The 43,471-nt window shown below is 61.1% G+C and carries 41 protein-coding genes, 1 pseudogene and 1 CRISPR repeat array; of the genes and pseudogenes, 24 read left to right on the plus strand and 18 right to left on the minus strand.

Annotated elements, in window-relative coordinates; translation table 11 throughout:
* The first annotated feature begins 133 nt into the window (after window positions 1–133).
* From ACVW0R_RS10175 to ACVW0R_RS10190, 4 genes are all read left to right on the plus strand, one after another.
* Window positions 134–334 carry a hypothetical protein gene (locus ACVW0R_RS10175; RefSeq protein ID WP_099812186.1) on the plus strand — a complete coding sequence of 67 codons (201 nt, stop codon included), beginning with the start codon at window positions 134–136 and terminating at the stop codon, window positions 332–334.
* 409 nt (window positions 335–743) lie between these two features.
* A complete protein-coding gene (locus ACVW0R_RS10180) occupies window positions 744–2,123 on the plus strand; it encodes a DUF3084 domain-containing protein (RefSeq protein WP_011430099.1) in 1,380 nt (459 codons plus the stop codon).
* Window positions 2,120–2,578: a RuvC family protein gene (locus tag ACVW0R_RS10185; protein WP_049749742.1), complete on the plus strand. Its 459-nt coding sequence runs from the start codon at window positions 2,120–2,122 to the stop codon at window positions 2,576–2,578. The genes ACVW0R_RS10180 and ACVW0R_RS10185 overlap by 4 nt, the downstream gene beginning before the upstream one ends.
* On the plus strand, window positions 2,550–3,674 hold the full coding sequence (locus tag ACVW0R_RS10190) for an extracellular solute-binding protein (RefSeq protein ID WP_099812185.1): 1,125 nt from the start codon (window positions 2,550–2,552) through the stop codon (window positions 3,672–3,674). Before ACVW0R_RS10185 ends, ACVW0R_RS10190 begins: the two co-directional genes overlap by 29 nt.
* A 69-nt stretch (window positions 3,675–3,743) precedes the next feature.
* On the opposite strand, the gene tig is transcribed toward ACVW0R_RS10190, so the two are convergent.
* The 3 genes from tig to ccsB form a co-directional block, all read right to left on the minus strand.
* Window positions 3,744–5,417 carry a trigger factor gene (gene tig / locus ACVW0R_RS10195; RefSeq protein ID WP_011430102.1) on the minus strand — a complete coding sequence of 558 codons (1,674 nt, stop codon included), beginning with the start codon at window positions 5,415–5,417 and terminating at the stop codon, window positions 3,744–3,746.
* Between the two features lie 88 nt (window positions 5,418–5,505).
* Complete coding sequence (locus ACVW0R_RS10200) at window positions 5,506–5,889, minus strand: LapA family protein (RefSeq protein ID WP_011430103.1); 384 nt, start codon at window positions 5,887–5,889, stop codon at window positions 5,506–5,508.
* A gap of 84 nt (window positions 5,890–5,973) precedes the next feature.
* Entirely contained in the window at window positions 5,974–7,014 is a 1,041-nt protein-coding gene (gene ccsB, locus ACVW0R_RS10205; RefSeq protein WP_099812184.1) for a c-type cytochrome biogenesis protein CcsB, read from the minus strand.
* A gap of 206 nt (window positions 7,015–7,220) precedes the next feature.
* Here ccsB and ACVW0R_RS10210 point away from each other — a divergent pair, with 206 nt between their 5' ends.
* A complete protein-coding gene (locus ACVW0R_RS10210; RefSeq protein WP_457502016.1) occupies window positions 7,221–8,582 on the plus strand; it encodes a hypothetical protein in 1,362 nt (453 codons plus the stop codon).
* Between the two features lie 669 nt (window positions 8,583–9,251).
* The gene (locus ACVW0R_RS10215; RefSeq protein WP_011430106.1) at window positions 9,252–10,208 is read left to right on the plus strand and encodes a sigma-70 family RNA polymerase sigma factor; all 957 of its coding nucleotides are present in this window, start codon (window positions 9,252–9,254) and stop codon (window positions 10,206–10,208) included.
* Here ACVW0R_RS10215 and gcvT read toward each other — a convergent pair.
* Entirely contained in the window at window positions 10,192–11,328 is a 1,137-nt protein-coding gene (gene gcvT, locus ACVW0R_RS10220) for a glycine cleavage system aminomethyltransferase GcvT (RefSeq protein WP_457502017.1), read from the minus strand. The genes ACVW0R_RS10215 and gcvT overlap by 17 nt on opposite strands.
* A gap of 66 nt (window positions 11,329–11,394) precedes the next feature.
* Here gcvT and gloA point away from each other — a divergent pair, with 66 nt between their 5' ends.
* Complete coding sequence (gloA, locus tag ACVW0R_RS10225) at window positions 11,395–11,829, plus strand: lactoylglutathione lyase (protein ID WP_011430108.1); 435 nt, start codon at window positions 11,395–11,397, stop codon at window positions 11,827–11,829.
* 24 nt (window positions 11,830–11,853) lie between these two features.
* Here the strand turns inward: gloA and ACVW0R_RS10230 are convergent, their stop codons facing one another.
* Window positions 11,854–12,981 (minus strand): energy transducer TonB, encoded by a 1,128-nt coding sequence (locus tag ACVW0R_RS10230; RefSeq protein ID WP_414346358.1) that lies wholly within the window; start codon window positions 12,979–12,981, stop codon window positions 11,854–11,856.
* Between the two features lie 259 nt (window positions 12,982–13,240).
* On the opposite strand from ACVW0R_RS10230, the gene ACVW0R_RS10235 reads away from it, so the two are divergent.
* The 3 genes from ACVW0R_RS10235 to ACVW0R_RS10245 all read left to right on the plus strand — a co-directional run bounded on the left by ACVW0R_RS10235 (window position 13,241) and on the right by ACVW0R_RS10245 (window position 16,845).
* The gene (locus ACVW0R_RS10235; protein WP_011430110.1) at window positions 13,241–13,720 is read left to right on the plus strand and encodes a VOC family protein; all 480 of its coding nucleotides are present in this window, start codon (window positions 13,241–13,243) and stop codon (window positions 13,718–13,720) included.
* Window positions 13,721–13,737: 17 nt separating this feature from the next.
* Entirely contained in the window at window positions 13,738–14,595 is an 858-nt protein-coding gene (locus tag ACVW0R_RS10240) for a Tab2/Atab2 family RNA-binding protein (protein WP_011430111.1), read from the plus strand.
* Window positions 14,596–14,904: 309 nt separating this feature from the next.
* Window positions 14,905–15,689: a CRISPR direct-repeat array (repeat unit 36 nt; unit sequence GTTCCCCCTTCGGGGGGATCCCTAGAAATTGGAAAC).
* A gap of 154 nt (window positions 15,690–15,843) precedes the next feature.
* Window positions 15,844–16,845, plus strand: coding sequence for an o-succinylbenzoate synthase (locus ACVW0R_RS10245; RefSeq protein ID WP_011430112.1), 1,002 nt, complete (start codon window positions 15,844–15,846; stop codon window positions 16,843–16,845).
* Here the strand turns inward: ACVW0R_RS10245 and prfB are convergent.
* Window positions 16,842–17,970 (minus strand): peptide chain release factor 2 gene (gene prfB / locus ACVW0R_RS10250; RefSeq protein ID WP_143596961.1). Its coding sequence is split into 2 segments (ribosomal slippage): window positions 16,842–17,897 and window positions 17,899–17,970, totalling 1,128 coding nucleotides; the frame shifts between segments, so codons are not numbered across the junction. The genes ACVW0R_RS10245 and prfB overlap by 4 nt on opposite strands.
* Window positions 17,971–18,225: 255 nt before the next feature.
* On the opposite strand from prfB, the gene ACVW0R_RS10255 reads away from it, so the two are divergent.
* On the plus strand, window positions 18,226–18,636 hold the full coding sequence (locus tag ACVW0R_RS10255; RefSeq protein WP_240527379.1) for a DUF4359 domain-containing protein: 411 nt from the start codon (window positions 18,226–18,228) through the stop codon (window positions 18,634–18,636).
* Here ACVW0R_RS10255 and ACVW0R_RS10260 read toward each other — a convergent pair.
* Both ACVW0R_RS10260 and ACVW0R_RS10265 read right to left on the minus strand, forming a co-directional pair.
* Complete coding sequence (locus tag ACVW0R_RS10260; RefSeq protein WP_457502018.1) at window positions 18,633–19,778, minus strand: methyl-accepting chemotaxis protein; 1,146 nt, start codon at window positions 19,776–19,778, stop codon at window positions 18,633–18,635. The two genes, ACVW0R_RS10255 and ACVW0R_RS10260, sit on opposite strands and share 4 nt — an antisense overlap.
* 265 nt (window positions 19,779–20,043) lie before the next feature.
* Window positions 20,044–21,264, minus strand: coding sequence for an HD domain-containing phosphohydrolase (locus tag ACVW0R_RS10265; RefSeq protein ID WP_457502019.1), 1,221 nt, complete (start codon window positions 21,262–21,264; stop codon window positions 20,044–20,046).
* Window positions 21,265–21,427: 163 nt separating this feature from the next.
* On the opposite strand from ACVW0R_RS10265, the gene pth reads away from it, so the two are divergent.
* Window positions 21,428–22,105: an aminoacyl-tRNA hydrolase gene (gene pth, locus ACVW0R_RS10270; RefSeq protein WP_414389775.1), complete on the plus strand. Its 678-nt coding sequence runs from the start codon at window positions 21,428–21,430 to the stop codon at window positions 22,103–22,105.
* Window positions 22,106–22,149: 44 nt separating this feature from the next.
* Here pth and ACVW0R_RS10275 read toward each other — a convergent pair whose 3' ends face one another.
* The 4 genes from ACVW0R_RS10275 to ACVW0R_RS10290 all read right to left on the minus strand — a co-directional run bounded on the left by ACVW0R_RS10275 (window position 22,150) and on the right by ACVW0R_RS10290 (window position 28,536).
* Entirely contained in the window at window positions 22,150–23,391 is a 1,242-nt protein-coding gene (locus tag ACVW0R_RS10275) for an AI-2E family transporter (RefSeq protein ID WP_414508269.1), read from the minus strand.
* Between the two features lie 183 nt (window positions 23,392–23,574).
* Complete coding sequence (locus ACVW0R_RS10280; RefSeq protein WP_414389771.1) at window positions 23,575–24,594, minus strand: tetratricopeptide repeat protein; 1,020 nt, start codon at window positions 24,592–24,594, stop codon at window positions 23,575–23,577.
* A gap of 301 nt (window positions 24,595–24,895) precedes the next feature.
* Window positions 24,896–27,517 carry a leucine--tRNA ligase gene (gene leuS, locus ACVW0R_RS10285; protein WP_457502020.1) on the minus strand — a complete coding sequence of 874 codons (2,622 nt, stop codon included), beginning with the start codon at window positions 27,515–27,517 and terminating at the stop codon, window positions 24,896–24,898.
* A gap of 128 nt (window positions 27,518–27,645) precedes the next feature.
* The gene (locus ACVW0R_RS10290) at window positions 27,646–28,536 is read right to left on the minus strand and encodes a ferredoxin reductase domain-containing protein (RefSeq protein WP_011430120.1); all 891 of its coding nucleotides are present in this window, start codon (window positions 28,534–28,536) and stop codon (window positions 27,646–27,648) included.
* 317 nt (window positions 28,537–28,853) lie between these two features.
* Between ACVW0R_RS10290 and ACVW0R_RS10295 the strand changes: the two genes are divergently transcribed.
* The 11 genes from ACVW0R_RS10295 (at window position 28,854) to ACVW0R_RS10345 (ending at window position 38,991) form a co-directional block, all read left to right on the plus strand.
* On the plus strand, window positions 28,854–29,861 hold the full coding sequence (locus ACVW0R_RS10295; RefSeq protein WP_011430121.1) for a phosphoribulokinase: 1,008 nt from the start codon (window positions 28,854–28,856) through the stop codon (window positions 29,859–29,861).
* Window positions 29,862–29,935: 74 nt separating this feature from the next.
* Window positions 29,936–30,667, plus strand: a complete 732-nt coding sequence (gene pgl / locus ACVW0R_RS10300) for a 6-phosphogluconolactonase (protein WP_414401873.1) — start codon at window positions 29,936–29,938, stop codon at window positions 30,665–30,667.
* Between the two features lie 115 nt (window positions 30,668–30,782).
* Window positions 30,783–30,953, plus strand: a complete 171-nt coding sequence (locus ACVW0R_RS10305) for a hypothetical protein (protein WP_011430123.1) — start codon at window positions 30,783–30,785, stop codon at window positions 30,951–30,953.
* A 698-nt stretch (window positions 30,954–31,651) separates the two neighbouring features.
* Window positions 31,652–31,771, plus strand: a complete 120-nt coding sequence (locus tag ACVW0R_RS10310; protein WP_228375471.1) for a transglutaminase N-terminal domain-containing protein — start codon at window positions 31,652–31,654, stop codon at window positions 31,769–31,771.
* Window positions 31,772–31,816: 45 nt separating this feature from the next.
* On the plus strand, window positions 31,817–32,503 hold the full coding sequence (locus ACVW0R_RS10315) for a transglutaminase-like domain-containing protein (RefSeq protein WP_228375472.1): 687 nt from the start codon (window positions 31,817–31,819) through the stop codon (window positions 32,501–32,503).
* An 87-nt stretch (window positions 32,504–32,590) separates the two neighbouring features.
* Complete coding sequence (locus tag ACVW0R_RS10320) at window positions 32,591–33,799, plus strand: VLRF1 family aeRF1-type release factor (protein ID WP_457502021.1); 1,209 nt, start codon at window positions 32,591–32,593, stop codon at window positions 33,797–33,799.
* A 104-nt stretch (window positions 33,800–33,903) separates the two neighbouring features.
* Complete coding sequence (locus ACVW0R_RS10325; RefSeq protein ID WP_011430125.1) at window positions 33,904–34,410, plus strand: hypothetical protein; 507 nt, start codon at window positions 33,904–33,906, stop codon at window positions 34,408–34,410.
* 149 nt (window positions 34,411–34,559) lie between these two features.
* A complete protein-coding gene (gene minC, locus ACVW0R_RS10330; protein ID WP_011430126.1) occupies window positions 34,560–35,312 on the plus strand; it encodes a septum site-determining protein MinC in 753 nt (250 codons plus the stop codon).
* Complete coding sequence (gene minD, locus ACVW0R_RS10335) at window positions 35,309–36,115, plus strand: septum site-determining protein MinD (RefSeq protein WP_011430127.1); 807 nt, start codon at window positions 35,309–35,311, stop codon at window positions 36,113–36,115. Before minC ends, minD begins: the two co-directional genes overlap by 4 nt.
* A gap of 90 nt (window positions 36,116–36,205) precedes the next feature.
* Entirely contained in the window at window positions 36,206–36,568 is a 363-nt protein-coding gene (gene minE, locus ACVW0R_RS10340) for a cell division topological specificity factor MinE (protein ID WP_011430128.1), read from the plus strand.
* A gap of 233 nt (window positions 36,569–36,801) precedes the next feature.
* Window positions 36,802–38,991 carry a cation:proton antiporter gene (locus ACVW0R_RS10345; RefSeq protein ID WP_099884031.1) on the plus strand — a complete coding sequence of 730 codons (2,190 nt, stop codon included), beginning with the start codon at window positions 36,802–36,804 and terminating at the stop codon, window positions 38,989–38,991.
* Here the strand turns inward: ACVW0R_RS10345 and ACVW0R_RS10350 are convergent.
* From ACVW0R_RS10350 to tsaB, 6 genes are all read right to left on the minus strand, one after another.
* A complete protein-coding gene (locus tag ACVW0R_RS10350) occupies window positions 38,988–39,347 on the minus strand; it encodes a gamma-glutamylcyclotransferase family protein (protein WP_041438264.1) in 360 nt (119 codons plus the stop codon). The genes ACVW0R_RS10345 and ACVW0R_RS10350 overlap by 4 nt on opposite strands.
* A gap of 29 nt (window positions 39,348–39,376) precedes the next feature.
* On the minus strand, window positions 39,377–39,988 hold the full coding sequence (gene plsY, locus ACVW0R_RS10355) for a glycerol-3-phosphate 1-O-acyltransferase PlsY (protein WP_011430131.1): 612 nt from the start codon (window positions 39,986–39,988) through the stop codon (window positions 39,377–39,379).
* A 24-nt stretch (window positions 39,989–40,012) separates the two neighbouring features.
* Window positions 40,013–41,026: a DNA polymerase III subunit delta' gene (locus ACVW0R_RS10360; protein ID WP_011430132.1), complete on the minus strand. Its 1,014-nt coding sequence runs from the start codon at window positions 41,024–41,026 to the stop codon at window positions 40,013–40,015.
* 124 nt (window positions 41,027–41,150) lie between these two features.
* Complete coding sequence (gene accB, locus ACVW0R_RS10365; protein WP_011430133.1) at window positions 41,151–41,630, minus strand: acetyl-CoA carboxylase biotin carboxyl carrier protein; 480 nt, start codon at window positions 41,628–41,630, stop codon at window positions 41,151–41,153.
* A 67-nt stretch (window positions 41,631–41,697) separates the two neighbouring features.
* Window positions 41,698–42,255 (minus strand): elongation factor P, encoded by a 558-nt coding sequence (gene efp, locus ACVW0R_RS10370; protein WP_011430134.1) that lies wholly within the window; start codon window positions 42,253–42,255, stop codon window positions 41,698–41,700.
* Window positions 42,256–42,291: 36 nt separating this feature from the next.
* The gene (tsaB, locus tag ACVW0R_RS10375; RefSeq protein WP_011430135.1) at window positions 42,292–42,975 is read right to left on the minus strand and encodes a tRNA (adenosine(37)-N6)-threonylcarbamoyltransferase complex dimerization subunit type 1 TsaB; all 684 of its coding nucleotides are present in this window, start codon (window positions 42,973–42,975) and stop codon (window positions 42,292–42,294) included.
* A gap of 98 nt (window positions 42,976–43,073) precedes the next feature.
* Here tsaB and ACVW0R_RS10380 point away from each other — a divergent pair.
* Window positions 43,074–43,471: pseudogene (locus ACVW0R_RS10380) on the plus strand (photosystem II q(b) protein); the annotation flags it as partial.

The following is a 43,471-nucleotide window of genomic DNA, read 5'->3' on the forward strand; positions in this document are numbered from 1 at the left end:
GGTTTTACATACCTAGCCATACCAAGCAGCCATACTGAACATACTGGGCATTATTTTCAGTATAGTCCAGCATATCATTGACTAGAGTCATGCTCTGTCTGTCTGGGTTTGCCTGTTGGGGAAGAGGGCGGCGATGGCAGGATCCCACAGCGTTTGTTTTGATCGGGCTGCCGACTTTTACGATGCTACCCGCAGCTTTTTCCCCGCTGTAGAGGAAGAGATCGCCGATGCCATCTTGGCGACAGGGGGAGCCACTCCTGAGACCTATTTTCTCGAGGTGGGCATTGGGACTGATTCGGCGTGGCTACTCCTATTGCGGCGTCGATATTTCTAAACGGACGTTAGCTGAGCAGGTGGAAGCCTTCTCAAGGGGCTCATGTGCAGCAGGTAGCGGCGGCAGGTAGGTGTCTGCGCATCCACCCAGAGCCAGGCAAGTCTTGTAGGAAGGGTTTTCTTGTGGACATTGCGGCTGGAGGGGTGACGCCGACCTGAACGGTGCAAAGGTTACCGCCCTTTTGGGGCGTTCTATAAACCAGCCCCCCTGCCCCGCGTATACGGGGGGGTTCGGGGCTTGCTTGCTCTCTAAGCGAGCATGCTTCAGGGCTACTGTTCGCGTCAGCCGGACGGAGTCCTTCAACCCCATCCGCTTACGCGGGGCCGCACTTCTCTGGCTCGGCCTGCCCTCAACTTCCCAGACCTTCAGGGTAACCTTGCTAAGATTTCCATGGCAGGGATCCCGGGCTATGCAAGGCGTACTGCTGATCCTTTACATGTTGTTTGTCAGTGGCCTGATTGCCGTTGTCGGGGATCGGGTCGGGTATCGGATTGGCAAAAAGCGCCTCACCTGGTTTAACCTGCGTCCCCGCCACACGGCCGTTTTGGTAGCCGTGATTACCGGCGTGAGCATCTCGGCGCTGACCTTGGGCACGCTGCTGCTCCTCAACCGCTCTCTTTCGGAAGCCCTGTTCAGCTACACCAACCAAATTGCCCAGGCAGAGCAGGAGCTGCGGGCCCTCAACCGCCAGAAAGCTCTGCTGGAAGCGGAGAATGCCACTCTCAGAGCCGAGCGAGACCGCCTCAAGCTGGATCTCGACCAATTTCGCAGTCAGCAATCGGCAGCCCAGACACGCCTGAGCGAAGTCCGGGATCAACTGGCTATGGCGCTACAAGAGCGGCAAGAGGCGGAGGCGAAGCTGGCGGCAGCCAACGAGCAACTGGCCCAAGTGCAGCCCGGCCTGGAGCGGGCCCAGGCGGAGTTGGAGGCGGTGAAGGCAGAGGTGGAGGCGGCCCGAAAGATGATTGCCGATCTGGAGTCGCAAAAGCAGGCTCTGCAACTGGATCGGGATCAACTGGAGCGCTCTCTGGATACGGCGCAGACGGCCCTGAGCCAACTGGAAACTCAAAAAAAGCAGCTTGAGCAGGAGATCGCGCAGCTCAACCAGTTAGCGGTGCGGCTGCGGCGGGGAGAGCTGGCCATTCTGGCGGGAGAAGTCCTGGCTACAGGAGTTGTGCAAACGCCAGCAGGGGCAGACCCGGCGGCAGTCCGGCGGCAGTTTGAGCGAGTTTTGGCCCAGGCAGAACAGCGGGCCCTTGCCCTCGGCTCCCGGCCCATCCCCCCTCTGGAGAACGCCATCCTCATCCGCCGCGAGGAGGCCGACCAAGCTCTGGAAAAGTTGAAGGAACCTGGTAGCTGGGCAGTGCGCATCCTCTCCCTCACCAATCGGCTTAAGGGAGAGCCTGTGCCTGTGCTGGTGGAGATTTACCCCAACCAGCGCATCTTCGCCAGGGGATCCGTGCTGGCGCAGGGTGTAATCCAGCCAGGCTTGAGCGAGAACGAAATCCAACAGCGGCTGCTGGAGCTCCTCAACCAGGCCAATCAGCGCTCCCAGGCAGAAGGCCTCCTCTCGGATCCCATCACCGGCACTGTCGGAGAATTCTCGCAGGTGAAGTTCTTGGAAGTTGTGCAGCATCTCCGCCAGAGCACTACCCCCCTGGATGTGAAGCTGGTTGCTGACACCGACATCTACACGGCGGGGCCGCTGCGGGTGAGTTTCCTGATGGCGGAGGCCTCTGGCCAGCAGGGCACCACCCCCGTTCAGCAGGCGGGGCAGATTGGGGGATGAGGGATCCACTCCATCTGGGCGGGCTGGAAGAGGGGCGAGTGCTGATGGGTTTTGACCCGGGGCGGGACAAGTGCGGCCTTGCCGTGGTGCAAGTTCAGCCGGCGTGGCAGGTCTTGCATCGGGAGGTGGTCTCAGCCGGGGAGGCCTTGGCCAGGTTGCAGGCCCTCTGGCAGCAGTTTGGGGCGGAGCGGCTCATCCTGGGAAATCAGACAACGGCGCGAGGCTGGAAACGGCAACTGGAGTCGCTCCTCCCACCCCAACAGATTGTTCTGGTGGACGAGAGGCACAGCTCAGAAGAAGCCCGGCGGCGCTACTGGGATTTTTACCCACCGCGGGGATGGGAGCGGCTGTTGCCCAAGGGGATGCGGGTGCCGGACAAGGCTTACGATGATCTGGTGGCCCTGATTCTGGTGGAGCGGTACTGGCGTGGGCAAGCAAGGGCTGAGCCGACGTGAATTTCTGTACGGGCTCCTGCTGGGGCTGGCGGTGGCCGGCTGTGGCGGGCCTAGGGGCTCTCTGCCCCTCATTCTCGCCCTTAAACAGGGGATCCCGGCCAGCTTGGTGAACGAGTTTCGCCGCCGCACCCAGGTTCGCTTTCGGCTGCAACTGTTGGACGAGCGGGCCCAGTTGCTGGCCTACCTGCAGCAGAGCGTCCAGCCGCCTGAGCCGGCCTGGTGGGAGCCGGGGAGATGGTTCCGGCGACAGCCGCCAGCAGCGGCCCTGAGCCTGTTGGGAGCTGACGCCTTGGATCGGGCCATTGCTGCCGGTTGGCTGGATCCCTTGCCACCTGACCTCTTGGGAGAACGGTGGCAGCACTTGGATCGCCGCTGGCAGGCTGCTGCCCGGCGAGAGGGGCAGATCTGGGGCGTGCCCTGGCGCTGGGGGGTAACGGCCATTGCCTACCGCCGCGACCGGGTGAGCGACCCCATCCGGGACTGGGCGGATCTGTGGCGGCCTGAGCTGGCCGGCAAACTCACCCTGCCCGATCACCCCCGGGAGGTGATCGGGCTCGTCCTCAAAAAGCTGGGCCGCTCCTACAACGATCCCCTCGATCCCGAAGAGGCCGAACTGCGGCGAGAGCTGGGATCCCTGCACCGCCAGGTTCTGGCCTATACTTCCGCCGACTACTTGCCCATGTTGCGCCTGGCCGATAGCTGGGTGGCTGTGGGCTGGTCGCAGGATCTCTATGCCACCCAGGCCAACTACCCCGAGCTGGAGGTGGCGATCCCGGCTTCGGGATCCGCCATCTGGTGGGATGTCTGGGTGCGGCCGCATAGAGCTCACAACGCTTCCCCAGAGCTGGAAGGATCCCTGCTGGCCGACTGGATTGACTTCGTCCTAACCCCAGAGTTCGCCCCCCGCCTGGTGAACTTGAGCGGGATCCCTTCGGTTTGGCCGCTGGATTTGGCCCAACTCTCTCCTCGGCTGCGTCGCAGGGCTGACTTTCAGCCTTCTACCTGGGAGCGCGCCGAGATTTGGCGGCCTCTGAGCCCCGCCGAAGCCGAGTCCTACCTCCGCCTCTGGGACCAGATGCGGCGCGGCCTCTTGTAGCCCGGCTTTTTCCGACCCCGGCGGCCAAGGTGTGAGAACCGGCAAGTCTAGGGAGGCAACCAGGACCCTCTACTTGTCCTTTTTGCTCTTTTTGCCCGCTTTGGGTGTCTCCGCGACGGCCTGTTCCAGTTGCAAGCCAGCAGGGTCTGTGGCCGCCTCTGCAGAAGGCTCAACCGCCTCAGGGATCCCAGACGCCTCTGCTTCTACAGAAGGGAGAGCTGCCTGCGGCTCTGTTGCAACCTCCCCCTCAGCTTTCGCATCGACAGGAGGCTCAACTGCCTCGGGGATCGCGGATCCCTCTGGCTTCTCGGCCTCAAACTCCGTCTCCGGCACCCCTGCCCTAGCCGACTCAGACCTCTCCTGCCGGTCTTCACCCTCAGAGCGGGGCGAGAGGGTGGGCGGTTCGGTGGGGTTGCCTTCGCTATCGACCCAGTTGACCGTGGTTTGGGACTTCAGCCAGGCCATCACCTTGTTGGCGAGCAGATCTTCGTGGACTGCTTGGCGGACTCGCTCCCGATCCAGCTTCTGCCCTTGCTGCGCATAGGCCGCCATCACCTCTTCCACCTCGACTTCCAATTCGTTGGGGCCTACGGCAATCTGCTCCTGCCGGACGATAGCGCTCAGAGCCAAGGTGCGCCGCAGCCGGTTGATGGCCTCGGGCCGGTGGCGCTCCATCAACTGGTTGAGAGTTTCCGGCGGCAGTTGGGACAAGAACTTGCGGATCTCTCCCGGCGTGACCCCTTGCTGCTGCTGCAGCGACTGAAGGCTTCGGGCCAGCAGTTGTGTCGTTTCTTGCTCGACTAGGGTCTCCGGCAGATCCACCTCGGTGGTTTCCAAGATGGCATTGAGGATGGCCGTCTCCAGGTTCTCCTCAGATTGCCGCAGGGCATCTTGCTCGAGGCGCTTTTGCAGGTGTTCCCGCAGTTCGGCCACCGTCTGAAACTCGCTGATCTCCTGCACAAAGGCGTCATCCAGCTCCGGCAGCTCTTTGGTCTTGATCTCTTTGAGGCAGACGGTGAACGTAACCGTTTTCCCGGCCAACTCTTTTCTGAAGTAATCGTCGGGGAAAGTAGCTGTGATCTCCTTGGTTTGGTCGAGCTGCATGCCGACCACGCCCGCCACAAAACCAGGGATGAAGTTCTCCTCTTTGAGCTCCAACTGAAAGTCCTGGGCGGCGATTTCCTCCAGAGGATTGCCCTCGGCATCGCGGGCTTGAAAATCGATCACCACCACATCCCCCAACTGGGCGGGCCGATCCTCCACCGGCAAGAGGGTGGCCCGCTGATCCCGCCACCGGTCGATGAGCTGGTCGATCTGTTCGGGCTTGACGGTGACGCGGGTGGCCGTGACGGTCAGGCCCTTGTATTGGCCGACACGGGCTTCGGGGTACACCTCCACATACCCCGAGAAGCTGAAGTCGGCCTCCGGGTTGAAGCGATCCAGAAGCTGCTCCACCTTGTCGTCCAGCTCGAAGCGGCTGATGGGATGCAGTTGGGTGTCCTTGAGCGCCTGTTGGATGGCCTCGTTGATCAGGTCATCGACGGCACTGGCCATGACGCGCTCGCGGCCCACCTGGCGTATCACCAGGTTGCGGGGAGCTTTGCCCTTGCGAAATCCGGGGATCTGGATATTCCGCTCCAGTTGGCGCAAGGTTTTTTCGTAGGAGCGCTTAACCTGGTCGGCTTCTACCACGATCTTGAGGCCAACCCGGCTGCCAGGACGTTTTTCTTGTGTGACCTGCATAGGAAGTGATGGGCTAGTGGAAGAGGCAAGCAGAATTTCAATTTTACCCCAACTGCTTGGAGATCGACGGGATCCATTCGGAACAGTTCTAGGCAGGGGATCCCTCTGTGGTGACTTCCTTAACGTCCTGAATGTCTTCCTGGGGCTCGGCACGCTTGCTGGGGGGCAGTTGCTTGACTTTGGCTTCCAGCTCCACCACCATTTCCTTCAGCTCGCTAATGGTGACTTCCTTTTCTTGCAACTGCCGATTTTTCTCGCGGGCTTCGATGCTGAATTGGAGACGCATCCAGAGGCTATAGAGCCAGGCAAGGGCGGCCCCGATCCCGGCAGAGGCCAACAGTTCGATCGCCAGCGGGCTTTCAACGCTGACGCCGGGGGCAAAGGTAATCGTGACCGGGCTGGCGTTTTGCATGGCGAAAAGAGCGATTCCCAGGAGGGCCGAGAACAGGATTAGGTAGTTGAACAGTCGCATGCTTTTCTCCTCAGAGGGATCCACGACGGCTTGCCAGCACCAGAATACCCACAAACGGGGGTTGATTTGTTGGCCCAAGAGATCTCAGAAGAACCAGCCATAGCTGTGTAAGCCTTTGCCCAGAAAGTTCACCCCCAGATAACACACCCAAACCACCCCAAAGCCCAAGCTGGCCAAGAGAGCGGGGCGCTTGCCCTGCCAGCCTTTGGTGATGCGGGCGTGCAAATAGGCGGCAAAGACCAACCAGGTGATCAAGGCCCAGGTTTCTTTGGGATCCCAGCTCCAGTAGGTGCCCCAGGCTTCGTTGGCCCAGACGGCGCCGGCAATGATGCCGATGGTCAGCAGCGGGAACCCCAGCCCGATTAGCCGGTAGCTGGTGTTGTCTAAGATTTCCGCCAGGCTCAGCCGTTGCAGCGGGATCCCTTCGGGTGCCGGTTGGGGAGGGGGTTCAGCCGGTCGGGGGGAGCGGATCCCGGCGTAGACCAGTTCTGCAGCGGGCGATGGCAGGGTGGCTTCTGTCCATTCGGGGTGGGTTGCAGGCTGGGAGGGTCCAAATTGCAGGCCGAGGGAGTTGCCCTTTAACTGAACTTCCTGGCCGCGGGTGACGATGAGAAAAGCGATGGCCAAAAGGGATCCCACCAAGAGGGCTGCATAGGCCAGAAGCATCACCGTTACATGCATCATCAGCCAGTTGGATTGCAAAGCCGGCACCAGTGGCTGGGCCTCCTGCATATCTGCCGGCAGGGCCAGGGCGGCAAAGGCCACAACGCCCGTCGCCAGCGGGGCGGTCGTCACCCCCACCCAACGGCTACGAGTCCAGTGGAGAGCCAGCAGATGCAAGGCGGTGATCCCCCAGGCCAAGAAAAACAAAGACTCGTACAAGTTACTCAAGGGGAAATAGCCGGCATCGATCCAGCGGGCCGTCAGCAGGGCGGCGATCGTCAAGTTCGCCCCGATCATCCCCGCCAAGCCCAGCTCCGACAGAAGCTGCACCTGGGGAAACGCTGCCCCGCCCCAATAAAACAGCATGGCCCCTAAGCAAACGGCAAAGGCCACGTTGTTGAGCAAAGCCTGCCACTGAGCTAGATCCAGGCCTGCAAGGGCCGTTATCGCCAACACAGCCATACCTGACCTCAGAAGTTCTCCTGACCTGGCTTGGGCCAGACCGCTGATCCCATTCTAGGGCGGGGGAGGGGATCTTCTCCAAAGGACACATGCTGGTAATGTGGGGATGGCTTATCTGCAGCTCGGCAGGATACCGAAAGTGTTGGGATGTGAGGCTCATGCAAAGACACGCGGGAAAGGCCAGAACCTGGAGATGGGGATGGTGGATGGCTCTGGTGGCGGCTCTTGTGCTGGTCGCTTGCGCTGGATCCCCGCTTGAACAGCCCCAGGAACAGCTACCTCAGCTCGAGCGGGTACCGGTGCCGCCGGAGATCGCCAAGCTGGATGCCTACTTGGAGCACTGCCGTCCGCGAGTACAGATCCTCAGCCCCCAACCCGGAGAGGTGTTGTCGGAGCGGCAAGTAACCGTTCGCTTTGCGGTGCAGGGGTACCCGCTCTTTAAAGATCCGCAACTGGGCCTTGGCCCCCATCTGCACGTGGTGCTGGACAACCGGCCCTACATCGCCCATTACGACGCCGATGCTCCCCTCGTTTTCGAAGATTTGGAGCCGGGATCCCATACTCTGCGGGTGTTTGCCGGCAAGCCCTGGCACGAGAGCTTTAAAAACTCCGAGGCCTACGCCCAGGTCAGCTTCCACGTGCTCGCCTCCACACCGGAATATGTGCCGCAACCGCAGTTGCCCCTGCTCACCTACAACCAGCCCAGCGGCAGCTACGGTGCCGAGCCGATCTTGGTGGATTTTTGGCTGGCCAACGCCCCGGTGCGCGAAAGTTTGCTGACCGACCTGCCGCGGGATTGGCGCATCCGCTACACCCTCAACGGCCAGTCCGGCCTGCTGGATCGCTGGGAGTCTTTTTACTTGAAGGGCTTGAGGCCCGGTCGCAACGTGATGGTGGTGGAGCTGGTGGACAGCAAAGGGGATCCCATCCGCAATGTGTTCAACAGCGCTGCCCGCGAGATCACCTACACCCCCGGGGGCCAAGACACGCTCTCCAAGCTGATCCGCGGCGAGCTGAAAGCGGAAGAGGCCCTGGCCATTGTGCAGCCTCAGCCCACGCCGACCCCAACACCCACCCCGACGCTGACACCCACCCCGACGCCGACGCCCACCCCGACGCCGACGCCCACCCCGACGCCGACACCCACCCCGACGCCGACGCCCACCCCGACGCCGACACCCACCCCGACGCCGACGCCCACCCCGACGCCGACGCCCACCCCGACGCCGACGCCCACCCCGACGCCGACGCCCACCCCGACGCCGACGCCCACCCCGACACCCACTCCCGCGCCGCCTCGCCAGCCTCGCTTTCAGCTGGACCGTTCCCGTCCCACCGCAGAAGGGATCCCGGCTGTTCCCGCGCCACCGCCCGTAGGGCTCACTCCTGAACCTGAACCCAGCCCAGAGCCCTCTCCGCAGCCTGTCCCCACTTCAACTCCCCAGCCTGTGGCTACACCTTTGCCGCGCGTCACCCCCATCCCCTTCCAGGAGCGGCGAGTGCGACAGCAGGGGTTGCGGCTTTTCCCGCCTGGGCTCCATAGCCCCTACTCGACGGATAACCTGTAGTACGATGGCGGCTCGAAGACTTGACTCTATGGGTAGTGTCTGAGATCCAAAATTTATCTTGATTTACTCTAAACTTGGGGCAGCCAAGACGATGGCTTTTCCTTGGGATCTGCCTTGGCTGGTTTGGGGTTGAGGCTCATTGACAACTCTCTCTGAAATCAGCCTCAAAAGGTTTCAGAAATGGATTAGCAGGCTGTTTGATACCTTGTCGGGCCAGCCTCTCCGATAGATTTCTACAGACAAAATAGGCATCTGTAGCGATGTAGAGTGTATCAAAAAACATGTTTCTTATCTCAGTACAATCTGGTTAACGATTGAGAGAGCATGACCGATCTTGCTTGCTTTTTTCTGTCCTATTGATTTAAGTTTTGAGTAACGGAATCGCCTTATTTTAGTAACATCTACCCGTAAATCGGCGAGCTGACAGAGGCCGGAACTGAGGAACTGCTGGCGGTAGCTCAAGGACAAGACTCAATAAATTTAGTGAATCAAATAGCCGCTGAAAGTCTGAATTTTAGGTTGCCAAAACCTTTACGGAAAGGCTTTTCTACTGGTATGAATAAAGTGCTGTTTGCAGCAAGGTCGGCTTCGTACTGTGGGAAGCAAGCTTGATGCGACAGCAGAAGCGAAGATTCTGACAGGGCATCAACTTATGGTGTGGGGTTTGATATGGCGGAGAATCTTGAGCTGCAAGACGCAGTGGGGCGTTTTTTAAAAATCATTGGGCGCTACTCGTTGCTCACCGCTGAGGAAGAACTGCATCTGGCCCACCAAGTGCAGCGGATGATGGCCCTTCTGGAGCAGCGGCGGCAGCACGAGTCGCTGGAGGATTGGAGCCGACGGCTGGGGATCCCTTTAGAGGAGCTGCAGCAGATCCTGCGGCAGGGGGAAGCGGCCAAAAAGCGCATGGTGGAATGCAACCTGCGCCTGGTGGTGTCGATTGCCAAGCGCTACCGCAACCGCGGCTTGCCGTTCCTGGATCTGATTCAAGAGGGCACCATTGGCCTCACCCGCGCCGTGGAAAAATTTGATCCCACGCGGGGGTACAAGTTCTCCACCTACGCCACCTGGTGGATCCGGCAGAGCGTGAACCGCGGCATCCAAAACAAAGGGCGCCTGATCCGGCTGCCCGCCCACATGTACGAGAAGGTCTCCCAGGTGAAGCGGCGCTACCGCGAGCTGTCCGCTGAGAAGGGATCCCGGCCTGCCGCAGAGGAAGTTTTCGATTCGCTGGATATTGGCGACAACTACCGCGAACTGATCACCCGCCACATGGCCGAGATCCGATCCCTTAATGTAGGGGTAGGCGACGAGGACGGCACCGAGCTGCAGCACTTTATCCCTGACGAGGACAACGATCCCATCGAACATCTGAATCGGGTTGCCCATTGCGAGGAAGTGCGCGCCCTGGTGAGCCAACTGAGCGAACGCGAGCAGCAGGTAATTGTGGCCCGCTATGGGCTGGATGGGTCGAAGGGCCTGACGTTGCGGGAGATTGGGGAGCACATCGGTCTTTCGCGGGAGCGAGTCCGGCAAATTGAGCGGCGGGCCCTGCGGAAATTGCGGCGGCTACAGCAGGAATACTCCACCCCCAAGGCCGGCAGACAGCTCAACTCCCCAAGCTAACTGGAGCCTGCCCTCTGTAGAACGGCTTCTTCACCACTTCAGCAGGACGGCGCTGGCCCCGAATCTCAATCTCTAGCCGGGATCCCACCTTAGCCCAAGTTGAATCCACATATCCCAGGCCGATGCCATAGCCCAAAGTGGGAGAATGGGTGCCGCTGGTTACCCGGCCGATCGGCTCAGGGGAGTTGGGAGCGTAGATGGCATAGCCGCGGCGGGGAATGGTTCGCTCCAACAGCCGAAACCCCACCAGACGGCGCGGGATCCCTTGCTGGCGTTGGCTTTCGAGGGCAGGCTTGCCGATGTAGTCCCCTGGATTGCTGACCAACCAGCCCAGGTCGGCTTCCAGGGGGGTGGTGCTCTCATCTATGTCTTGCCCGTAGAGACAGAAAGCGGCCTCCAGGCGCAGCGTATCGCGGCAGCCCAGTCCACAAGGCTGTACCCCCGCCTGCACCAGTTGCTCCCAGAGCCAAAGCCCGTCGGCAGGGCCGAGCAGGAGCTCAAAGCCATCCTCTCCGGTGTAGCCGGTGCGGGCCACAAAAACCCCTGCCCCTGAGGATCTCTCTTTTCGAGTCGCAAACTGCCCGTGTTGAAACCGGCGCAAAGCCCTCAGGGATCCCGCCAAAAAAGGCTGCAAAACCTCTTCGGCTGCCGGCCCCTGCACCGCCAGCAACACCTGAGACTCGGTGTGATCTTGAAGTTCCAGGCCGGGGATCCCCTGCTGATGGAGCCACTCCCAGTCCTTTTGGCGGGTGGCCGCGTTGACGATCAGGCTCCAGTGCTCCAGCTCGCCTTCTGGTGGGTGCCGGTAGAAGATGACATCGTCCACAATGCCCCCTAGGGGGTTTAGCAAAACCGTGTAGCGAGCGGATCCCACCGCCACAGCGCCCAGATCGCTGGGCACCAGACGGCTGAGGTGGGATCCCAGCTCCGGCCCCCAGAGGTCGAACTTGCCCATGTGGGAGATGTCGAAGACGCCTGCCCGCTCCCGCACCGCCCGATGCTCGGCCACCACCCCCTGATACTGCAGCGGCATTTCCCAGCCGGCAAAGGAGACAAACCGCGCCCCCAAGGCTTGGTGCAGGGGAAACAGGGGGGTGCGTTGCAGGGGAGTTGAGCTCATCCACGGATCTCTAGGAGTCAAGGACTAGAATAAACGCAACGTCGCCCATTTCTTGGAGCTCGTCCCATGCGTCTTCTCCACACCATGATCCGCGTTGGCAACCTAGAGCGCTCCTTGCAGTTCTACTGTGACGTTCTGGGGATGCACTTGCTCCGCAAAAAAGACTACCCCAGCGGGGAGTTCACGCTGGCCTACGTGGGCTATGGCGACGAATCGGAAACGGCGGTGCTCGAGCTAACCTACAACTGGGGTACCGACCACTACGAGCTGGGCAACGGCTACGGCCACATCGCCATCGGCGTCGAGGATATCTACAGCACCTGTGAGGCTATCAAAGCCCGCGGCGGCAAAGTGGTGCGCGAGCCCGGGCCCATGAAACACGGCAGCACCGTGATCGCCTTTGTCGAGGATCCCGATGGCTACAAAATCGAGCTGATCCAGATGGGATCCCTGCAGGAGCAGGGTGCCGCCCCCGAAAGAACAGCTGCCGCCTCTGCCTAAACTTGCCAGAAGCGGATCCCCCACCTAGTTGGCGGATCCCCCCACCGTCAACTGGCCCAAGACGTTGATGTCGAAGGTGAAGTTGATCGTCACCGAGTTGCCTTCATAGGCCTCAGGCAGGGGCAAAAAGGGCGCCGCCCGCTGAATTGCTGTCAGCGCTGCGTCGTCGGTTTGTTGGCTGCCGGAAGTGCGGGCCAGGCGAATGCTCTGCAGCTCGCCCCCCCGGCCCACTGTAAAGATCACCACTGTGCGGCGGGAGGTGCCGGTCTGGCCAGGGATCCAATTCTGCTCCACTTTGCGTTGCAGAGCTGCCAGCCAAGGGCCCCAGTCCACATTGGCCCGCGCCGCCACGCTGGGGGGGTTGGGAGCCGATTGGGTGGGGTTGGCCAAGCCGCTGGCTCCTCTGCCCTGGATCCCGGCCCCATCACTGGGAGCGGAAGCGCTGAGGGGCGGCCCCAACTGGGAAGCATCGGAGGGCCGCTCGGCAGGGAGAACCTCCGTCGGCGGTTGGGGAGCAGGCGCAACAGGCTGCAATTGGCTGGGATCCGAGTCCCGCTCCCTGGGCTGCACGGGTAGAGGCTCGGCAGTGGGGGGGCGGGTGGGAGCCGGCGGAGCAGGGGGAGCAGCCGCCACCGGTGGCGGAGTCTGGGTGGGAGTGGGTCGGGGAGCTGGGGTGGGCGGAGGCGGCGCTGCAGTCGGCGTTGCAGTGGGCCGAGGAGGAGCCGGAGGCGCAGTTGGCGTAGGGGGTGGGGTAGATCGAGGAGTGGCCAGAGCAACTTCCGCCGGAGCAGGGGGTGGAACAGGGGCAGGCGGCTGGGGTTGCGGCGGAGGAGGTGGGGGAGCCTCCTGGCGAGGAGCAGCCTGGGATTGGGGTGGACTGCCCTGAGAAGGGGGGGCTTCCGCCCGCTCGCCCCCATCGCGGGAATCCACTTCCGAAACCAGCTCTGCTTCTTCCGGCGGCTTGAGATCTTCTGGCTCTAGCAGGATAAACTCAATGGCCTCTTGTTCTTGCTGGCGAAGTGGCCAAAATCGACTCCAGTAGAGCAAGGCCAGCAGCGCCAGCACGTGCAGCAGCAAGGACAGCGCCACCATCCAAAAAAAGTCGCGCGCCTCTTCCTCGCGGCGGCGCTGTTCAACCCAGATGCTGGTCATGACCAAGCTTGCCCCTTCTTACAAACCTCTCAACACACCGAGTTCTCTTGCTGCAGACTCGGCCAAAGGACTCCGTCTCGCTGACGCGAGAGTGCTCCGCACTGCTGGCGCAAGCAGATTACACGCTAGCTAGTGTTATAGCATCCGAGCGGTTGGGCTTCCTGCGCAAAGGCGTACAGTCGGCATTCCACCTGGCAGCAGCCGTTCTAAAATCGCCTACCTTGATAAAGAGCGGGGATCCCGATTTGCAGGAGAGCCCATGGAACCCATCTGCTTTCATCTGGCCTTTCCGGTTGCCGATCTTGCCTTGGCCAAGGCCTACTACGGCGAGGGCTTGGGCTGCGAGGTCGGTCGAGAAACCCCTGCCGCCGTCATCTTGAACCTGTATGGCCATCAACTGGTGGCCCACCTCACCCAGGAAAAGCTGACGCCCCAGCGGGGCATCTACCCCCGCCACTTTGGCCTGATCTTCCCTGCCCAGGCAGATTGGCAGGCGCTGGCCGAGCGGGCCCGCACGCGGGGATTGCTTTTCTATCAGGAGCCACGCTGGCGCTTTGTCGGCACCCCCCTGGAGCACGGCACCTTCTTTTTGCAGGATCCCTTCTACAACCTGCTGGAGTTTAAGTACTACCGCTACCCTGCCGCCATTTTTGGAGAGCGGGAATGGGCTTTGGTCGGGGATACTGCTTTCCATCCCTCAGGCCAACAGCTTCCGGATCGCTCTCCCAGCAGTGCGTAGCAAACGGGAGGAACACCTTGGCCACTCAACCCCTACACTCTAGCCCTGGGCGCGGCCCCATTTGGCAGATGGATTTCAACGCCGTCCCACTGCGGGATGGGCAGGGGCGGCGGGTTTGGGAGCTGCTGGTCTGCGATGCCAGCGGCCAGTTGCGCCAGGCCAAGTACTGCAGCAACCAAGAGGTCAATAGCACCTGGGTAGCCCAACAGTTGCGCGGCTATCTGGAGGCAGCCCCCCAGCCGCCTGCAGCCATTCGCGTCTTCCGAGCCCGCATGAGCTCCATCTTGCAGCGGGCCTGCAACGCCGCCGGGATCCCCATGCTGCCCAGCCGTCGGGTCTATGCCCTCAAGGCCTGGATGCGAGAGCGGGCAGAGCAGGTTTACCCCCAAGAAACCCAGTTCACCTACAGCCCTGAGCCCCCTGTAGAGCCGGAGCCGCCGGATCCCATCCCCCTGCCGGATAAGTTGCAGGGGGAGCGCTGGGCGTTCGTGACGCTGCGGGCCAGGGATCTGCGGGAAGCCGAGACCTGGCCAATGGAATTCGGCGAGCTGTTCCCGGTGAACTGGGAGGCCTGGGCGCCGGACACGATCATTCCCGGCTTGGTGATTGCCTCGCGGCGGGCTTTGCCCATAGCAGCTTGGCTGAGCGGTATGGAGCCTGCTTATTTGCATGTTGCCGAGGGACGGCTGCTGTTCGAGGCTGGCCTCAACGATTGCTATCTGTTTGCGCAATTAAAAGATGAAAAGCTGCGGGCGGAGGCAGAAGGCTTTGCCCAGCGACAACGCCAAGCCCAAGGGATCCATTTCCTTGCCATCCAGAGCGATTTCCGGGCCCAGTCCTTCGCCGGCTTTTGGCTGATGCAGTACCCTCTCTAGAACAGTTGTCGGCCTGTCTGCCCCGCCACTCGCTCCGCCCCAGTTGCCTGGGCAGCCCGCAAACCCTTGCGTGAATCCTCAGGCTAGCTATGTTTGCGAGGCAACACAAAAATGGTATCAACGCATCTGCGAGCGCCTCGCCAAAACCCGCAAAGGCTGATTCTTTCGTTGACCCGCTCGATGCCTTGCGCCACAAGGCTTTCAGGCCTCTCACCCCCCCTCTTCGGGGCCCTTTTTTGCCACCTTCGACCGACCCCCTCGCAAATAGGCCTTGCATTCCTTGCCCTGCTTGGGTTTAATAGGGGTAGAGTTCCCCCTTCGGGGGGATCCCTAGAAATTGGAAACTTCATCAGAGCTATTTCTAGCAAACAAAAAGCAGACCTTGTTCCCCCTTCGGGGGGATCCCTAGAAATTGGAAACGGCCACCCGTCCTCCGTTGTGTGTTCCAACTTACAGTAGTTCCCCCTTCGGGGGGATCCCTAGAAATTGGAAACAATGAGATGGGGGCTGATCTAACTCATACCTTTGGTTTGGAGTTCCCCCTTCGGGGGGATCCCTAGAAATTGGAAACCACGATCAACCCATCGTGTGTCATCGACGGTATTCCCGTACTGTTCCCCCTTCGGGGGGATCCCTAGAAATTGGAAACGGACCGAATGCAGTGGTCTGCCAGAACCAAATACACTTGTTCCCCCTTCGGGGGGATCCCTAGAAATTGGAAACGAATGCGGTTATAGTGGTCGCAGGTTATCATGAGCCTGCTGTTCCCCCTTCGGGGGGATCCCTAGAAATTGGAAACGAGTGTCGTCTTCATACTCGACCTCCGCACCTTCGAGTTCCCCCTTCGGGGGGATCCCTAGAAATTGGAAACGGTAAATACAAACCGTATACCTTCGGTTGTATACTCAAGTTCCCCCTTCGGGGGGATCCCTAGAAATTGGAAACAACGGTCTTTATTGGACCAAACCTGGACGCAATTTCAAGTTCCCCCTTCGGGGGGATCCCTAGAAATTGGAAACATTCACCTTGCGCCGTAAGATCGCATCCGCAGCGTTTAAGTTCCCCCTTCGGGGGGATCCCTAGAAATTGGAAACGCCCAGGGAGTTTAAGAACTCCCGGGCTTGCTTTAGCCACGCGTCCTCAAGTTCCCCCTTCCGGGGGATCCCTAGATAGGGTGTAGGTTGGCCAAGTAAGCGGCTCCCCCTTCCTTGGGGGGAAACTAGCAGCGGGGATCCCCAGGTGTTGAACATGCGCTTTGCGTTTTGCCGATACCGGCGGCCTTTCCGCCAGCCCTTGCGCACGCGCTACGGCCTGTGGTCTATCCGCGAAGGGATCCTGGTTCGGCTGACGGACGCGGAGACGGGAGGTCAGGGCTATGGGGAGATTGCCCCCATCCCCTGGTTGGGCAGCGAGACCGTAGAGGAAGCGCTGGCATTTTGTCAGCAGTTGCCCCCTGAGCTGTCGGAAGCAGAGATCGAGAAGATCCCGGCAACCTTGCCCGCCACGCGCTTTGGGCTGGAATGCGCCTGGCTGGCCTGTCGGGATCCCGGCTGGCTGGCAAGGGATCTCTCCGGGCTTTCCTGGTGTGGGCTTTTTGGGAAAACCCCACCCTCAGGTTCCTACCCCGCCTACAAGGTCAAGGTGGGGGTGGAGCCTCTCGAGCAGGAGGTGAAAAAGCTAGAAAGCTGGCTGGAGCAGTTGCCCGCAGGATCCTGCTTGCGCCTGGATGCCAATGGGGGGCTGAGTCTGGAAGGGGCGCGGCGCTGGCTGGCCCTCTGTGACCGGATCAACCAAGAGTGGCCAGGCAAGATTGAGTTTTTCGAGCAGCCCTTGCCACCAGCGCAGCACGCCGATCTAAGCCGGCTGAGCTGGGAGTTTCAGACTCCCATTGCCTTGGATGAGTCCGTGGTTGGGCTGGAGCAGTTGCAAGCTGTCCACCAAGCCGGCTGGAAAGGGATCCTGGTGGTCAAGCCCTCCTTGGTTGGCTCCTGCCTTGCCCTTAGGGACTACCTCAGGCAACACCCTAGCCTAGATTTGGCCTTCTCCTCCGCCCTGGAAACGCCCATCGGCGCTTGGCATGGCCTAGTTTGGGCGGGATCCCTGCAGGCAAAAACAGCCCATCCCAGAGCCTTGGGATGGGGGGTGGGGGAGTTTTTCCAGGAAGGGGATCCCCTCACCCTGATCACGCTCTCAGCCCAGGAGCGGGCAGCCCTGATGCAGGCGGTGTGGGAGCGCCACAGCCAGCCCTAGACGGCGGCGGCTTGCTTGGCCCGTTCCTGCCGCAGGTAGGCCTGGATAAAGTGCATCAGCTCCTCCGGTTCGCCATTCATAAACGCCTCGACATTGTAGGTTTCGGCGTTGGTGCGGTGGTCTTTGATCAACTTGTAGGGATCGAAAGTGTAGGTGCGAATCCGACCCCCAAAGCCCTGGGTCACCATCTCACCCCGGATCTCGGCCAGCTTTTGCCGGCGCTTTTCTTCCTCAAGCTCGATCAGCTTCGCCTTCAGGATCTGGATGGCCCGCTCCTTGTTTTGCAGTTGGGAGCGCTCTTCGGTGCAGCGCACGGCAATGCCGGTGGGCTTGTGGATAACCCGCACCGCCGTTTCCACCTTGTTGACGTTTTGGCCCCCTGCCCCGCCGGAACGAGAAGTCTCGAACTCCAGATCCTCCATCCTCAGCTCGAACTCATTGTCCTCCTCCAGGATAGGCATGACCTCAACGCCGGCAAAGCTGGTCTGGCGCTTGCCGTTGGCGTTAAAGGGGCTGATGCGCTCCATGCGGTGGTTGCCCTTCTCGGCGGAAAGATACCCGTAGGCATAGGGGCCTTCAATCAGCAGGGTGGCCGACTTGATGCCGGCCTCTGCCCCTTGCGAGTATTCCGAAAGCGTGACCTTGTAGCCCTGGTTTTCCGCCCAGCGGGTGTACATCTTCAGGAGCATCTCCGCCCAGTCTTGGGCATCGGTTCCCCCCGCGCCAGCGGTGATGGTGAGGATGGCGCCGTTTTTGTCGTAGGGGCCCGAAAGCAGTTGCCGCAGCTCCCATTGGCCGAGCTCCCGCTCCACCGCCGCCAGGGATCCGGACACTTCGGCCAACAGCTCCGGGTCCGGGTCTTCTTGCAGCAGCTCCAAGGCGCTGGCAGCATCCTCTAGGCGATCCTTCCAGCGGTGGATTTGATCCCAGGAGGCCTTGAGGCTGTTGAGCTGTTGCAGGTGGCGGCGGGCCGCCTCGGCATCGTTCCAAAACTGCGGCTGCGCTGCTTCCTGCTCCAAAATGGCGATCTGCTGCTCCAGGTGGGGCAGGTCAAAGATAGTCCTGAGCACTGCTCAGGCGCGAGGTGAGCGATTCTAGGGTGCGTCTCAGATCGGCCAGTTCCATAGAGAGCATCAAGAGAGAGCATCAAGCTGCGCTTCGGCTCTCATCCTAGCCTGTAGGCTGGCAATTCAACCAAGGGATCCAGCTCTTTTGCAGGTTTGCTGCAACACTGTGAACCGCATTCCTGGCCAATTGGGTGATCCCGCGCCGGCTCTAGGACGCGACAGAGCGGCCTTGGGCGATGGCTTTTGCCGAAGGATCCCTGTCGGAGCACCTCAAGCCCGTAGCAGAATGGAAAATCTTGTTTCGGAGGCCGCTATGCTGAGGGTCTTTTCCTTGCTTTCCGGACTGGTTCTGGCTGGGGGGGTGGCTGCTTTGGCCATCACCAATCCCACCCCGGAAGAGTACGGAGCCTACGCAGGAGACCAATTGGCTGCCTATGCTACACGGGAATACTGCGCCCAGATCCCAGCTTTTTTGCCCACCCTCATTGAGGAATGTCACGCCCTTGTGCAACAGCTGCAACCAGAGCTGGTGGAGCTGTTTCTGCGCCAGACCCGCCGGCAAAACTTCATCCTCTTCAGCCTCTACAGCACCGATTTGTCGTTGCTTAACTTTGGCCCGCTGGGGATCTCCCTGCCCACCTACCACTTTGAAACCTTGGCCGTGGCAGGGCAATTCTATACCTATGAGATCCGCGAGGGCAAAACCACTCCCCAAAAGGGCTAAACCTGGGCCTGCTCCAACAGCGCTTGCAATTCCTCCAGGGCTGCCTGGGCCGACTGCGCCTGCTGGTAAAGGGATTGCACCATCTCGGCGCTGGCCTGAGCCGATTGCAGGGTGGATTGGCTTTGGCGTTGGATGCGATCTGCCAGGCCGCGGATGCGGTTGCTGGCTTCGGTGGTGCGCCCCGCCAATTTGCGGATCTCCTGGGCAATGGCACCAAAACCGCCGCCCCCACCCCTGCGGTTGGCCTCCACAGCCGCATTAAAGGAGAGCAGGCGAATATAGCCTGCCACCTCTACGATCAAGTCAACGATGGTGTTGATTTCTTTGAGCTCGCGGGAGAGCTCCCGGTTGCTGTCGGCAATGTCCTGAAATAGGCGGCGCACCGCCTCTACCCCGGCAAAGGTGGCGGCAAAGGTGGATTTGCCCTTTTCCGAGAGCACCGAGCTGATCTCGATGATGCGGGCGTTGAGGCGGGCCAGCTCTTCCGTTCGCGTAAGCGGGACGTAGTCCTTGCGCTGCTGGGCTTGGCGCCGCTCCCGATCCAAAGCCAGGTTTTGGCTGAGGATCTCGGCTTTTTGCCGCTCCAGATCGCGGGCATACTGAAGGCTGCGGTTTTTTTCCTGCTCCAGCTCGGCCAAGAGCCGTTTCATCTCCTCCTGCTGTTCCCGCAGCCTCTGCTGCGTGGCCAAGTATACCTGGGACTGGGCCACCAACAGCACCGGCACATCCAAAAGGCGGTAGTCTTGCGGGCCAATTTGCACCACCACCGGGTCGTAGATGGTTTCTTGGGGCCGCTGGAAGGCCTGGCTGGCCGCTTGCAACACATCGCAGTCGCCGGACAGAAGGAGAAAACCCCGGCCATGGAACTCCACCATCGAGCTGATGGGCCGCTTCAAAAACACCTCCAGGCCATAGGGTTTGCTCAGCATCCACTCCAAAATGGCGCGCCGGGTCAGCATCCCCTGCACTTGTGACCGCTCATCCAACACGATCACCCCCGAAAGGCTGCTGTCATCCTCTAGGCGGCGCACCACGTTCTCGCAAGGGGTGGACTCGCTCACCTGAAAGTCCACCAGGGCCAGATCGCGCAGCTTGGTGTGGATCGAGAGGGTGGGAGTGGGCGGATTGGTTAGGGTAGCCATCACAGGGATCCTCGGCGCAGCTTGGGTCGAGACAGGTAGCCAGTAGATGTGCTATGTATTGGGAAACACACAAAAGTGGCTCTGGTCGGCTTGCCAGGAGACTACTGCCGACTGCATTTAGTTTGCCTTGGGATCTCGTTCCCTGGCTACGGTCGCAGGCTGGGGATCGGTTGAAAAAAAAGACAAAGGCGGGTTTTTCCCGTTGCCGAGTGGGGATCCCGGCAAGAGGGGATACTCCAAATCCGCGATTTGGCCGGCTCTGAGCTCAGCGAGGCTCTTGGTAGCGGTGGTAGATCTCTAGAATTTCGCCGCGGCCACGGGTAAAAGCGGCCACTACGTGGGGATCGAAGTGGCTACCGCTTTGGCTCTCCACAAAGCCAAAGATCTCGTCTAGGTTCCAAGCTTCTTTGTAGGGGCGGCGGCTGGCCAAAGCGTCGAAGACATCGGCCAAAGCCACGATCCGCCCTTCCAGCGGGATCTCTTCTCCCTTAAGGCCCCGCGGGTAGCCGCTGCCATCGAACTTCTCGTGGTGGGTGAGGGCAATGATGGCGCTTTTTTTCATCAGCTCCGAGTTGGATTGGCTGAGGATCTCGTAGCCAATCTCGGGGTGGCGGTTCATAATCAGGCGCTCTTCGGGGGTGAGGGGGCCTGGCTTTTGCAAGATGGCATCCGGGATCCCGATTTTGCCCACATCGTGCAGGGGGCTGGCGTAGAAAATCAGCTCCTGTTCATGGCTGGAGAGGCCCAACTCTTTGGCGAGAATGCGGGAATAATGGCTCATCCGCTTGAGGTGAAAGGCGGTGTCTTGATCCCGGTATTCGGCAGCCTGGGCTAGACAGAAAATCGTTTCCAGGTGAGCGGCTTTCAGCTCTTCCCGCAAGCGCACATTTTGGTAGGCAACCGCCGCCTGGGAAGCCAGGGCTTCTGCCACCCGGACTTCCAGCTCAGAAAACGGCTGGCTCCAGTCAGCCACCTGGTTGGGCGCTAGGTTGGCAGGGCAATCCGGCCTGAGACGGTTCAAGAGTTGCAGGGCACCGAGGATGTTTCCTGAGGGATCCCGCAGCGGCACAGTGAGCAGGGAGCGGGTGCGATATCCGGTCTGCCGATCCACCTGGGGGTTAAAAGCGTAGGGCAGGTCGGGGGGCAGTTGATAAACGTCCGGCAGATTCAAGCTCTCCCCGGTGAGCACCACATAGCCCACAATGCTAGAAGGAGTAAGGGGCAGGCGCAGATCCTGCAGTTCCTCGTTGCGCTTGACTACAAAAAAGCGCAACTCCTCCCCTTCGCGGATGAACAGGCTGGCGCCATCGCAACCCGTCAGCTCGCGGGCTTGGGCAACAATCAGTTCCAGCAGGCGCCTTAAATCCGTTTCCGAAGAAAGGGCGATCCCCACTTGGATCAGCCGCTGACTCAAGCGCAAGGCAGCAACGGCCTCGAATTCAGCTTCGCCAAGACAGAGATCGAAGGCAGCAGGCCCATGGGACATAACCTGTCCTCCACCGGGTTACGAGTGTTCTCAGAAGCGTTCCCAATGGAGCGATGTCAGAGCTCTAGCAGGGATCCTGCCGCTGCTCCAAGTTGGGAGGCTGGGGGTCGCCAATCCAAAGTAACTCTGCTACCCTACTTTACCTGTGGAAGCGAGAGACGCTGTGACCCAGGTCAAGACCCAGCAGCCAGATGAGGTTGCCCTCCAGCTCATCGTTGGCCTGGGCAATCCTGGCCCGCAGTATGCCAACACCCGGCACAACTGCGGCTTTATGGTGGTGGACCGGCTAGCGGAGCGCTGGCGGATCCCGTTGGCTTTGGAAAAGCGGTTCCAAGGTAGCTACGGAGAAGGTTTTGCCCTGGGGGGCAAGCGGCGCCTGCTCAAGCCGGAGACCTACATGAATCGCTCTGGCGAGGCGGTGCGGGCGGTGTTGGATTGGTACAAGTTGGATCCTGCCTCGGTTCTGGTGGTGTACGACGATATGGACTTGCCCCTGGGTCGCCTGCGGCTGCGGGGATCTGGCTCCGCCGGCGGACATAACGGCATGAAGTCTGTCATTGAGCACTTGGGCAGCGAAGCCTTCCCCCGCTTGCGCCTGGGCGTGGGCAAGCCCAAAGGCCACCAAGACAGGGTTGGGCATGTTTTGGGGAGCTTTGAACCCGCTGAGCAGGCAGTGCTGGACCGGGTTCTAAGGGCGGCAGTGGCAGCGGTGGAGTGTTGCTTGCAAGAAGGATTGAAGACGGCCATGAACCGCTTCAACCCTTTGGATTTCTCTGGGCCAGATCGGCAAGATCAGCCAGCTCCTCTCAACCCAGCCAAGACTGCGCCCGGAGAAAGCTGATGCCGGGATCCCGCCCCGCTGTCTGACTAAGCAAAGTCGCCTCATCAAGGACTGCGTCCGGCCACGCGATCTTCCACCCGCGGCAATTCCTCAGAACCGCCTGGCCGCGTCAGGGAGTCGGCTTCCCCAGTGGCAGGAGAGGGCAAGGATCCCTCCAGGTTGCTACCGATCCCTCGCCAAGCCAGAGAACCGGAGGCTTCGGCGGCCTGAGCGCACAGCTTGGCGCGCAGCTCTGCCTCCTGCTTGGGCTTGAGATAAAGGTTCTCCAGCAGCACCGCCATACCGGCTACCCAGGGGGGCGCGATCACCGCCCCAACAATGCCCAACAACTGAGTGCCCCCCAGCACCGCCAGCAATTGATACAAGGGCTTCACCCGCACCGAGGATCCCACCAACAAGGGATCCAACACATAGGTTTCCAGGTTTTGCACGGCAACGTACAGGATCAGCACCCACAAAAAAGTCCAGCCCCCTTGGACGATGGCCACCACCAAAGCCGGCAGGGATCCCAAGACTGGGCCGATAAAGGGAATCAGATTGGTAAACCCGGCGATTACCCCCAGCGCCAGCGCAAACTCCGACAGGCCCAAAAAGCGGAGCGAGACGGCAATCATCACCCCCAAAATGGCCGAGACCAAGACCCGCCCCTGGATGTAGCCCCCCATACGTTGCGCCATCGGCTGCACCTGCTGGGCCAACCGCTCATTCCAGGGGTAGGGGAACAGCTCCACCAGGCCCTGCACCAGGTCAGAGCCGCTCACCAGCATATAACCGGAAATGAAGAGGGTCAGCACTACGGTCAACAGGCCGCCCAGCAGACCGCGGGTGAAATCGAAGGACTGCACCAGCAACTGTTGTCCTGAGCGAACTGCCCAGTTCATCAGCGACTGCGGATCCAGCAACTGGTTCAAGTAGTCCAGCGCCGCCGGATCCACCCCTGCCAGATCGGCAATCCAGGTGTCTGCTAACAGTTGGAGCCGCTCCAGGTAAGAGGGCAACCTTGCCAGCAGCCGCTGGGTCTGGGTCACCACCGTCGGACCCATGAGCAGAGCCAAGCCGGCAATCCCGGCAATGAAACTCAGATAAACCACCACCACCCCCAGCCAACGGGGGATCCGCATCCGCTCCGCCAGATCCACCAGGGGAGCCAGCGCCGCCGCCACCACCACCGCGATCATCACAGTTACCACCAGGTTGCGCAGTTGCCACAGCAACAGCAGCAGCATCCCTGTGGCCACTACCAGGGCTATGGAGGAGACGGAGAGGGTCAGCTGTCTTCGGCTCATCATCTGGCTGGGCTCTCTTCAAGGGGGGCGTTTCAGTCCCCCGGGGTAACAGACGGCTCTACCATCCTGGCCTGGCTTAGCCGAACTTGCCAAACGCCCCTTGCCCAAAGACGCCAAACCCGCAACCTCTCTACTCAATAGCCCAGACAAAGATCCGCAGCAGAAAACCAGCTAGCAGTGGAGTTACCGCAACAGTTCCATCCGTACTGCTTCTACATATTCCAGCAGCTCTGGGGATCCTCTGCCTGCAGCCTGCCACAGCGTCAAAGCACGGCCCAGATCGGCAGCGGCACCGGCCCTATCCTCTCCCTGATAGGCGCGTGCCATGCCGCGGTGGTAGTAGCCCTCGGCTTGCTGCGGCTGCACCTCGATAGCTCGGCTGAAATCCTGAACGGCCAAGTTGAAGTCGCAAATGCTGGCCCACATCAGGCCGCGATGGACATAAGCATCGAAAAGATCGGCAGAGCTTTGGTTTTGCTTGGCCAGCTCGATGGCCAGGTGCGACACATCAAACGCCGATTCCAGATGTCCCTGTTCGGCCCAGATGCGAGAGCGCAACAAGTGGAGTTGGGGGTTGCGATAGGCAATGCGATCCAGAGGGGACAAAGTTGCCAAAGCCTGCTGCAGCTCCCCAAAATACTCGTGTTGTATTCTGGCCTTGAGCAAGTAAGCTTCAGGCAAATAGGGATCCAAAGCAATGGCAATGTCCAGATCCTGTAGCGCTCTGCGCATCAGGTGATCAACGACAGCCGCCTGCTCCGGCTCGGGCAAGGCCAGGGGATCGCTCTGCAACCGATCCCAGAAGTATTGAGCCCGCTGCAGATAGAGCTGCGCGTTCCCCGGCTCTTGTTCCAGAAACTGAGCTAGCCGCGCCAGATAGACGCGATCCAAGTGAAAACGCTCGCCAGCCTGGGTGGAAAGAGGGATCCCCCGCTGCGCCAGCAACTGATGCGCCTGAGAGCGCTGCTCAAGCTGCCGTACTTGGGCTTGCAGTTGGGCTTGTTGCCTGAGCAGGAGCTCAGGATCGGGTTCATCGGCAAATGCCGTCACTTGAACACTCTGCGCTGGCGCCGAGGCAACTTCAGGGACAGCGCCCCGTCCCTTGCGCAGGGAAGCCAACCAGCCGCATTCGCCGCTCAAACACAGCCAAGACAGCAAACCCAAAAGCGCCGATCCGGACAACAAAAGACTGGGCCTCAGCATGGATCCCACCCCACGAAATAGCTTGAAAAAAAAAGAGTTGCCTCTAAGCTAGTTCGCCACAGCCGCAGTGTCCAGACTTTCGGCAATGCCCGTCCTGCGCCACCACTCGGAAACTCCCCCCAGGGGATCCTGCCGCCGGCCAGATCGACCAACTCCACGCGACGATTCTTTGCTGGCTACAGGAGCTGAGAGCCCCACACGGGATCCATGAGGCAACTGGGGCAGAGGAAGAGACAAAAGCCTTGCCGTCAGGTAAGCGGGGCAACCCCACCCGTCCATACGGTGGGGTAGTTTATGAGAGTTAGACAACCAGGTTAACCAGCTTCTTCGGCACCACAATGACCCTCTTCGGCGTCATCCCTTGCAGATACCTCTGCGCCGCCTCCGATTGCAGAGCCAGCCGCTCCTGCTCCTGGGGCGTGACATCGGCAGGGGCTTCAAAGGAGCCGCGCAGCTTGCCGTTGACCTGCACCACAATCGTTACCGTATCGGCCACTAGGGCCGCCGGGTCATAGGTAGGCCAAGCCTGGCGATGCACTGAGTCGGTGCCGCCCAGGGCCTGCCACAGCTCCTCAGCCATGTGGGGGGCAAAGGGGGCTAGGAGCAAGACCAAGGTGCGGATCCCTTCCGCATAGACTGGCGAGTCCGGGATCTCGGCTTCAGCCAGGGCGTTGCTCAGCTTCATCAGCCCAGCAATGGCAGTGTTGAACTGGTACTCCTCCAAGTCCTCGCTGACTTCTTTGATGGCCGTGTGCACGGCGCGGCGCAGATCCCTTTCCGCTTTGGTCAGGGATCCTGCTTCAACCTTGGCCTGCAGCAGCTCGGCGGCTTTGCCCTGCAAGGACTCCGTCCCGCTACCGCGAACAACAAACTCGTACACCTGCCGCCAGACGCGGTTGAGAAAGCGAAACTGCCCTTCCACATCGGCATCGTCCCACTCCAAGTCCTTTTCCGGCGGCGCCTTGAAGAGGATGAACATGCGGGCTGTGTCTGCCCCGTAGTTGGCCAGCACCTCTTCCGGATCCACGCCGTTGCCCTTGGACTTGGACATAGTTGCGTAGATAACCTGCAGGGGCTCGCCGGTTTCCGGATCCCGCGGGTCGTTGGGATCCTTGACCAATGCAGTAGGGATCCAGCGATCCTTGCCGGACTTGTTGGGGTTGTAGTAGGTGCGCGCCTGCACCATCCCCTGGGTTAGCAGGCGGGAGAAGGGCTCATCGAAATTCAGCAACCCCAGATCCCGCAGCACTTTGGTGAAAAAGCGGGAGTAAAGCAGGTGCAAGATGGCGTGCTCGATGCCGCCCACGTACTGATCTACCGGCAGCCAGGCGTTGACCAGATCCTTGCGGAAGATCTCGCGGTCGTTGCGGGGATCGCTAAAGCGCAGGAAATACCACGAGGAGCAGATAAAGGTGTCCATCGTGTCCGTCTCACGGCGGGCGTCGGCACCACAGGCGGGGCACTTCACCTTTACCCAGTCCTCCAACTGGGCCAAGGGGGATCCCCCTCGCCCCGTCAGCTCCACATCCTCGGGCAACAGCACCGGCAGATCCTCCTCCGGCACCGGCACAATGCCGCAGTGGGGGCAGTGGATGATGGGAATGGGGCAGCCCCAGTAGCGCTGTCGCGAGATGAGCCAATCCCGCAGGCGGTAGTTGACCTGCCGTTCTCCCAGCCCCTGCTCTTCTAGCCAGGCGATGGCCCTTTCTACACTTTGCCCCGGGCCTTTGCCCACCGGGATCCCGTCCAGGGGGCCGGAGTTGATCAACACCCCCTCCCCCGTCCAGGCCGCCTGCAGATCTTCAGCACTCGTCACCCCCCCTTGGGGCGGCTGCACCACCAGCTTGATGGGCAGGCCGAACTGGCGGGCAAACTCAAAGTCCCGCTGGTCGTGGGCGGGCACGGCCATGATGGCCCCTGTGCCGTAGCCCATGAGCACATAGTCGGCAATCCAGATGGGGATCCGCTCTTGATTGACGGGGTTGATGGCGTAGGATCCCGTCCAGACGCCCGTTTTTTCGCGGTCTTCGGCGCTGCGCTCGATCTCGCTGCGGGCAGCGGCCTCGGCCCGGTAGGCCTTGACGGCAACCTCTTGCTCAGGGGTGGTGAGCTTCTCCACCAAGGGATGCTCCGGCGCCAGCACCATGAAGGTGGCTCCCCAGAGGGTGTCAGGCCGGGTGGTGAACACCGGCAGCTCCTCCCCTGTTTCGGTTTTGAAGACAACCCTAGCCCCCACCGACTGGCCAATCCAGTTCTCCTGCATGGTGAGCACCCGCTCCGGCCAGCCGGAGAGCTTCTCCAGGTCAGCCAGCAGTTGGTCGGCATAGGCCGTGATCTTGAGAAACCACTGCTTGAGGAGGCGCTTTTCCACCAGAGCTCCCGATCTCCAGGAGCGCCCTTCCGCATCTACCTGCTCGTTGGCCAAGACGGTCTGGTCCACCGGATCCCAGTTCACCGGCGCCTCCTTCTGGTAGGCCAGGCCCGCTTTGAAAAACTGCAGGAAGAGCCACTGCGTCCACTTGTAGTAGTCGGGGGCGCAGGTGGTGATCTCCCGCTCCCAGTCGTAGGAAAGCCCCAGCCGCTGCAGTTGATCCCGCATCTGGGCAATGTTCTGGTAGGTCCACTTGGCCGGCGGGATCCCCCGATCGATGGCGGCGTTCTCTGCCGGCAAGCCAAAGGCATCCCACCCCATGGGGTGCAGCACCGCGTACCCCTGCATCCGCTTGTGGCGGGCAATCACATCCGTGATGGTGTAATTGCGCACATGCCCCATGTGCAGGCTGCCACTGGGGTAGGGGAACATCGACAGGGCATAAAACTTGCGGCTTTCCGCCGTCAGCTCCGGCGTGCGATCCAACCCGAGTTCACGCCAGTGGGCCTGCCACTTGCTTTCGATGGCCGGAGGATTGTAGCGCGCGTCCACAGTCTAGGGCTCCTGGGGAGAACAGCTCTCGGCTTCAGGTGGGCTAAGATACCAGCATTTTGGCATGTTTTGCGGATCCCCGGCGCCGACGGGATCCACCGGAAACCAGTTAACCCAAAGGGATCCCCTCAGTAGGTTTCCTCGTGCCACCTGTTGGCCTTCTTCAGCTCCTTCTGGAACTTGCTCCAGTCTTGACCGGCTTGCTCGGCAAGGGGGGCCATGACGCTGTTGATGCCGTCCTCCATTCCCTTGAGGCCGCAGATGTAAGTGTAGGTGTTGGGCTGCTGCAGCATCTCCCACAGCTCGGGGCCGTACTCGGCCATGCGGTTTTGCACGTACATCTTTTTGCCGTCGGGGGTTTGCTGTTCGCGGCTGATGGCGTAATCGACGCGGAAGCGATCCCCATACTGGGCTTTCCAGGCCTCTAGATCCCCGTGGTAGAGCAAGGTGGACGTGGTGGGCACCCCAAAAAACAGCCAGATCTTGCCCTGATAGTTGGGATCCTCTTCAAACAGGTGCTTGATGAAGGCGCGAAAAGGGGCGATGCCGGTGCCGGTGGCAATCAAAATCAGGTTGGCGTTCTCATCTTCCGGCAGCAAAAAAGTTTTCCCCGAGGGCCCGGTGATCATCACCTCGTCGCCGGGTTTGAGATCGGTGAGGAAGCCGGAGCAGACCCCTACCCCCGGCTGGCCTGTCTCCTTATCCACGTATTCGGCCCGTTTCACACTCAGAGAAACGGTGCGCCCCTCGCCATCGTCGCCATAGCGGGTAGAGGCAATGGAGTAGAGGCGGGGCTTGTGGGGCTTGCCCTTGTCATCTACGCCAGGAGGAATAATGCCAACGCTTTGGCCCTCCAGGTAGCGGTAGTTGGGATCCGGCAGGCTGAGCACAATGTGCTTGGTCAGGCCGGGTGCCCCTTCCCCCACAAGGGAGTAGGTCTCTACACACTGGCCGATCAGGGGCGCGTTGGGACGGTACAGATTGACAACAACTTCTCGCTTTTGGGCGCTGGCAACCATAACGGCGATCTGCTCCTGGCAATGGGAGAAAACTCTCTAGCAAACACCTTAGCAGCCCGCCCGCCCGAAGGGAACTTGCCGGAGGGGAACACCCCAGGCCGATCCTGAGAAAGCCCGCCCGGAAAACTTCTCTTCTCCTCAGTCGTCGCCGGGAAACAGGCAGTTTTTGTTAAATTGTTCCTTGACGCCGCCCGCCTCTCTGGCCTCAAGCTCGGTTGTGGGGGAGCGTCTTGTGGTAATATGCAAGACCATAAAGAACAGTAACTTTTTTAGAGGCTTCCTCTCAGTTTTGCCCTGCCCATCCCCAAGGAGTTCCCATGGCAAGCAGTCCTGAACGTATTGTAATGATCGGTGTTGCCGGAGATTCTGGCTGTGGCAAGTCCACGTTCTTGCGGCGGTTGGGGGACTTGTTTGGCCGGGATCTCATTACCACCATTTGTCTGGACGACTACCACTCCTTGGATCGCTACCAGCGCAAAGAGAAGGGCATTACGGCGCTGGATCCCCGCGCCAACAACTTCGACCTCATGTACGAGCAGGCCAAGGCGCTCAAAAATGGCCAGAGCGTGATGAAGCCCATCTACAACCACGAGACAGGGCTCATTGACCCGCCGGAGCGGGTGGATCCCAGCCCCATCATCGTCTTGGAGGGCCTTCACCCCATGTACGACGAGCGGGTGCGGGAGCTGCTGGACTTCAAGGTCTATCTGGATCTGGCGCCGGAGATCAAGATTGCCTGGAAGGTGAAGCGGGACATGGCCGAGCGGGGCCACACCTATGAAGATGTGTTGCGCTCCATTGAGGCCCGCCGCCCCGATTTCGAGGCCTACGTCGATGTGCAGAAGCGCTATGCCGATGTAGTCATCGAGGTGCTGCCCACCAAGCTGCTGCCGGAGCTGGATCCGGAGCACAAGGTGCTGCGGGTGCGCATGATCCAGCGGGAGGGGGTGAGGTATTTCGACCATGTTTACCTCTTCGACGAAGGCTCCACCATCGACTGGATCCCTTGTGGCAAAAAGCTGACCTGCTCCTACCCAGGCATTCGCCTGCACTACGGCCCTTCCACCTACTTCGACCAGCCGGTTTCGGTGTTGGAAATTGACGGCACCTTCGACAAGCTGGAAGAGGTTATCTACATCGAGAACCACCTGAGCAACCTGTCGACCCGTTACTACGGCGAGCTGACGGAGCTGCTGCGCAAGCACCCGGAATATCCTGGATCCCGCAATGGCTCTGGACTCATCCAGGTAATCGTGGGCCTGAAGCTGCGGGCCCTCTACGAGAAGATTCAGGCGGAAGCCAAAGAGCTGGCGGTTGCTTCCTAAGGTTTGGCCTCTGCGTGAAGGGGATCCCTTGACCTGGCTCGGGCAGTTGGGCAAGCGGCGATAGGTGGCGATCCATGCAAGGGTTCCAGTTGGAAATCTGGCCGGAGGGAACAGCCTTTTTCCGGCGGGCGGTCGAGATCTGGCAAGAGCAGGCCGCGGCGGCCATCCGTCAACGGGGCCGCTTTACGGTGGCCTTGGCAGGGGGAAACACGCCACGGAAGTTGTATGCTGCTTTAACCCAGGCGCCGGGGATCCCTTGGCAGCAAACCTGGCTGTTCTGGGGGGACGAGCGCTACGTTCCCCCGGATCACCCCGAGAGCAATTACGGCATGGTACGGCGGATCCTGCTGGATACGGTCGGGGTTCCCGCCTCCCAAGTCTTTCCCATGCCCACCCACTCAGGAGATCCCTTACGGGATGCGGCGGAGTACGAGGCGACCCTGCAGCAGATTTTCGGCACCGAATGCCCTGCCTTTGATCTGATCTGGCTGGGAGTGGGAGAAGACGGCCACACGGCCTCCTTATTTCCCGGTACAGCCGCCCTGGAGGTGCAACACCGCTGGGTGACGGTGGGCCAAAAAGGGGAGGAGCCGCGCCTGACTCTGACCTACCCTGTCTTGAACAGGGCGGCTCAGGTGGTGGTTTTGGTAACGGGGGCCAGCAAAGCCGCGATCGTCAAGGAGGCGCTGACAACGGAGGCCCACCTGCCCTGCCAGCGCCTCAACCCCCAAGGACGGCTGCTATGGCTGCTGGATGCGGCGGCAGCGGCTGAACTGCCCCTGCCCGCGGTGGCCTTGCTCGGCTAGTCCGGCCAATTGCTGCCGAAAAAGCGCTGGCTGAAGATGGCGATTTGACCTGGATCACCGCTGCATCCCTTCCCTTCGAATTTGATGGGGGTAGTTGAGTTTGGAGCGCTGCCCCATGTCCATCCGACTCATTGTCGAATCGGTTCTCCAGAGCACCTACCTCAGCCGCCGCCAAGAATCCCAAATCTGCCATTTCCTCCAGGAGCGGCTTTACGACGAATTGGATCTGGAGGCAATTGATCGGCTGATCTTGGCTTTGCTGAAGGGGCAAGTCCAGCTCGAGTGAGAGGAAAGCTGCGCCGCTTCGCCAAATCCTCAGGCCAGAGCCTAGCCCAGCCTCCTGTGGCAGTCTGGTCGCTTGAGCAGCGGACGGCTACAGGAGTTCCAGCAGGAGAGCTTTCCGGCAGGCTCCCTCAGATGCTTTGGCTGCCTCCCCAGCTCGGACGACGCCCTTGCCAACCGCCGCTCCTCGAAGGTAGGGTGACGCCTTCACCGAGTGACATACTCTCGTCTCTCACCCTAAAGCGCTCCGCGCCGCTGACGCGAACGGGGAGCTACTGCGAGAACCTTCTATGTCCGGCTGTGCCGTGCCGTTAGGCATGCAGCCGCGGAATGCTCTAGCGCGGGGCTATACCAGATTCCGGCAATGCCGTCTTGTATAGCCAATCTGATTCTACGATATTTTTGCGGGGGTGGCTGTATCCCGACCCTGACTGCCCCCCAGTAGGGGGGTACAAGTCGGGGCTTATCCACCTCCGCACCCCCAGAAGCTAAAACCTCCGTCCTGCTGACCCGACACCCAGGCCACAAGCAAACCTCCAAGGCACCGTCAATGCGCCCCTGCACACTTGCCCAAGGCAAAGCCCCACCTATACTTATTTGATGGCCAATTTTGGGTAACTGTAGCACAGACGAGCGACTAAGACTTGCGACAAAACCTGTCTGTTGACCGTCCTGGGGCAAGCCTGTGCAAGTTCAAAGCGGTTGCGGCCCCGTTGCAACGGGATCCAAACCCTCTTGGCCTTTGAGCTGCGGGTGGATCCGCCGCCGGCAGGCCAATCGGAGCTGGTGGATCTGGATGGCAACGCGGCGGTTCAGCTCTAGTTTGGGGATCCCACCGAACATCTGCGCGTCCAAACTCAGGCCACGGTGCTCACCCTGCGGGAGAATCCCTTTGACTATCTGCTCTGCGATTGGGCTACCCATCTTCCGATTGACTATCCCAGCACGCTGGCAGCTCAATTGCAGCCTTATCGGACGGCGCAGGCGGATGCTGGCATCCAAAGCCTGGCCTGGGAGCTGTGGGATCAGGTGCAGGGGGAGACGACGGCTTTTTTGCCGGCGCTCAACCAACGCATCTACTCCGAGTGCCGTCACATCCTGCGGGAAAAGGGGGATCCCTCGCCCGCCGGCTTGACCTGGCAGCGCAAAACCGGCTCCTGCCGTGACCTGACGCTGGTGTTGATGGAGGCCTGTCGGGCAGTAGGTCTGGCGGCAGGATTTGTCAGCAGCTACCAGGTCGGCCCGCCGTTGCAAGAGAACCTGGAACTCCAGGGCACAACCGGCAAAGAGCCCGCAGAGCCTGTCCGCCGCCACCTGCACGCCTGGGCAGAGGTGTATCTGCCGGGGGCCGGTTGGCGGGGGTTCGATCCCACCCAAGGGCTGGCCGTGGCCGATGGCCATGTGGCTTTGGCGGCCAGTGCCTACCCCAAAGATGCCGGCCCCATCTACGGCCACTGGCTGGGCAGAGGCGTTCACAGCAAGATGGACTACACCATTCACATCGAGGCGGAATCCGCCCTGCAGAGCCAAGCCCAACTGAGCCCCATATCCTAGCGGGATCCTTTGAGAACCCTGTCAGCGTCTCTCCTGCCGTGATATTCTGCTAGCTTCTAGTTCTAACCGAGCCCTCTCTTGAAAACCATGGACGAACTCAACACCCTGATCCAGGATCTGCAAGCTGCCTTTAGCGACAGCAGCACGCCGGTGCTCTCGCTATACGCCGACATCAACCCTGCCCGTCCCGAAAATGCTGGCCGCGCCTGGGTGAGACGCATCAAGAATACCCTCAAGGAGCTGCTGGAGAGTGGGGAGAGCAAGCCCGATAACTCCCTCTGCGAGCAAGTCCTTGCTCTAGTGGAGCAGGAGCGCCCTTCGGCCCGCACCCTGGTTCTTTTTGCCAGCCGCAATCCCGCTGGCAAGCCAGTGCTGCGCCGAATCGACCTGCAGGTGGAGCTGCCGGTGGTGGATCTGGCCCATGGGCGGGTGGAGGCCCGCTGGGGTGAGCCGTACTTGACCCCTCTGATTTTCGCCTTCGATGAATATGAGCGGGGTGGGGTGTTGCACCTGTCTGGCAGCAGGTGGCGCTTCTACGAACTCTTTTTGGGAGAACTGCAGAAGGACACGGAAATCTTTGCCAACATCAGCGCCGACGAGTGGCAGGAACTCCAGGATCTGGCTGGCCGCATCGAAAATGCCGTTGCCGAGCGTCGGGCCCGCAGCGGCGGCACTTTCGACAAGCTCTCCCCCAAGGAGCGGGAGGCGGCCAAGGTCAGCCTCTGGATGCACAAGCTCTACCAGCGCCTGGCCGATGCCCTCGACAAAGCGGTGGATCGGCTGGGCATCGAGCGGCTAGTGCTTATGGGCGAGGCCTGGCAGGTGTCTCACTTTGAGGGCTACCTCAACCGCGGCCTGCGCAACCGCATCGTCGCCCGGGTGGGGCACCCCGCCAACCTTCACACACCGACGCCGCAAGACATCCTCGACCGAGTGGTACCCGTCCTGGAGGCCGCTGAGCGCCGAGGAGAGCTGGCTTTGTTGGAGCGGATTCGAGAGCAGCCCGGCGCTTGGGGCTTAGATGCGGTGCTGGACGCCCTCCAGCTAGGCCGGGTGGAAATCCTTGTCCTGCCCTGGAGGCTAGAGGCCACCATCTGGCGCTGCCCAGACGGCTCGGTGGGAGGAACCCCAGAGATGGCCCAGCTCCTCTGCCCAGAGCCGCAACCGGTGGCGCTGCGGGATCAGGTCTGGGTGCTGGCCCGCGATTTCGGCGCTAGGCTGGAGTTTGTCCGCGGCGAGGCCGAAGACCGCTTGCTCCACGAGTTTCAAGGAGCAGCCGCGCTGTTGCGCTGGTAGAGGCCGCTCCAACCGGGTCGAGCAGCTCTCTGGCTGGATCCTGAAGCCGCAGTGTAGGCTAACATAGCCTAGCCCACCTCTGAAAAGTTTTCTGAGGGATCCCCTTGACCCAATCCATTGACCTCCCCACCAGCGTCGATACGTTCTTGCAAGAGCTGGCCGCCATTCAGCAAGTGGGGCCAAAGCGGATAGCCATTCTGGGCAGTCGCCATGTGCCCATCACCCACCAGTACCTCATCGAAACCCTCAGCTACGCTTTGGCCCTTACCGGCAACCGCATTCTCACTTCCGGGGCCATTGGCACCAACCTGGCTGTGATTCGCGGAGCCATGCGGGCGGACATGAAATCCCTGACGGTGATCCTGCCCCAAAGCCTGGAGCGACAGCCGGCAGAGTCGCGGGCCAGCCTGGAGCAGGTGCTGCATCTGGTGGAGCACCCCGAAAATGACCACCTGCCCCTGGCGGAGGCCAGCCGCCTGTGCAACCTAGAGATCGTCAGCAAGTGCCAGCAGTTGATCTGCTTTGTTTTCCACGACAGCGTCACGCTTTTGGAGGCCTGCAGGCACGCTGAGGAGCAACACAAGGTGGTTACGCTCTTCTATTTTGACTGATTGGACTGCAGCTCACTGCTCTCAACCTTTTGCCCCGAGGGTAGCAGTGTAGAAGGCCCCGATAGCTCAACATAGACTGCAGCGCATTCCCGACGTTGGGCGAATGGAATAGGATAAGGCTTTGTATTGAGGCAAATCGTTGGGCAGCCATGATGGGATCCCCGGCATGGAACCCGGAAATTTCTGCAGTCTCGCCGACCTCATCCTCTAATCCGCGGGGATCCGAAAGGGGTGTTTATTTTCGATTCGATGCCCAAGGGATCCATCTGCATTTGCCCGCCACCCTGGCTTGGGAAGAAGTCTGGGACGATTTGGTGTGGCAATTGCGCAGCCGCAAACCCTACTGGGCAGGAGTGGCCCCCCTGACCCTGTGGTGCCAAGAGCGAGAGCTGGACTTGCCCACCCTACAAACTCTGGCCGTCTTGTTGTCGCGGCATCGGTTGTCCTTGTGGCGCGTCCAAACCGGATCCCGAGGGACGGCGATCGCGGCGGCGACCCTAGGCTATTCTGTGGAACAATCTTCCCCCTTGGAGGCGATTCCCCCCGTCTCCCCGGATACTACTCCCCTCTACCTGCGGTCCACGGTGCGGTCGGGGATGTCGGTGCGCCACCGTGGCTCGGTTTTTCTGCTGGGGGATCTCAACCCCGGCGGCGAGATCATTGCCGGCGGCGACATTTGGGTCTGGGGACGGCTGCGAGGGCTGGTGCATGCTGGTGCTGAGGGGGATAGAGGCGCGGTGATCTTGGCCTTACAGTTGGAGCCAACTCAGTTGCGCATTGCCGATCAGGTGGCCCGTCCACCCGAGGGCGGATCCCCTCCCAACACGCCAGAGGTGGTTTACTTGCAGGAGGGTGTCATCTGCATTGCCAGCCTTCAGGATTTTCTGCGGAGGGGGGTATGAGCCGAGTTATCGTCGTCACCTCTGGGAAGGGGGGAGTGGGGAAAACCACCCTAACGGCCAATTTGGGCACTGCCTTGGCGCGCTTGGGTCGCTCGGTGGTGGTGGTGGATGCCGACTTTGGCCTGCGCAACCTGGACTTGTTGCTGGGGCTAGAGAATCGGGTGGTGTACACGGCTTTGGAGGTGATTGCGGGGGAATGCCGCCTTGAACAAGCATTGGTGAAGGACAAGCGCACCCCCAATTTGGCGTTGCTGCCGGCGGCCCAAACCCGCAACAAAACGGCAGTCAGCCCGGATCAGATGCGGCAGTTGATGGAAAAGCTTGCCAGCAGCCATGACTACGTGTTGATCGACTGCCCGGCGGGAATTGAACAAGGGTTTCGCAATGCCATTGCGGGGGCAACGGCAGCCCTGCTAGTAACTACGCCCGAAGTAGCAGCGGTGCGGGATGCAGACCGGGTGGTGGGCTTGTTGGAAGCGGCAGGGATTTCCTCTATCCAGCTAATCGTCAACCGCCTGCGCCCCGATATGGTAACCGCTGGCCAGATGATGGCAGTGGAAGATGTGGTGGAGGTGCTGGCCATCCCCTTGGTGGGTATCATTCCAGAAGACCGGGAGGTGATCGTCTCCACCAACAAAGGGGAGCCCCTAGTCCTCTCGGCCAACCCGACTCAGGCTGCCCAGGCCATCCAGCGCATTGCCCGACGGCTGGAAGGGGAGACGGTGGAATTTCCCAAGTTGGCCAGCTTGGGCGAGTCTTTCTGGGAAAAGGCCAAGCGGTTTTTCAGCCAAAAGGTGCTCTGAATCTCAACGGCTCTTGAGCTCCATCTCAACGGGATCATCCTCTTTGCCTGGAGTCTTTGCTTTCCCTGCTATGCACCTTCAATAAAGCCCATGCTTCTCGATTTCTTGGATCAGCTTTTTTCCCGCCACTCCGGCAACAGCCGCGAGCAAGCCAAGCAGCGCCTGAAACTGATCTTGGCCCACGACCGCGCCGACCTCACCCCGGCAGCCTTGGAAGCGATGCGCCTGGAGATTTTAGGGGTAGTATCTCGCTATGTGGAGCTGGATTCGGAGGGGATGCAGTTTCACTTGGCGGCAGAAGGGGGGACGACGGCCCTGATCGCCAACCTCCCCATTCGCCGTGTCAAGCCCCTGGCGGAGGCCCGCCTCAATTCCTGTGAAGGGGAGAACCCACAACAGGATCCCGGAGCGGCCCCATCCGAGGGCGGCCATTTGAGCTCGCCTTCTCCCTGAGCTACCCTAGACTCAGGGAGCAGTAATTCAAGGTGTTACATAGAGTGTTACATCCGCCTAGGCTGCGTCCGTTCGCCAAGATGCCTTCTCTTTGCTCCCACTTGTGTCTGTCCCGGCCGGGGGTGCCTTGTAGCTGTTTGCAGCCTGCTCATGGTAAACCGTCTGTGGCCCCAATGCTGACCAGGACAAAGTCGCCGGGACGGAGTTCGCGCTAAGGGAGGTTGAGCCTCGGCATGGAAAACTCCTTTGAGCTGACGATCCTGTTTACGCTGGCCTTGGTGGCCGGGATCGCGGCTCAAGTCCTGGCCAATTTTGTTAAAGTGCCCAGCATTGTTTTCCTGCTCCTGTTTGGGGTGCTGCTGGGGCCAGATGGCCTGGGCTGGGTTCGTCCCCAAATCATGGGATCTGGCCTGGAGGCGCTGGTGTCGTTGGCGGTGGCTCTGATCCTGTTTGAGGGGGGGCTGAACCTGCGGCTGCAACGCCTTAACCAGGTCTCCGACAGCTTGCGCAATCTGGTGTTGCTGGGATCCCTTTTGACCTTGGGAGGGGGAGCGCTGGCGGCCCACTATTTGGGGGAGTTTCCCTGGCCCCTGGCCTTTTTGTTTGGATCCCTGGTGGTGGTGACGGGGCCGACGGTGATTAACCCCATCCTGAAGCGGGTGCGGGTCGATTCCGCCGTCAGCACCCTGCTGGAGGGGGAAGGGGTGCTCATCGACCCCGTGGGGGCCATCTTGGCGGTGGTGGTGCTGCAGGTGGTGCTCTCCGGCCACCCCAGTTTCTTGCTGGCCCTAGAGCAGCTATCTAGCCGCTTGGCCATTGGGTCGGCGGTGGGGGCGCTGGGGGGCTGGCTGATGGGATCCTTCCTGCTCTGGTCGCGGCAGTTTTTGACGGAGGAGCTGCGCAACTCGGTGGTGCTGGCGGGGGCGCTGGGGGTGTTTGCCCTGGCCCAGTCGCTGCGCTCCGAGGCGGGTCTAATGGCGGTGGTGATGGCCGGGTTGGTGGTGCGGCAGAAGGCGGCCATTGCCGAGCGGAGCGTGCGCCAGTTTCACGGCCAGTTGGTGGTGATGGCCATCTCGGTGTTGTTTATTCTGCTGACTTCCACCCTCTCGCTCAAGGCGGTATTTGCGCTGGGGTGGGGAGCCTTGGCCACGGTGCTCTGCCTGATGCTGGTGGTGCGTCCTTTGAGCGTGTGGCTGTGTACCTGGCGCAGCGACCTGAATTGGCGGCAGAAGCTGTTTGTGGCCTGGCTGGCCCCCCGCGGCATCGTGGCGGCCTCGGTGGCTTCTTTGTTTGCCATTTTGCTCACCGAGCGGGGCATTACCGGGGGGGATGCCCTCAAGGCGCTGGTGTTTTTGACCATCTCGGTCACGGTGACGGTGCAGGGGCTGACCGCTGCCTGGGTGGCCCGCTGGCTGGGCTTGGATCAGGGGAGTTCTACGGTGATCATCGGCAACCATCCGCTGGTCGGCCAGTTGGCCCAGTTGCTGCGCTCCCTCAACCAGGCGGTGGAGGTGCTGCCGCTGCCGTCGGGATCCCGTCTGCGCGAGCGCACCGCCAATCTTCCCGCCGAGCTCAACGGCCACAAAGCCGGCCATACCTCAGGGACCCACCCCGCCAGCGGCAATGGCAGCTCCAAAGCCCTGCCGGTTCGCGTCAGCGGGACGGAGTCCTCAGAGGAACCTGGCCAGGTGCTGCCCGGATCTTTGCAGGAAGCCGTGCTGAGCGAGTCAGCCTTCTTGAAGGCCGATATCGACCATGCGGAAACTCTGTTGATCCTGACTTTGGATCCGCAGGTGAACTGGGCCATTGCCGAGCTGATGGTGAAGCTTTCGGTTTCTGCCGCCATCTGGACGGTGTTGCTGCCGGAGATGCCCATCTCGGAAGGGATCCGCACCCTGCCGATCCCTTTTTCCCAACTGCAGCGCTGGGCCAGCTACCTGGAGGCCAATCGGGCCGAGCTGCGCTCGATCACCCTGCCCACCCTGGCGGACCTGGGCCTGAAGCCCCCCCAATCCGCCGCGGCCTCGGCTCAGGAGTCGATCGCGGCAGCGGGCTCAGCGCTGCTCAACCCTTTTTCGGCCCAGATGGGGCTAGAGGATCCCACGTTGGAGCGGCTGCGGGATCAGTTCGCCTACCGCATCAAAGCCGATCTCTGCCTGCCTTTGTTGCTGGTGCGTCCGCAGCGTCTGGGAGGCTGGTTTGGGGAGAAGGGCAAGTCGTCCCAGGTCGGTCGGCTGTTCTACCTGCCGGAGCCGGGCATCTGGCGACGCGGAGATTGCATCTACTACCTGGAGCGCACGTCCAGCCCCGTAGAGGCCGTTGCTCCCTCTGCCAGAGAGTTGGATCCCCCAGAATGGGATCCACCCTCAGCCGAGCTACTGCCCCAGTATGTTGAGGGCGTCAAGCTCCACTTCGATCTCTAGGGGTCCCAGGGCAGCCAGCGGCCACTAGGAATGAGGGGACACCCCTGCACCTGCTCAGGCCGACCCAGATAAACCCAGGCAAAGGTGCCGCTCTCCAGTTGCACCCACTGCCGTTCGTATAGCCGCGGGTGGTCTTCCAGCTCATCTAGGCGGGGCAACAGGCCCAAGGGAATGCGGTAGCGCTCGCCGTAGAGCCGGTTGCGGCCAGGAACGGCCATCGGGTAGGGGCCGAGATCGTAGAGGTCGATGTGGTTGAGGCTGTCTGGGCCCAAAAACTCTGCCCCTTGCAGCAGGCTGTGGTACTGGCCGCCCCGCAGCAGGGATCCGTAGACAAAAACCACGGTGGAGGGTTCCATGTAAAGCTACGCAACTTTGACAACCGGGATCAGGGGGATTGGGCCCATTTTTGGCCGATGCGCGGCTCCGAGCCGGCCAGCAGGCGTTCGATGTTGCGGCGATGGGCAGCAATGACATAAACCCCCCCTGCCAAGGCAAACAGCAAATACGGCAGAGGCTGGCCCAGAGCCCACATCAAGAGCGGCGCCGCCACCGCCGCCAGCAGGGAGCTAAACGAGACGATGCGGGTGAGGGCGATCCCCAGCAGCCAGACACCGAAGGTAGCCAGGGCTACCGGCCAAGCCATGGCCAACAGGATCCCCAGGCTGGTGGCCACCGACTTGCCCCCCTTGAAGCCCAGCCAGCAGGAGCGGCTATGGCCGATCACCGCCCCCAGGGCCGCCACGACCACCCACCACGGCGAGCCCAGAGCTGATCCCAGCGCCACCGCTGCCGCTCCCTTGGCAGCGTCCACCAGCAACACCAGCAGCGCCGGCCCCTTGCCCACTGTCCGCAACACGTTGGTTGCCCCCGTTGAGCCGGATCCCGCTTGGCGGAGGTCGATCCCACCCCAGCAACGGCCCACCCAGTAGCCGGTGGGGATGGATCCCAGCAGGTAGCCTCCAAGGGCGGCAAGGAGGGCGGAAAGCCATGCAGGCATAGACACGTCTTGAACGCTCTCTCCTCACTTTGCCACAGGGCTTGGGTTGCCACTGCTGTCGAATCCGGCCAGGTTGACCTCCCAAGCAAGGCGCGGCTGCACAAATTGCAAAAGCTGTTGGCGAATCTGCTCCAGTTGCCGGATGGCCTGGCGGGATCCCTGCGCCCAGAACTGCTGCTGCAGATAGTCAATCAGCCACAGCTGCGCCGGCAAATCGAGAGCAGCCACTGCCCTAGCCACTTCCAGCGCCTGCCGCAGCGAGTGGGGCCAGCGTCTTAGGTCCTGCAGCAGTGACGGCGGAAGGCTTTGCAGGTGCTGCTGGGCGGCCAGCGCCCGTCCAGGGCTGCCTTGGGCTAGGGCAATTAGCTCAGAGCGAGGGATCCCGGGCAGCTCCGGGCAGCCCAAAGCTGTCAACACTTGCTCCATCTCTGCCGAGCTGAGGCGGCGAAACGGCACCATCTGGCAGCGGGACAGCAGCGTCGGTGGCAAAGGGTGGGGAGGGGGGGTAGGCGAGTGGTGGGAGGCGATAAGAACGATGTGGGCCGGCTCAGGCTCCTCCAGGGTTTTCAGCAGGGCATTGGCCGCACTTTCTGTCAGGGTTTCCGCTCCCTCCAGTACAACTAGCGAGCGGCGGGCGTGCATTGGCCTACGGGCACAGAAGCGAACCACTTCCTGCACCTGTTCCAGGCGAATTTGCGGCGGGGAGCGCCGCTGCAGAGCTTGTGCCTCCGGGGCGTCTGCTGCTATCAGGCGGCCCTGGTGGACATAGGTGGGGCTGACCCAGTGGAGATCGGGATGGGTGCCTGCGAGGAGCCAACGGCAGTTGGAGCACTGGCCGCAAGGGATCCCTGAGCTGGCCTCGCAGAAGAGGGCCTGGGCAAACCAGCGGGCCATCAGGCTCCGTCCCACCCCTTCTGGTCCCAAGAAACAGTAGCTTGAGGTCACCCGCCCCTTTTCCAAGGCCGCCACGAGCAGCCGCGCCGCCAGCTCCTGCCCGACGATGTGCTGGGGGGGCAGAACCGTGACTCCCTCAACCATCTCGGCAGCTCTGGGCTGAAGCATCGGCAAAGTTGCCTAGTCGCAGGCAAAGGTCGGCAAGAGAAATTGCCACAGCCCCTCCTCCACCAAGGGATCCCTCCCTATCTCTGCCCCAGCCTTGTTGTTAGCCGGTGGGATCCAGTCGCATTAAAACTTGGCCAAATTCCACCGGCTGGCCGTTGCTCACCAAAATCTCCCTCACCACGCCCGCCGTTTCAGCTTCTATCTCGTTCATCAGCTTCATGGCTTCGATAATGCAGAGAGTTTGGCCCTTGTTCACCCGTTGGCCAACCTGCACAAAATCCGTTTCTCCAGGGGCAGGAGCGCTGTAGAAGGTGCCCACCATCGGCGCCGTCACCTCCACCCAGTGGCTGGGGGCAGGCTTAGGAGCGCTCTCAGGAGGGGGAGCTTCTGCAGGGGAAGCAGGGGGGGGTTCTGGCGGCGGGGCAGCGGGCGGAGCAGCGGCAGCAGCAGCAAGGCCAGCCGGGATCCCTTTGCGCAGGGTGAGGCGGAAATCCTTGTACTCCAGGATTAGCTCGGTAACGTCGCTCTCCTGCAGAGCGGCCAGCAGAAGGCGAACTTCCTGCCAATTGACAACATCCAAGGGAAGATTACTCCTGATGCATCACCTGTCCACAACGGCAGCCCAGCGGCAAGAAGAGGGGGAGCCATCACTCGCGGCCTATATAGGTGTCGGTGCGAGTATCGACACGCACCCGTTCTCCCACCTTAATAAACAGAGGCACCTGGATCTCAGCGCCGGTCTCCAGCTTGGCGGGCTTGGTTCCCCCTGTTGCCGTATCTCCTCTCACGCCGGGGTCGGTTTCCACCACTTCCAAGACAACGGTGTTGGGCAGCTCCACATCGATCACCTGCCCCTTCCAGCGCAGGATGGCCACCTCCATGTTCTCTTTCAGGTATTTCACGGCAGAGCCGATTTGGGCAGCGCTGAGGGGAGCCTGTTCGTAGGTCTCCATGTCCATGAACACGAAATTGTCCCCTTCTGAATAGAGATACTGCATATTCACTTTTTCAATAGTGGCGGCGGGCAGCATCTCGCCGGCGCGGAAGGTTTTCTCCACAACGTTGCCGGTCTGCATATTTTTGAGCTTGGTGCGCACAAAGGCCGCGCCCTTGCCGGGTTTCACATGCAGAAACTCGATCACCTTGTAGGGAGCGCCATCAATTTCCACAGAGACGCCGGGGCGCAAGTCGTTGCTTGAGATCATGTCAGCACAGGGATCCGTTGCTCAGACTTCCCAATCTTACCCCGGCTGCGGGGCACTCCGATTCAGCTCTCTGAGATCAATGGGCGGCTGACGTCCGTAAAGAGGCAACACCGTCTGCCAGGAAGGGCGCAAGCCTGCTTGGAAGTCGGCGCGGGCCAGTTCCGCCAACGCCAGCACAGGCGCCGGATCCACCCAGTCGGCAGCATCGACGACCAGAGCCTGGGGCCACTGCCGCAGAACCTTCTGCCAAGCCGCTTCTTCCCAGATCTGATCCGCCACTTCGGCAACCCAATGTTCTGGCCCCAGCCGGTACACGCCACCATACTGCTCCCCTCGCTTGGCGTCCATCTGCACCGCCACCGTCAGCGGCTGAGGCGGGGATCCCTGCTCCTGCCACACCTGGCGGGCGAGAACCGCCAAAGTCGAGTAGCCGAACACCGGAATGCGCAACTGCTGGCCCAACAGCCGCGCCACACTTACCCCCAAACGGCTGCCGGTAAAACTCCCCGGCCCCAGAGCGACAGCGATCCCCGCCATCTGCGACCAGTCCTGGCCGGCCAAGAACTCCTTCAGGCAAGGGTGCAACTGCGCCGCCATCTCCCGATCCAGCCACCAACTCCGGCTGCGGCTCTCCCCCAGCTTCTCCTCCAGCGGCAACACGGCCAAGCCCAGAACAGGCGTGGTGGTGTGGATCCCTAAAATCCAGCGGGGAACTGACATGGCCTCTCTCAGGATCAAGCGAGGTAGTTGACAGAACTTAACGGATGATTTAAGGTTAGGTTGTCAATCTTCGCGCTTCCTCAGGGAAGTTTGCCATCATGACCACTGTTATCCAACGTCGCTCAACCAGCAACGTGTGGGAGCAGTTTTGCGAGTGGGTCACCTCCACCGACAACCGCCTCTACATCGGTTGGTTCGGGGTGCTGATGATCCCCACCCTGCTGACTGCCACCACCTGCTTCATCATTGCCTTCATTGGTGCTCCCCCGGTGGACATCGACGGGATTCGCGAGCCAGTTTCGGGTTCGTTGCTGTATGGCAACAACATCATCACCGGCGCGGTGGTGCCTTCTTCGGCTGCGATTGGCCTGCACTTTTACCCGATTTGGGAAGCCGCTTCTTTGGACGAGTGGCTGTACAACGGCGGCCCCTACCAGCTGATTGTGCTGCACTTTTTGATTGGGGTGTTCTGCTACATGGGCCGGGAGTGGGAGCT

The organism is Thermostichus sp. MS-CIW-15 (genome assembly GCF_054060575.1).

Bases quoted from the DNA above. Each gene is read 5' to 3' on its own strand.
- tsaB (WP_011430135.1), bottom strand. From the start codon at position 42,975: ATGTCAGTTCCCCGCTGGATTTTAGGGATCCACACCACCACGCCTGTT.
- ACVW0R_RS10360 (WP_011430132.1), bottom strand. From the start codon at position 41,026: ATGGTTGAGGGAGTCACGGTTCTGCCCCCCCAGCACATCGTCGGGCAG.
- minE (WP_011430128.1), top strand. From the start codon at position 36,206: ATGCTTCTCGATTTCTTGGATCAGCTTTTTTCCCGCCACTCCGGCAAC.
- ACVW0R_RS10265 (WP_457502019.1), bottom strand. From the start codon at position 21,264: ATGTCCCATGGGCCTGCTGCCTTCGATCTCTGTCTTGGCGAAGCTGAA.
- ACVW0R_RS10260 (WP_457502018.1), bottom strand. From the start codon at position 19,778: ATGGCTACCCTAACCAATCCGCCCACTCCCACCCTCTCGATCCACACC.
- ACVW0R_RS10305 (WP_011430123.1), top strand. From the start codon at position 30,783: ATGTCCATCCGACTCATTGTCGAATCGGTTCTCCAGAGCACCTACCTC.
- minD (WP_011430127.1), top strand. From the start codon at position 35,309: ATGAGCCGAGTTATCGTCGTCACCTCTGGGAAGGGGGGAGTGGGGAAA.
- ACVW0R_RS10295 (WP_011430121.1), top strand. From the start codon at position 28,854: ATGGCAAGCAGTCCTGAACGTATTGTAATGATCGGTGTTGCCGGAGAT.
- gcvT (WP_457502017.1), bottom strand. From the start codon at position 11,328: ATGAGCTCAACTCCCCTGCAACGCACCCCCCTGTTTCCCCTGCACCAA.
- ACVW0R_RS10185 (WP_049749742.1), top strand. From the start codon at position 2,120: ATGAGGGATCCACTCCATCTGGGCGGGCTGGAAGAGGGGCGAGTGCTG.
- ACVW0R_RS10210 (WP_457502016.1), top strand. From the start codon at position 7,221: ATGGCTCTGGTGGCGGCTCTTGTGCTGGTCGCTTGCGCTGGATCCCCG.
- ACVW0R_RS10280 (WP_414389771.1), bottom strand. From the start codon at position 24,594: ATGCTGAGGCCCAGTCTTTTGTTGTCCGGATCGGCGCTTTTGGGTTTG.
- ACVW0R_RS10180 (WP_011430099.1), top strand. From the start codon at position 744: ATGCAAGGCGTACTGCTGATCCTTTACATGTTGTTTGTCAGTGGCCTG.
- ACVW0R_RS10345 (WP_099884031.1), top strand. From the start codon at position 36,802: ATGGAAAACTCCTTTGAGCTGACGATCCTGTTTACGCTGGCCTTGGTG.
- ACVW0R_RS10245 (WP_011430112.1), top strand. From the start codon at position 15,844: ATGCGCTTTGCGTTTTGCCGATACCGGCGGCCTTTCCGCCAGCCCTTG.
- ACVW0R_RS10235 (WP_011430110.1), top strand. From the start codon at position 13,241: ATGGAACCCATCTGCTTTCATCTGGCCTTTCCGGTTGCCGATCTTGCC.
- ACVW0R_RS10200 (WP_011430103.1), bottom strand. From the start codon at position 5,889: ATGCGACTGTTCAACTACCTAATCCTGTTCTCGGCCCTCCTGGGAATC.
- ACVW0R_RS10255 (WP_240527379.1), top strand. From the start codon at position 18,226: ATGCTGAGGGTCTTTTCCTTGCTTTCCGGACTGGTTCTGGCTGGGGGG.
- ACVW0R_RS10230 (WP_414346358.1), bottom strand. From the start codon at position 12,981: ATGACCAGCATCTGGGTTGAACAGCGCCGCCGCGAGGAAGAGGCGCGC.
- ACVW0R_RS10275 (WP_414508269.1), bottom strand. From the start codon at position 23,391: ATGAGCCGAAGACAGCTGACCCTCTCCGTCTCCTCCATAGCCCTGGTA.
- ACVW0R_RS10215 (WP_011430106.1), top strand. From the start codon at position 9,252: ATGGCGGAGAATCTTGAGCTGCAAGACGCAGTGGGGCGTTTTTTAAAA.
- tig (WP_011430102.1), bottom strand. From the start codon at position 5,417: ATGCAGGTCACACAAGAAAAACGTCCTGGCAGCCGGGTTGGCCTCAAG.
- gloA (WP_011430108.1), top strand. From the start codon at position 11,395: ATGCGTCTTCTCCACACCATGATCCGCGTTGGCAACCTAGAGCGCTCC.
- minC (WP_011430126.1), top strand. From the start codon at position 34,560: ATGATGGGATCCCCGGCATGGAACCCGGAAATTTCTGCAGTCTCGCCG.
- ACVW0R_RS10175 (WP_099812186.1), top strand. From the start codon at position 134: ATGGCAGGATCCCACAGCGTTTGTTTTGATCGGGCTGCCGACTTTTAC.
- ACVW0R_RS10290 (WP_011430120.1), bottom strand. From the start codon at position 28,536: ATGGTTGCCAGCGCCCAAAAGCGAGAAGTTGTTGTCAATCTGTACCGT.
- ACVW0R_RS10320 (WP_457502021.1), top strand. From the start codon at position 32,591: ATGGACGAACTCAACACCCTGATCCAGGATCTGCAAGCTGCCTTTAGC.
- ACVW0R_RS10350 (WP_041438264.1), bottom strand. From the start codon at position 39,347: ATGGAACCCTCCACCGTGGTTTTTGTCTACGGATCCCTGCTGCGGGGC.
- efp (WP_011430134.1), bottom strand. From the start codon at position 42,255: ATGATCTCAAGCAACGACTTGCGCCCCGGCGTCTCTGTGGAAATTGAT.
- ccsB (WP_099812184.1), bottom strand. From the start codon at position 7,014: ATGGCTGTGTTGGCGATAACGGCCCTTGCAGGCCTGGATCTAGCTCAG.
- pgl (WP_414401873.1), top strand. From the start codon at position 29,936: ATGCAAGGGTTCCAGTTGGAAATCTGGCCGGAGGGAACAGCCTTTTTC.
- plsY (WP_011430131.1), bottom strand. From the start codon at position 39,988: ATGCCTGCATGGCTTTCCGCCCTCCTTGCCGCCCTTGGAGGCTACCTG.